Below are 56,818 nucleotides of genomic sequence, written 5' to 3' on the forward strand. Positions count from 1 at the left end.
CCGTCCGTTCCGCCACTTATTGAAAGCCCTGAGCAGATGCTCAGGGCTTTTTTTTCGTCCGCGCTATTATTATTGCTTGAACAGCAAAAATCCTCTGCGTTTCACGATCTTTTTCTGCATAACGACAGCAGCGATAATCTTCCTCACTTAATAACAAAATGATTTATGAGGAATGACATGACTATCCCTGCACTTGGTCTGGGCACTTTCCGTCTGAAAGACAACGTTGTTATCGCGTCGGTAAAAACTGCTCTTGAACTGGGCTATCGCACCATTGATACGGCGCAGATTTATGATAATGAAGCGGCCATTGGCCAGGCCATTGAAGAGAGCGGTATACCGCGTGACGCGCTTTTTATCACCACCAAAATCTGGACCGAGAATCTCAGCAAAGAAAAGCTGATCCCAAGCCTCATAGAGAGTCTGAAGAAGCTGCGTACTGAATACGTTGATTTGACCCTAATCCATTGGCCTTCGCCAAACGATGCGGTCTCTGTCGAAACGTTCATGCAGGCACTGCTGGAAGCGAAAGAGCAGGGCTTGACCCGCCAGATCGGCATCTCTAACTTCACCATTTCACTGATGGAAAAAGCCATTGCAGCCGTGGGCGCGGAGAATATTGCAACGAATCAGATTGAGTTATCGCCCTATCTGCAGAATCGCAAAGTAGTGAGCTGGGCAAAAGAGCACGGTATCCATATCACCTCTTATATGACCCTGGCTTACGGTAAAGCGCTAAAAGATGACGTTATTGTTCGTATCGCCGACAAACATAATGCGACACCAGCTCAGATCATTTTGGCATGGGCATTAGGAGAAGGATTCGCGGTGATCCCTTCCTCGACTAAACGTGAGAATCTGGCCAGCAACCTGTTGGCGCAGGATCTCAAGTTGGATGACGAAGATAGAAAAGCGATCGCGGCGCTAGAGTGCAACGATCGTCTGGTGAGTCCGGAAGGATTAGCGCCAGACTGGGATTAATGTTTTCTGGCTCTCTGAACCCTTACTCAGCTCCTTCGGGAGCTGTTTTTATACGTTCACTCAGAAAATCAATGAAGGCGCGGATCCGCGTGCTTACCGCTCTGTCGCTGTAGTACACGGCACTGAAAGGCATCTCAACGGGCAGACGTTTATCTGCCATCAACTCTACCAGCTCGCCTCGGGCTATTTCTTTATCAATCATGTAGTCAGACAGACAAGCGATCCCATTTCCCTCCAGACAGAGCTGTTTTAGCGTCTCTCCGCTGTTGGAAGACAATCCACACTCAATTTCATGTAGCTGCCCGTCATGGCAGGCTAGCGGCCACGTATTCAGGGACAAAGGCTCGGTAAAACCCAGGCACATATGTTGTTTGAGATCGTTCACCGTTGCGGGTTCGCCAAATTCTTTAAGATAGGCCGGAGAAGCAATAATCTTACGATAACTTTTAAACAGAGGGCGAGCGCGGAGGCTGGAGTCGGTTAATGTACCCGCTCTAATGGCGACATCAACCTTTCTTTCAATAAGATTAATGAATGTCTCTGAGGAGACCAGCGAAAGCGTCATTTCAGGATAACGTTCACGGAAAGGTTTGATTAGCGGCATCAGGAAATGCAGCACGACCGGCGTGGCGGCATCAATGCGTAATAACCCGCGCGGTGTGTTACGGCTCTCGATGATCTCGGTTTCTGCCGCTGCCATCTCCTGCAGTATGGACTGCACCCGGCGGAAATAGCGCTCTCCCTCTTCCGTCAGGCTGAGTTGCCGCGTTGTGCGGTTTAGCAAGCTGACGCCAAGCTTCATCTCAAGCTTCTTCACTGACCGACTTACTGCTGAGTTGGCTTGCCCAAGCTGCTCCGCAGCACGACTAAAACTTCCGCTTTCGACCACGGCGACAAAGATTGCCAGCTCTTCTGAGGTTGCTTTCATTGTTGCTATTTCCGCAAAATTATATTGATACTTTGACCATTTTTGTTATTTAAGCACTAACGCATACTACGTGTCATCTTAATCCTGATGAGACGGAGTTATTATGCCACTGGCATTACTTGCCCTGACGATCAGTGCCTTTGCAATTGGCACGACCGAATTTGTTATCGTAGGTTTAGTCCCTACTATTGCCGAACAACTTGCTATTTCGCTGCCTTCAGCGGGGTTGTTGGTTTCCATCTATGCGCTCGGCGTCGCCATCGGCGCGCCAGTCCTGACCGCGCTCACAAGCCGTTTGCCGAGAAAGCAGTTACTCATAGGGCTGATGGTACTTTTCACCGCCGGGAACATGCTTGCCTGGCAGGCGCCAGATTATACGACGCTGGTGATTGCGCGCCTGCTTACCGGCCTGGCTCATGGGGTGTTCTTCTCGATTGGTTCGACCATAGCGACAAGCTTAGTGCCGAAAGAGAAAGCCGCATCGGCTATTGCCATTATGTTTGGCGGATTAACGGTCGCGCTGGTTACTGGAGTACCGCTGGGGACCTTTATTGGGCAGCACTTCGGCTGGCGTGAGACGTTTCTTGCGGTCTCTTTACTGGGCGTCATTGCGTTAGTGAGCAGTGTGTTATTGATCCCATCAAATATTCCGGGTCGTACAGCGGCGACACTGCGTGAGCAACTGCAAGTGCTCACACACCCGCGACTGTTGATCATTTATGTCATTACCGCTCTCGGTTATGGTGGCGTGTTTACGGCGTTTACCTTCCTGGCACCTATGATGCAGAACCTGGCTGGCTTTTCCCCCAGCGCAGTGAGCTGGATCCTGCTGGGTTATGGTGTCTCTGTCGCGATAGGCAATATTTGGGGCGGTAAACTTGCGGATAAACAGGGTGCCGTGCCGGCATTGAAGATTATTTTTGCAGCCCTGGTGATATTACTGATGGTGTTCCAGTTTACTGCGTCAATTCAATATGCCGCGCTGGCAACCGTTCTGGTCATGGGGATTTTTGCCTTTGGTAATGTTCCGGGCCTGCAGGTCTATGTCGTGCAGAAAGCGGAGCAGTATGCCCCGAACGCGGTAGATGTGGCATCTGGCCTGAATATCGCGGCATTCAATATTGGTATCGCACTGGGGTCGATCGTTGGCGGACAAACGGTACAGCATGCTGGGTTGGCGCAAACGCCATGGATAGGTTCCCTTATTGTTCTGGCTGCATTGGTGCTGGTTGGCATCAGCGGCCGTCTGGATAAGACCGACAGCCCCGTTCTGAAAAATGCGTCTGAAGGCTAGTCAATCATTTGATCCTTTTGGTTTAGCGAAGTGATAGTCCTGATGAAGCATCAGTACTATCAACGGTTATGCGGCAGCTTTCATAAACCCATTAAATGTTTCTCACCCATTGCATTGAAAGTGTGACCTGAAAACCTTATAACAATAGTACCCGCCCGTTTTTTGGGCGGTCCATGAGACTGAGGCCGTTTTCAACAGTGCGAAAGAATACCTATGCCATGCGCTATGTAGCCGGACAGCCAGCGGAGAGAATTTTACCTCCGGGCTCGTTTGCGACTATCGGCCAGGCATTGCCAGCCGGTGCGCCGTTAAGCAGCGACGAAAAAATTCGCGTGCTGGTGTGGAACATTTTTAAGCAGCAACGCGCCGAATGGTTATCTGTTCTGAAGAACTTCGGCAAGGATGCGCATCTGGTGTTACTGCAGGAGGCGCAAACGACCCCTGAGCTGGTCAGATTCGCTACCACAAACTACCTGGCTGCCGATCAGGTTCCGGCCTTTGTCCTGCCGCAGCATCCCTCCGGCGTGATGACGCTCTCTGCTGCACACCCGGTCTACTGTTGTCCGCTTCGCGAGCGAGAGCCTATTTTGCGGCTGGCCAAATCGGCACTGGTCACGGTCTACCCATTGCCTGACACCCGTTTACTGATGGTCGTAAACATACACGCCGTGAATTTCAGTCTGGGCGTCGATGTCTACAGTAAGCAGTTACTCCCAATAGGCGATCAAATTGCTCACCATAGCGGGCCGATTATCATGGCCGGGGATTTCAATGCCTGGAGCCGCCCGCGGATGAATGCGCTGTATCGCTTTGCCCGTGAAATGTCACTGCGCGAAGTGCGTTTTACCGATGATCAGCGCCGCAAAGCGTTCGGTCGTCCTCTCGATTTCGTCTTCTATCGTGGTTTGAATGTGCACGAAGCCTCTGTACTGGTTACGCGCGCTTCCGACCATAATCCTCTACTAGTTGAATTCAGTCCCGGCAAACCTGAGAAGTAATGGTTCGTCAGGTCTGCCGTGGGGCAGACCTGTGCTGGTGAGGTGCTGCCCTTTCTTTTTTTCTAACAACAAAGGACAGTACGATGACAACACAATCCCATCATGACAACGTAGAAAAACAGTTCGGTTCACAGGCAAGCGCTTACCTGACAAGTGCAGTACACGCCTCGGGACGCGATTTAGTGCGTCTGGGCGAGCGTCTCGCCTCATTTCCAGACGCCCAGGTACTGGATTTAGGCTGTGGGGCAGGGCACGCCAGCTTTATTGCCGCCGGGCAGGTTGCAGGGGTGACCGCCTATGACTTATCCAGCCAGATGCTCGATGTGGTTAACGCGGCAGCAAAGGAAAAAGGGCTGACCAATATGACTACCCGACAAGGGTATGCAGAATCATTGCCGTTTGCCGAGGGGAGCTTCGACGTGGTGATCAGCCGCTATTCAGCACACCACTGGCATGACGTCGGACAGGCGCTGCGCGAGGTTAAGCGGGTACTGAAACCTGGCGGTATTTTCATCATTATGGACGTGATGGTGCCAGGCCACCCGGTACGTGATATCTGGTTACAGACCGTCGAAGCGCTGCGCGATACCTCGCACGTACGTAACTACAGTAGCGGCGAATGGTTAACGTGGATGACCGAAGCGGGATTAATAGCTCGCACGATGGTGACCGATCGCTTACCGCTGGAGTTCAGCTCCTGGATCGCCAGAATGCGCACGCCAGAAGCACTGAGCCAGGCGATTCGACTCTATCAGCAGAGCGCATCCGCTGAAGTGAAAGCGTACTTCGAACTGGAGAGTGACGGCTCTTTTACCAGCGATACCCTGTTTGCTGAGGCGCAAAAGGCCAGCTAAATAAAAAAAGGCACCGAGGGGAATCGGTGCCTTTTTCTTTCTGCGCCTGTTATCAGGAGTCTGGCGTTGCGTTGTTTTTTACAAACAACGTCAACTGGTCGCCTGGCTGCAGGTTGTCAGTATCATCATTCCAGCGCATCACATCTTTGATATTTACGCCGTGCGTTTTCGCGATACTGGAGAGCGAATCACCTTTGCGAACACGATAGGTAATGCTATCGCTGTTGCGGGCAAGACGCTGCGCGCTACTACCCGCGCCAACGGTCAGGTTCTGACCTACCTTCAGGTTTGAACCACGCAGATTGTTCCACTGCTGCAAATCTTTGCTGCTCACGCCGAGTCGTGAAGCGATGCCCGAAAGCGTATCGCCTGAACGAACCTTATAGCTACGGCTGCTGACCGGTGAGTTATCGGCGAGCAGGGTTGACTGCACCGCAGCGATTTCACCAGACGCCAGCGAGTTACGTAACTGTTCTGCATGCTTCTGCGGCACCAGCACGTATTTCGGACCACTGTTACCTAACGTCGAACCCTTCACGCCAGCGTTAAAGGCTTTCAGTTTCGTCACCGAGATGCCCGCCATATCGGCAACCTGCTTAAGTTCTACAGGATTGCTCAGACGCACTCTCGCCAGTGCCCGACTCTCGTCGGAAGTCGGTAACTGCACCCCATAACGTTTGCTGTTTTTGAGAATATCGCTCAAAGCCAGCATTTTGGGGACATACAGTTTGGTTTCCCGTGGCAGTGGAAGCGACCAAAAGTCCGTGGGTTTGCCACGCGCTTTATTCGCTTTCATTGCCTTCAGTACACGACCTTCACCGCTGTTGTAAGCCGCGACAGTTAGCAGCCAGTCACCGTCAAACATCTTGTTCAGACGCTGCATCATATCGAGAGCGGCCGTAGTTGAGGCGACCACATCACGACGCGCATCGTAGCTGCGAGTCTGTTTTAAACCATAATTGCGCCCTGTGCTCGGTATGATCTGCCAAATACCTGCGGCATTGGCACCAGACGTTGCGTGTGGGTCAAAAGCGCTCTCCACTATGGGTAGGAGTACCAGCTCCATCGGCATGTTACGTTTCTTAACTTGCCCGGCTATCCAGTACATATACGGCTCTGCCCGTAAAGTTACATCGTGGAGATAGCTCTTATTTCTTAAATACTTCTGTTTCTGTTCGCGTATCCGGCTGTTTTCCGGAATTCCCATCTTTAGCTCGTCGCCAATAGAGGCCCACAAGTCCTGTTCCTGCGCAAATGACGTCCCATCGTCCATCCATCGCGCCGAACTTGTAAACTTCCCTGCTTCCCCTTGACCAGCTGCAGAAAGGCTCTGTGCGTGCTGTTGTACGTTGCCAGTGTTCTGAGACGCCTGGCAACCCACAAGCAGGACAGAGGCGAGTAAAATCGCTTTTGCCTTCATGTGTGTGTCAATAGTTGCTTAAAAGACGAGCGATGATAACGACCAATTTTTGAAAAGGCAACCTGCAATTGTTAAAAGTTGTCTTTCTTAGCCCTCAACCATGCGAAACAGGCCTCAGGGTGTTGCACAGTTGTTTCTTTGTTTATTTTATCAATTAAAACAGGATCATCCGTTCGTAGAAAAACATTAACTTTACGTTCATTTTTCAGAATAACAGGGAGTGTTTTTTGGTTTTTTGCACGTAACTCATTAACTTTATGGTAGTAATCGTTTATCGCCCGATCCTCAGGCAGAACGTGTCGGGCAAACTTCATATTTGCTAATGTATATTCATGCGCACAACAAATTAACGTCTCGTCGGGAAGCGCATTAATTTTTTGGAATGATTGATACATCTGCGCTGGCGTACCTTCAAAAAGTCTTCCGCAGCCGCCAGAGAACACCGTGTCACCGCAAAAAAGATAAGGGAAACTGAAGAAAGAAACATGTCCCAAAGTGTGACCTGGTGTAGCAATTACGGAAAACTCCGACCCCAGTATGAGGATCTTATCGCCATCTTCTACTACGCGTGTCGTACCCTTATCTTGCGTTTCAGCGGGACCATATACCACAAGATGCGGGAATTTAGCGCGCAGCGCCGTCACGCCGCCCACGTGGTCATGGTGATGATGCGTTAACAGAATGGCGTCAGGCTGCCACTGGTTATCCTCAATCGCCTGCAGAACTGGCGCGGCTTCGCCGGGATCAACGATCACACAATGGTCTGTATCATCGGTCAAAACCCAGATGTAGTTGTCCTGAAACGCGGGAATACTGATAAGATTCATTTATTACCTCTGACTACGTAGCGGGTGTGTTGATGAAACCGGCAAGGATACCTCAGACAGTCTCACCACCGGAGCGATGGGCCGATTTGCCCTGGGGTGAATACTACCGCGAAGCGCTCGAGCAGCAACTCAAACCCTGGTTTGCAAAAATGTATGGTTTTCACCTGCTTAAGATTGGCAATTTAAGCGCGGAAATCAACTCGGAATGCTGTGCTATCTCGCACCAGGTGAATGTCTCTCTGGCTGGTCAGCCGCTACAAGTCAAAGCCAATCCATTGCACCTGCCTTTTGCCGAAAAGTCTGTCGATGCTTGTCTGCTGGCGCATACCTTACCCTGGTGTGGCGATCCTCACCGTCTTCTGCGGGAAGCCGATCGGGTGCTTATCGATGATGGCTGGCTGATTTTAAGCAGTTTTAATCCGATGAGTCTGATGGGGCTGCGCAAGCTGGTGCCCGTATTGCGTCGCACACCGCCCTATAACAGCCGCATGTTTACGATGATGCGCCAGCTGGACTGGCTCTCATTACTCAACTTTGAAGTGATGTATCACAGCGGTTTTCAGGTTTTACCCTGGACGCGGCGGGGCGGGAAGTTGCTTAGCACGCATTTCCCGGCGCTGGGCTGCATGCAGGTCATTGTGGCGCGCAAGCGGACTATCCCGCTCACGCTTAATCCGATGAAACAGAGCAAAAGCAAAACGCCGCTGCGTCAGGCCGTGGGTGCCACCCGGCAATACCGGAAGCCTTGATCAAGCCTCCGGCTGATAACCCACATCTTCATGAACCGGATTCATTGCCGCTGCCCGCGCCAGCTCATCACAGCGTTCGTTCTCTGGATGTCCCGCATGGCCCTTAACCCACTCCCAGGTAATCTGGTGCTGGCTTAATGCGGCATCAAGACGTTTCCACAGATCGACGTTCTTAACGGGTTTTTTATCTGCTGTCTTCCAGCCGCGTTTTTTCCAGTTATGGATCCACTGGGTAATACCCTGGCGCACATACTGGCTGTCGGTGCTGAGCACCACATCGCAATGCTCTTTTAAGGCCTCCAGCGCCACGATAGCCGCCATCATCTCCATGCGGTTATTGGTGGTGAGCCGGTAGCCTTCACTGAAAGTTTTTTCATGCTCGCGATACCGGAGAATCGCGCCATAGCCGCCAGGGCCGGGATTGCCAAGGCAAGATCCATCGGTGAAAATTTCTACCTGTTTACGCATCTCTGGTAGACTTCCTGTTTTGAAACGATCGGTAAACGACAAGTCTGACATAAATGACCGCTATGAGCACTGCAATTACACGACAGATCGTCCTCGATACTGAAACCACCGGTATGAACCAAATCGGGGCGCACTATGAAGGCCACAAGATAATCGAGATCGGGGCGGTCGAGGTCATCAACCGTCGTCTTACCGGCAACAATTTCCATGTCTACCTCAAGCCAGACCGGCTGGTTGATCCTGAAGCCTTTGGCGTTCACGGTATCGCCGATGAGTTTCTGCTCGACAAGCCCACCTTTGCTGACGTCGCCGACGACTTTCTTGAATACATCACCGGCGCAGAGCTGATCATTCATAACGCATCGTTCGATATCGGCTTTATGGACTATGAGTTCAGTAAGCTTAATCGCGGCATTCCTAAAACGGATACCTTCTGTAAGGTGACCGACAGCCTGGCGCTGGCAAGAAGAATGTTCCCGGGCAAGCGTAACAGCCTGGATGCGTTATGCTCGCGCTACGAAATCGATAACACCAAGCGAACGCTGCACGGCGCACTGCTCGATGCCCAGATCCTGGCCGATGTCTGGCTAACGATGACCGGTGGCCAAACGCTGTTAAAGTTTGGCAGCGATAATGACGCACAGCAGCAGCAAAACGAAGGCGGCATTCAGCGTCTTGTTCGTCAGGCGAGCAATCTGCGGGTTATACGAGCAGGTGATGAGGAGCTGGTAAATCACGAATCACGTCTCGATCTGGTGCAAAAGAAGGGTGGGAGCTGCCTCTGGCGGGCATAAAGCCTGCTTTTTTGCTGTTAATATCATCGGGTGGGCGATTTTTGCAGCAAACGATTAAAAACAAGAGAAAAAGCATTGACGGGTTCTGAGGCAGACCGTAATATTCGCCTCGTTCCCAAGGGAACAACGCGGAGCGGTAGTTCAGTCGGTTAGAATACCTGCCTGTCACGCAGGGGGTCGCGGGTTCGAGTCCCGTCCGTTCCGCCACATTCAGAAGGCCTGAATCAGAAATGATTCAGGCCTTCGTCGTTTCTACTCTGTCTGTCCTTTCTATCCCCTCTCTTTCTTATCTCACTATTCCTTTTTGTTAACATTTAATTAATTTAAATGGTGCAATTTATTAACAATTGCAGCTTTTTGGTGCAATATTTGCACTGTTATTGTGCGTTTTATCGTCTGCGGGCTTTTTATTCGTTTCTCGATGTAACATTTCTGTAAAGAAATAACCCTTTTTTTATCATCATCTTATCTGAGCGATCCCAGAAATTTCCTGAACCAATGCGTAATTGGTTCGTTAATTGCTTAATCATTAAGGCAATAAGTAAAAATCTATATCAATAACTTATTGTTAATAAAAATAAAGTAATGATGAAAGCAGGCGAACCAATATGGAAAAAACGTCCGGATTTCTGGCAAATTCCAGTACCGCGCTTGAGCAACTGCGCGGGCTTATCAACCAGCATGAGTCAACACCAGGCATTCCGCTGCCCACTGAACGTGAGCTGTCGGAAAAACTCGGCGTAGGGCGACGGGAAGTTCGCCGTGCGCTGGATGTGCTGGAAGAGGAAGGGCGTATCTGGCGCAAGCAGGGCAAGGGCACGTTTATTGGCCCCGCTGCACCCGTTGAACCCTTAGCCTTGCAGGGGCTGGTTCAGCAGACCAATTTGCTGGAGGTCATGGAAGCCCGTCTGCAGCTCGAACCCGGCTTAGCCCGTCTTGCGGCACTGCGTGCCACCAGGGAAAACCTCGCGCTGATGCAGCGCATGCTTGAACGTATCGACAAGGTCAGCCCGGACGACCGCGATCTGAATGAACTGTGGGACAGCGCCTTTCACCGCGCCATCGCAGAAGCCGCAGGTAATCGCCTGATGCTTGGCCTCTTTGACGCCATCGATGCCGTCAGACGTGATCCTGCCTGGCAGCATCTGCGTGAAATGGCGCGTACGCCGGAGCGCGTCGACGTTTATAACGACCATCACCACAAAATCATCACGGCGATCATTCATCGCCAGCCCAACGAAGCTGCTGCCGCTATGCGCGAGCATCTGCTGAGTCTGCAAACCGCCCTGATCCAGGCGATCAACCTTGAGGATGCTCCCCTGCTATGACGACAATCCCTTTTAAGGAGACCGCGCCAGTTCTGCGTCTGCATAATCTCAACGTCAAGTTCGCCGGCTCGCCGGTCAGCGTGCTGGACGGTATTTCACTCAGCGTTAAAGCGGGGGAAACCCTGGCGCTGGTGGGAGAATCAGGCTGCGGAAAGAGCATTACGTCGCTGGCGCTGATGGGGCTGCTTCCCTCAAGCGCGCAAATTGTTAGCGGTGAGATGCAGTTTCGACGCCATGATCTACGCCAACTCTCGGCGCGTGAATACGCCGACCTGCGCGGCAGCGAAATGGCGATGATCTTCCAGGAGCCGATGACCTCGCTCAACCCGGCCTTTACCCTGGGCGATCAGCTTAGCGAGGCGGTCATGCGTCATCAGAAGGTTTCTAAGTCTGATGCGATGGCCGTTGCACGGCAGATTCTGGAAAAGGTGCAGATCCCGGCGGCAGAAATGCGCCTGAAATCGTATCCGCATCAGCTCTCGGGTGGCATGCGCCAGCGCGTGATGATTGCGATGGCGTTGATCAATCATCCGCGTCTGCTGATTGCCGATGAACCAACGACCGCGCTGGACGTGACTATTCAGGCCCAGATCCTCACGCTGCTAAACACCCTCAAAGACGAGACCGGCACCGCCGTGCTGATGATCACCCACGATCTTGGCGTGGTGGCGGAGGTCGCGCAGCAGGTGGCCGTAATGTATGCCGGGCAGGTGGTCGAGCAGGGGAGCGTTGAGGCGATTTTTGCCGACCCGCAACACCCGTATACCATCGGACTGATGGGCTCTATCCCTTCGATGGGGGCCCGCAAAGGCCAGCTCTCGACCATTCCTGGTGCGGTACCTTTGCCCCAATCCATGCCTGTGGGCTGTCGTTTCGCCACGCGCTGTCCGTTTGCGCAGACTCGCTGCCATAACGAAAAACCGCAGCTCAGTACGCAGGGCGCGGGCCATCAGGTTGCCTGTTTCCGCGTACCGCTTGAGCAGCACATCGCCCTGGGAGAAATTGCATGACCACACCCATTCTGGAAGCTCGCGATCTGAGCAAACTCTTCCCCGGGCCGAAAAAGCTCTTTGCTCCGCAGCGCTTTGTCACCGCGGTGGATCGGGTCTCGCTCTCGGTTATGCCTGGCGAAACGCTGGCGATAGTCGGCGAGTCGGGCTCGGGTAAATCGACCCTGGGCCGTCTATTGCTGCGTCTGCTGGCGGCGAGTGAAGGGCGTGTTTTTTATCAGGGCGAGGAGATCACCCATGCTTCGGGTTCCCGTCTGAACCAACTGCGTCGTGAGTTGCAAATTATCTTTCAGGATCCCTTTGCCTCGCTAAACCCGCGCATGACGGTGGAGCAGATCGTTGGTGAGCCGCTGTGGCTGCATCAGGATATGAAAAAAGCCGATCGTCAACACCGGGTGGTGGAGCTATTAAAAACCGTTGGATTACCGGCCGCCTGGGCGGAGCGCTATCCCCACGAGTTTTCCGGTGGGCAGCGTCAACGTATCGGGATCGCACGCGCACTGGCCTCCGGGCCAAAGCTGCTGCTGGGGGATGAGCCTGTCTCGGCGCTGGATGTCTCGGTTCAGGCGCAGGTGGTCAACCTGCTGGAAAGTCTAAAACATCAGCTGGGTCTGACCATGGTTATCGTGGCGCACGGCCTGGCGGTGATCCGCCACATGAGCGACCGCGTAGCCGTCATGTACCTCGGGCAGATCGTCGAGCTGGCGACGGTAGATGAAATTTTTGACGCGCCGCTGCATCCCTATACCCAGGCGTTGATTGCCTCTGCTCCGCAGATGCAGCCGGGTGCCCAGCGCGATACCCCCTTGCTACAGGGCGATTTGCCGAATCCGGCGGATCCCCCCAGCGGATGTCGTTTCCACACTCGCTGTCCTTACGTCACGGATGAATGCCGCCAGGTAGAGCCGATCGATCAGGTTCTGGAAGGTGGACGTCAGGTGGCCTGCCATCGCTGGCAGGAGATCAACCGCGATCGCAGTGTTATCCAGATAGCACCGCCATCGGCAGCCTTTTTGCGACGCCGCGCGCTGTTCGAACACGCGGCAACCCACTCCTCTCTTCCAGCCAGGAACTCATGATAATGACAATGCGAAATTCTCTTTTGACCGTACTGGGAAGTGTTATGTTGCTGGGCGCGGCGCTGCCTGCGCAGTCTGAAACCGTGCTGCGCATCGGCCTCGGTGCCGATCCCGATATGCTCGATCCTCACCTGGCGCGCACCTATTATGGCCGCTTTGTCTTCACCTCGCTGTGCGACAGGCTGGTGGACGTGGACGAGCACCTGAAAGTGGTGCCAGGGCTGGCAAAAGACTGGACATGGAGCGAAGACGGTAAAACCCTGACCATGAATCTGCGCGAAGGGGTCACCTTCCACGATGGTGAAAAGTTTGATGCGGCTGCGGCGAAATATAACCTCGATCGCGCCCTGACGCTGAAAGGTTCTTTGCGCAAAAGCGAAATCTCCTCCATCGAGTCGGTGGAAGTGAAAAGCCCCACCCAGATTGCTATCCACCTGAAGACCCCGGACGCGGCGCTGCTGATGCAGCTTACCGACCGTGCCGGCGCAATGATGGCGCCGCAAGCCGCCGAAAAACCCGACTTCGCCGCGCATCCGGTCTGCTCTGGCCCCTATAAATTTGACAGCCGCGTCTCGCAGGATCGCATCGTGCTGAGCCGTTTCGATAATTACTGGAACAAAGAGGCCTACCACTTCGACAAAATCATTTATCTGCCGATCCCGGATGCGTCGGTGCGTCTGGCGAACCTGCGCGCGGGCGATCTGGATCTCACGGAAGGCGTCGCCGCAAGCGATGTCAAAACCGTTGAGGCCGACAGCAAACTGGCGCTGGCGAAGGTCACTGGCCTCGGCTACCAGGGCATCACCTTTAATATCAATAACGGCAAGGTGTCGAAAAACGATCCGTTCCAGGATGCTCGCGTGCGTGAAGCCTTCTCACAGGCGATTGACCGCGATGCGCTGAACCAGGTGGTGTTCGAGGGACTCTATACGCCAGCAAACCAGGCGTTCTCGCCGGTCAGTCCTTACCATGTGAAGGTGCCGGTGCCGCCGCGCGACGTTGAAAAAGCCAAAGCGCTGCTGAAAGCCGCGGGTGTGACCACGCCGCTGAACGTCAATCTGCTGGTGCCGAATAACCCCACCTCGCAGCAGGTAGGCCAGGTATTGCAGGCGATGGTGGCGGAAGCGGGCTTTAACCTCAACCTGCAAATGACCGAGTTCGCCACGTTACTGGATCGCCAGCAGAGCGGCGATTATCAGCTGAGCTTCTCCGGCTGGTCAGGCCGCCCTGATCCCGATGGCAGCATTTATGGCTTCATCAACAGCAAGGGCAACCTCAACGATGGGCGCTACAGCAACGCGCAGGTAGACGAGTGGCTCGCGCAGGCACGTCTGAGCAACGACCCGGCAGTACGCCAGCCGCTCTACAACAACGTCGTGAAGCAGCTGCAAACCGATATGCCGATCGCCTACCTCTATTTCGAACCGCGTATTTTCGGTCTGAATAAGAACGTGCAGGGGTTCAAGCCCTATCCGGACGGTATCGTGCGTCTGGCGGGCCTGTCGCTGGCCAACTAACTGAGGGCGTGAGGAGAAACCATGCTGGAACTGATTTGCAAACGCCTGCTGCTGGCCATCCCGACCTTGCTGCTTGTGAGCATGATGGTCTTCGGGCTGCAAAAGTTGCTGCCCGGCGACCCGCTGATTGCGATGGCGGGAGAGGAGCGTGACCCGGCGGTCATCGCTCAACTGCGCGCGGAGTTAAACCTCGACGCACCGCTACCGGTGCAGTATTACGACTGGCTGACCCGCGCGCTGCAGGGCGACCTCGGTGTCTCCTTACGTACCCATGAACCGGTTACCACGCTGATTGCCAGCAAGTTGCCGGTAACTCTGGAGCTGTCGCTGCTGGCGATGATCATCGCGCTGGTGTTTGGCATCAGCATGGGGATCCTTGCCGCGGTGAATAAAAATAGCTGGGTGGATCATGGGGCTAACTTCGTGGCGATCTCCGGGATCTCGATACCGCACTTCTGGCTGGGGATCCTGCTGATTCTGGTCTTCTCGGTCAATCTGCAGTGGCTTCCCGCCTCAGGCTATGTGCCGTTTAGTGAAGATCCCATGCAGAACCTGCGCACGCTGCTGCTGCCTGCGTCGGTGCTGGGTACCGGTCTGGCGGCGACGCTCATGCGCCATACCCGAGCCTCGATGATCGCGGTATTGAAGGCAGATTATATCCGTACCGCGCGGGCCAAAGGGCTGCTGCCCAACGCGGTGATCCTCAAGCACGCATTCCGCAACGCGCTGGTGCCGGTGATCACCCTTACCACGCTGTTGTTTGGCGAGTTGCTGGGCGGGGCGGTCCTGACCGAACAGGTCTTCACTATTCCAGGCTTCGGCAAAATGATCGTCGATTCTGTCTTTAACCGCGACTACGCGGTAGTGCAGGGCGTGGTGCTAATTGTGGCTATCGGCTTCCTGATGCTGAACCTGCTGGCGGACGTCCTCTACGTGCTTATCAACCCGAAAATGCGAGGTTAATTATGGCGGAACTGACTACTCAATCCGTTGCGGCCGTCACCCCCCGCGCGCAGAACCGGGTGCTGAAAAAATTTCTCGCCAACAAGAGTGCGGTGATAGGGGCAGTGGTTGTCGGGATCTTTGTCCTGATTGCGCTGCTGGCACCCTGGATTGCCCCGTTCGATCCGGTGAAAGCGAACTTCCTCGCGGTCCGTAAGCCGCCGTCGGAGCTGTTCTGGTTTGGCTCCGACGAACTGGGGCGCGACATTCTGTCACGCATCATCTGGGGCGCGCGTACCTCGCTGATGGCGGGCTGTGTCTCGGTGGTGATTGCGGTGGTTATCGGCGTCCCGCTGGGGCTGGTGGCGGGCTACTTCCAGGGGATCTGGGATGGCGTCATCTCCCGTTTTATCGAGGCGCTGCTGGCCTGCCCGTTCCTGATTATGGCTATCGCGCTGGGGGCGTTTTTAGGCCCGAGCCTGACCAACGCCATGATCGCTATTGGTCTTTCGGCGATGCCGATTTTCGCTCGCCTGACGCGCGGCCAGGTGATCGCTATTCGCAACGAAGAGTATATCGACGGCGCGCGGGCAATCGGCCTGCCGGACCGTTGGATCATCATCAAATACGTGCTGCCAAACGTGATGTCGCCGATTCTGGTGCAGGCCACGCTGGCGATTGCTTCAGCGATTATTGCCGAAGCCAGCCTTTCGTTTTTGGGGTTGGGCCAACAGCCGCCAAACCCCTCCTGGGGCTCGATGCTGAACACGGCAAAAGGTTTTCTTGAACAGGCGCCCTGGATGTCTGTTTTTCCCGGCATCGCCATATTCCTGGCGGTGCAGGGCTTTAATTTACTCGGTGACGGCCTGCGCGATGCGCTCGACCCGCGCCACGACTAAGGAGTCATGATGACCAAAGCGCTTGATTTTACGACCGGTTACGATTCTCGCCGTCCGCCCATGATGGGACATAACGCGGTGGCTACGTCACAGCCGCTGGCGGCGCAGGCAGGTATGCGTATGCTGCAACTGGGCGGTAATGCGGTCGATGCCGCGGTCGCCACCGCCATGGCGCTGACCGTGGTGGAGCCAACGGGTTGCGGCATCGGCAGCGATGCCTTCGCCATCATCTGGGATGGCGAAAAGCTGCATGGTCTGAACGCCTCCGGGCGCTCGCCGGCCAGTTGGCATGCGGATCTCTTTGCCGGGAAAACCGCCATGCCCGAGCTGGGCTGGGATGCAGTAACCGTGCCTGGCGCGGTCTCCGGCTGGGTCGCTCTGGCAGAGCGTTTCGGCACGCTGCCCCTCACCACGCTGGCACAGCCTGCCATTGAATATGCGCGGAATGGCTTCCCGGTATCGCCGCTGATTGGCCATCTCTGGCAGCGCGGTTACAACAAACTAAAAGATCAGCCCGGCTTTAGCGCCTGCTTCGCGCCGGAAGGCCGCGCGCCGCGCGTGGGGGAGATCTTCCGCAATCCGGCGCAGGCGGAGTCGCTGGAGCTGATTGCCAAAACCAATGGCGAGGCCTTTTACCGGGGCGAGCTGGCAGAGAAAATTGCCGCCTTTGCAACCGAGCATGGCGCACACCTGACGAAAGACGATCTTGCCAACCATCGCGTGGATTGGGTGGAGCTGCTGTCACGTGATTTTGCCGGCGGTTCCGTTCAGGAGTTACCGCCTAACGGCCAGGGCATTGCGACGCTGATCGCGCTGGGCATTCTGGAGCAGTGCGGCATTGAGAAGCATCATCCGGACTCCGTGCAGTCGCTGCACCTCTCCATCGAGGCCATGAAGCTGGCGCTGGCGGATCTTGACCGCTATGTGGCCGATGAAGCGCATATGGAATTTGCCGCCAAAGAGCTGCTGAGTGACCATTATCTGAAATCACGCGCCGCGCTAATCGACCCGGATAACGCCTCTGACTTTGTCTACGGTTCACCGACTCAGAGCGGCACGGTCTATCTTTCTACGGCCGACGCCAGCGGAATGATGGTCTCGTTCATCCAGTCTAACTTTATGGGCTTTGGCTCAGGCGTAGTAGTGCCAGATACCGGTATCAGCCTGCAAAACCGCGGTTGCGGCTTTGTGCTGGATCCTAAACACCCGAACACGCTGGCGGGCAGCAAGCGTCCGTTCCACACCATCATTCCTGGCTTTGCGATGGACGGCAACGGCAAACCGCTGATGTCCTTTGGCGTGATGGGCGGGCCGATGCAGGCGCAAGGGCATATGCAGATGGCGCTGCGTATTATGTTGCACGGCCAGAACCCGCAGGCCGCGATCGATGCGCCGCGCTGGCGCGTAGTGCAGGGCAGGGAGGTGATCGTCGAATCCACCTTCGATCGCAATACCATCGCCGCGCTGCGTGCGCGTGGGCATCAGATTGTGGTGGAGGATCCGCTGCAAGAGTACAACTTTGGCGGCGCACAGGTGATCTATCGCTTGCCGGAGGGGCACTATGTTGCCGCGACGGAGAGCCGCAAAGATGGGCAGGCGTTAGTGAGTTAATAACTGACCTTAGGGGGGAGGGAACGGCATTGCACGGTTCCCTCGCCCCTTTGGAGAGAGGGTCAGGGTGAGGGGAACTCACTCAATACGAAACGGATCCGCATCCTGCCAGGCAGGGAACTTCTCCCGATACTCTTTTAACGCCGTTAGCGAGAGCTCAGCGTCAATGCGCGTCGCCTGATGTGGCTCGGCAGTGGCAATGATCTCGCCCTGCGGGCTCACCACCCGGCTATCACCACGATAATGGTGACCATTGCCGTCGGTGCCTACCCGGTTACATCCCGCGACCCAGGCCTGGTTTTCAATGGCCCGCGCGGTCAGCAGAGCCTGCCAGTGCAGCGAGCGCGGAGCGGGCCAGTTGGCAACATACAGCGCAAGGTCATAATCGTCGCGGTTACGTGACCAGACCGGGAAGCGCAGGTCGTAACAGACCAGCGGCAGAATACGCCAGCCGCGCCACTCAAACACCACGCGCACGTTACCCGCCTCGTAATGCTGATGCTCATCGGCCATTCTGAAGAGGTGGCGCTTGTCGTAGAAATGCACCTTACCTTCAGGCTCCACCAGCAGGAAGCGGTTCACCGGGCCACGTTCAGTTTGCAGGGCAGCGCTGCCCGCGATCAACGCGTTGGCTTGCTGTGCCTTTGCCTGCATCCAGGCCACGACCTCTTCCTGTGCCAGCGATTTTGTCGCGGCTTCCATGGCAAAGCCGGTGGTAAACATCTCCGGCAACACAATGATATCGCGACCGGAAATCGCCTCCAGTTGACGATCAAAATGACGCAGGTTGGCAGGGCCATCCATCCAGACTAAGGGTTGTTGTAACAGCGTAATTTTCAAACCAGGCACAGTTAAGACTCCTCACAGGACCGCATCAAAACACTGTAGCACGAGGCCCGTCGAAATGGGGGCAATAAAAAACCCCGCACGGGGCGGGGTTTGTCGGTCCGATTTGGCTTACGCCGCTTCAGGCTTGCGGACCTTCTCCGGCAGCTTTACCGGCTGGGTCGCCAGCTCTTCAGCATCGAAATCATCAACGTTGATACTGCGCAGACGACTCTCTTCCGCTTTCACCAGCACAGCCGCTTCATCCGGGGTGATGATCCCACCCGCCATCGCCTGCTGAGCCAGTTCATCCAGACGGGTAAACGGCAGGTTTTTGCCCAGCTGTTTACAGATTTTCTGGTGAATCGGGTCGGCCGCCATGACATCCAGCAGCGCCTGTTCCAGCAGACCGACCGGGTTATGCTCCGTCGGGGCCAGATACTGACCGCGGCCGATACGGGAGCGGGTTGCGCTCGGTATTTGCAGGATCTTCGCCACTTTATGATCCAGCTTATCGCTTGGCGCCAGGTAGTGACGTCCGGTCGGGAAGATCACCACGCGCAGGGCACCGGCCACAAAGCGGTTCGGGAAGTTCGCCAGCAGATCATCAATGGCCTGTTCTGCCTGATAAAGCGCATCCTGTACGCCCCAGTGCACCAGCGGCAGATCCGCTTCATGACGGCCTTCATCGTCGTAGCGTTTCAGTACCGCCGAGGCGAGGAAGATCTGGCTCAGCACATCGCCCAGACGGGCTGAGATGCGTTCACGACGCTTCAGGCTTCCGCCCAGCACGGCCATGGAGACGTCCGAGAGCAGCGCCAGGTTAGCACTCAGGCGGTTAAGGTGCTGGTAGTAACGTTTAGTGGCATCGCCGGTTGGGGTGGCGCTGGTGAGGCCGCGCGTCAGACCCAGCCAGAAGCTACGCATTTCGTTGCTTCCCACGTGACCAATATGTTTAAAGAAGAGCTTATCGAACGCGTCGAGATCGTTGTTCTGCGCCGCCGCCATCTCTTCCAGCACATAAGGATGGCAACGAATCGCCCCCTGGCCGAAGATCATCATGCTACGGGTCAGAATGTTTGCCCCTTCTACGGTGATGGCAATAGGCGCACCCTGATAGCCTCGCGCCAGGAAGTTGCCTTCGCCGAGCATAATGCCTTTACCGCCTGCGATATCCATCGCATCAATAATCGACTGCTGCGCACGGTGGGTACAGTGATACTTCACAATCGCCGACAGCACCGCCGGTTTTTCGCCGAGCATGATGCCGTAGGTAATTAATGATGCCGCGGCGTCCATCACGTAGGCATTGCCTGCGATACGCGCCAGAGGCTCTTCGATACCTTCCATCTTGCCGATGGCAATTTTGAACTGACGACGGATATGCGCATAAGCACCAATCCCCATCGCCACCGATTTCAGGCCACCGGTAGAGTTCGACGGCAGGGTAATACCACGCCCGACCGACAGACACTCCACCAGCATACGCCAGCCCTGGCCGGCCATTTTCGGACCGCCAATAATGTAATCAATTGGGACAAAGATATCCTGCCCGCGCGTCGGCCCGTTCTGGAACGGCACGTTCAGCGGGAAGTGGCGGCGGCCAATTTCAACGCCAGGCGTGGAGGTCGGGATCAGCGCACAGGTAATGCCCAGCTCTTCATCACCGCCCAGCAGTTTGTCCGGGTCAGAGAGTTTAAAGGCCAGCCCCAGCACGGTGGCGATAGGTGCCAGCGTGATGTAGCGCTTGTTCCAGGTCAGGCGCATACCTAGCACCTGCTCACCCTGCCACTCACCCATGCAGACCACGCCGGTATCCGGAATGGCGCCCGCATCGGAGCCCGCTTCCGGGCTGGTCAATGCGAAGCAAGGGATCTCCTGGCCACGGGCCAGTCGCGGCAGATAGTGATTTTTCTGCTCTTCCGTACCGTAATGTTGCAGCAGCTCACCCGGGCCTAATGAGTTAGGTACCCCGACGGTGATCGCCAGGATGCCCGAAACCCCGGCCAACTTTTGCAGCACGCGGGCTTGTGCGTAAGCCGAGAACTCCAGGCCGCCGTACTCTTTTTTGATGATCATCGCGAAGAAGCGATGTTCTTTCAGATATGCCCACAGCTCAGGCGGTAAATCGGCCATCTCATGGGTGATAGCAAAGTCGTTTGCCATGCGGCACGCTTCTTCTACCGGGCCATCGATAAAGGCCTGCTCTTCTGCGGTCAGACGCGGCTGAGGATAGTTGTGCAGTTTTTTCCAGTCCGGCTTGCCCTGGAAGAGGTCACCTTCCCACCAGGTGGTGCCGGCGTCGATTGCCTCTTTCTCTGTACGGGACATCGGCGGCATCACTTTACGGAAACCGCGGAATACCGGGGCAGAGATCATCGACTTACGCATCGACGGTAAATTGAACGGCAACAGGATGATGGCCAGCGGCAGTACCACCCAGATATTCCACAGGCCAGCTAATCCCAGCGCTGCGGTCCAGGCCAGCAAAATCAGGCTGCTCAGCAGCAAATTGACGCGGTGATAAAAGAGCGCACCGATCAGAACAACGGTTGCGATAAGACTCAAAATCATCATAAAGAAAAGCTCCCTTGCTTGTAGGAGGTCTGACCACTTGTGATGATATGGTTGTAGTGGATGTCACTTCTTTTAGCAATGTGTTTACAAAGTAATTACAACCTGGTTCACATTGTTCATGTTTTACCCGGCACAAAAAATCAAAACCGCCGACGAATCGTGTGGCTTTAGCTTCTCGCTTTTCGCGCTATCCGTTACACTCGCACTGTTATTTCATCAATACTGAAGGATTATCCTCATGTACCAGGATCTTATTCGTAACGAACTGAACGAAGCGGCGGAAACGCTGGCCAACTTTCTGAAAGATGAAGCCAATATCCACGCTATTCAGCGCGCGGCGGTCCTGCTTGCCGACAGCTTTAAAGACGGCGGTAAGGTGCTCTCTTGCGGCAACGGTGGCTCACATTGTGACGCCATGCACTTCGCCGAAGAGCTGACCGGTCGTTATCGTGAAAACCGTCCGGGCTACCCGGCGATTGCGATCTCCGACGTGAGCCACATCTCCTGCGTGAGCAACGACTTTGGTTACGACTATGTCTTCTCTCGCTATGTTGAAGCAGTGGGGCGTGAAGGGGATGTTCTGTTGGGCATTTCCACGTCTGGTAACTCCGGTAACATCATCAAAGCGATTGAAGCGGCCCGGGCGAAAGGGATGAGAGTCATCACCCTGACCGGTAAAGATGGCGGCAAAATGGCCGGCACGGCGGACATCGAGATCCGCGTTCCTCACTTTGGCTATGCTGACCGCATCCAGGAAATTCACATTAAAGTGATTCATATCCTGATTCAGTTGATCGAAAAAGAGATGGTTAAGTAAATCTTCGCCGGGGGCATCATTGTCCCCGCTGTTGTGGAGGTCATGTATGTGCGAACTGCTCGGGATGAGCGCCAATGTGCCAACCGATATCTGCTTTAGTTTTACCGGGCTGGTGCAGCGCGGAGGAGGGACCGGGCCGCATAAAGACGGCTGGGGTATTACCTTCTATGAAGGCAAAGGCTGTCGCACCTTCAAGGATCCACAACCCAGCTTTAACTCACCTATAGCCCGTCTGGTGCAGGATTATCCGATAAAATCCTGCTCAGTGATTGCCCATATTCGCCAGGCAAATCGCGGCGAAGTGGCGCTGGAAAATACCCACCCCTTTACCCGCGAGCTCTGGGGACGTAACTGGACTTACGCGCATAACGGGCAACTGTCGGGCTATAAATCGCTGGAAACCGGCAACTTCCGCCCGGTGGGCGAAACCGACAGCGAAAAGGCTTTTTGCTGGTTGTTGCACAAACTGACCGAGCGCTACCCGCGCACGCCAGGCAATATGACCGCGGTATTCAAATACATCGCCTCGCTGGCCACCGAGCTACGTGAGAAAGGGGTATTTAATATGCTGCTGTCGGACGGGCGTTACGTCATGGCGTTTTGCTCTACCAACCTCTTCTGGATCACCCGTCGGGCGCCGTTCGGTGTGGCAAAGCTGCTGGATCAGGATGTGGAAATTGATTTTCAGACCGAGACCACACCCAACGATGTGGTCACGGTGATCGCCACTCAGCCGCTGACGGGCAATGAGTCCTGGCAAAAGATCATGCCAGGAGAGTGGGTCTTATTTTGCCTCGGGGACCGCGTAGTTTGACGCCAGCTGTGGATGAACCACTTCGTGGCTAAGCGGCTTGCTGACCACATAGCGGCCATCCACGACTGATACGGTCGGCGGCTTACGCGTTTGCTGGAAGTAGTCATAACCCGGTTTGAGCTGTTTCCAGAAATCGGCGTAATAAGAGTATTTATGACGCTGCATATTGGCATCGGTCATGCGGAACGGATAGATACTCACCTGAACGCCAGGCTGGCCAAACACCAGTGCGCCGGTCACAAACTGGAAGATCTCATCAATTCCGCTGTCGGTCATGGCGTAGCAGCCAACTGAGACGCAGGCACCGTGGATCATCAGGTATTTGCCGTCATAACCATGCGCACGGTCGTACTGATTCGGGAAGCCGATATTGATCGCTTTATAGAAGCGGCTATCGGGTTTGAGCTGGCTGCGCTGCACGGTATAGAACCCTTCCGGACTCTTAAAATCGCCCTGGCGCTGTTTCGGGCCTAGTCCGCCGGAATAGTTACAGATTTTGTAGCTGTCGAGCAGCTGATACGTCTCACCCATCTTCACGTAAAGATCGAGCGTCCGCTCCTCTTTAAAGATCTGGATATAGACAGGGGACCCCATCAACTGCTGCTTATACTCTTTGCTGACCGGCGTTGTCGAGCTATCGCTGCTGAGCAGCCCGGCAAATGACACGCACGGAATCAGAAGCATCGCAATGAACAATGCGATTTTGCGCATACTACATGTTCCTTGATAAAACTAAACCAACTTGCCAGGACGGCAAAAGAGACCCGAAATCAGATTTATCTGCATTTAGGAGCGCTCACATTAGCACCACTGGAGTTTTTCGCAAGATCCAGGGCGCGGGTTTACAAAATAGTTTTACGTTATATCCCATCTCGTCTGCGATGGCTGTGAGAACTTTGCGCATTAGCTCGCATTTTAGTGCCCGGGACGCCGCAATTCCTGCCGCCTAAACCCGGGAAATGTTACACTTCGGCAGCCTTAAGACCGAAGGATTAGAAAGGATGCTTTTCTCAGGAGTTGGCTCAACTCCGCCGCTTATCCGGGTGCCTCAACCCTCCCTTTCTTCCTGTGTATCGATTATTGACCCGTCTGGCTTGTTGGCCGGTTAGGTCGTTTATGGGTATTGCTAACACTATGATAAGAATCAAAAAAGGACTTGATTTGCCGATCTCCGGCATTCCAGTGCAGCAGATCTCTCCAGGCTCGCGCTCGCATCATGTCGCTGTTCTGGGGGATGACTACGTGGGGATGCGGCCTGCCATGCTGGTACAGGAGGGGGACAGCGTTGTAAAAGGACAGGCGCTGTTCGAAGATAAAAAGAACCCGGGCGTGCTCTTTACCGCCCCGGCCAGCGGCACCGTGGTGGCTATTCATCGCGGCGAGCGGCGCGTTCTGCAATCGGTGGTGATTCGCATTGAGGGCGACAGCCAGCGTGAGTTCGCCCACTACCCGCTCGCTGAGCTGCCAACGCTCAGTCGTTCGGCAGTGCAAGCGCAACTGTTGGCTTCTGGTCTCTGGACGGCGCTACGCACGCGTCCTTACAGTAAAACGCCGGTTCCCGATACGGTCCCGGCAGCCATTTTCGTGACCGCTATCGACACCCATCCCCTGAGCGCTGACCCGCAGCCGATTATTCTGGCCCAGCGTCAGGACTTTGATGCCGGGCTAACGGTACTGACGCGTCTGACCGACGGGCGGGTACATGTCTGCCAGGCCAGCGGCGGGAAGCTGGGCGGTCATGCACAGGGGCAAGTGACCTTTAATGCGTTTGCTGGCCCGCATCCGGCCGGGCTGGTGGGTACGCATATCCATTTCCTTGAGCCAGTGAGCCTGACAAAACAGGTCTGGCATCTCAATTATCAGGATGTCATCGCCATCGGTAAGCTCTTTACCACCGGGGTGCTCTCCAGCGAACGCGTGATCGCGCTTGGCGGCCCACAACTGAAAACGCCGCGACTGGTGCGTACTGAACTGGGTGCCGATCTTAACGAACTGCTGGCCCAGGAGACCCTGGATGGGGAAAACCGTCACATCTCCGGTTCGGTGCTGAGCGGCAGGCATGCCACAGGTGCGCAGGCATACCTCGGGCGTTTTCATCTGCAGGTCAGCGTCGTGCTGGAAGGGCGTGAAAAAGAGCTTTTCGGTTGGGTGATGCCGGGCGCGGAGAAGCATTCCGTCACCCGCACCACCCTCGGCCATTTCCTGCGTAAAAAGCTGTTTAATTTCTCGACGTCTACCCATGGTGGCGAACGTGCCATGGTTCCCATCGGCAACTACGAGCGAGTAATGCCGCTCGATATTTTGCCCACTCTGCTGCTGCGCGATTTGCTGGCCGGTGATACCGACGGCGCGCAGGCGCTGGGCTGCCTGGAGCTGGATGAAGAAGATCTGGCGCTCTGCACCTACGTTTGCCCAGGAAAATACGAATATGGACCGGTGTTGCGCGAGGTATTAACCCGCATTGAGCAGGAAGGATAACCGATGGGCCTGAAACATCTCATTGAAAAACTGGAGCCGCACTTTACGCATGGCGGCAAACTGGAAAAGTATTACCCGCTGTTTGAAGCGACCACAACGGTGTTTTACACCCCGGGTCAGGTGACGAAGGGGGCTGCGCACGTACGCGATGCCATCGATCTCAAAAGGATGATGATCCTCGTCTGGTTTGCCGTCTTCCCTGCGATGTTCTGGGGCATGTACAACGTGGGCCTGCAAACCATCCCGGCGTTGCATCATCTGTACGACGCCCAGCAACTCCAGCAGGTTATTCAGGGCGACTGGCACTACCGCGTGGCGCAGATGCTCGGCGTGAGCTTTGCTGCCGATGCTGGCTGGATAAGCATGATGACCCTGGGGGCCGTCTACTTCCTGCCTGTTTATATGACGGTTTTCCTGGTCGGTGGCTTCTGGGAAGTGCTGTTTGCCATCGTGCGCAAGCACGAGATTAACGAGGGATTCTTCGTCACCTCAATTCTGTTTGCCCTGATTGTGCCCCCCACGCTCCCTTTGTGGCAGGCGGCGATGGGCATCAGTTTTGGCGTGGTAATGGCGAAAGAACTCTTCGGCGGCACCGGACGTAACTTCCTCAATCCGGCCCTGGCCGGCCGTGCTTTTCTCTTCTTTGCCTATCCGGCCCAAATTTCTGGCGACCTGGTCTGGACGGCGGCTGACGGCTTCTCGGGCGCAACGCCGCTTTCGCAGTGGGCGGCACACGGCGGTGAGACGCTGGTCAATAACGCCACCGGCCAGCCCGTTAGTTGGTTTGATGCCTTTATCGGCACCATTCCGGGGTCGATAGGTGAAGTATCAACGCTGATGATCCTGATTGGCGGTGCCATCATTCTGTTTGGTCGCGTCGCCTCCTGGCGCATCGTGGCCGGGGTCATGATCGGCATGATTGCCATCGCCTCGCTCTTTAACCTGATAGGTTCCGACACCAACCCGATGTTCTCTATGCCATGGTACTGGCACCTGGTACTGGGCGGTTTTGCCTTCGGCATGATGTTTATGGCAACCGATCCGGTTTCGGCTTCATTTACCGACAAAGGGAAGTGGTGCTACGGCATCCTGATCGGTGCCATGTGCGTGTTGATCCGCGTGGTCAACCCGGCTTATCCGGAAGGGATGATGCTGGCGATCCTGTTTGCCAACCTGTTCGCGCCGCTGTTCGACTACCTGGTGGCGCAGGCCAACATCAGACGGAGGAAGGCGCGTGGCTGAGAACAAAAATAACGATAGCATCGGCAAGACCTTGATGGTGGTGCTGGTGCTGTGCCTGGTGTGCTCCATTGTGGTGGCGGGCTCTGCCGTAGGGCTGAAGTCGCGCCAGCAGGAGCAGCGAGCCCTGGACAAACAGCGCAATATCCTGGCGGTAACGGGACTCATGCAGGGTGAGATGAGCGCTGAAGAGGTCGCACAGACCTTTGCCGAGCGTATCACGCCGAAGCTGGTGGAGCTAAAAACCGGCGCGATACTCGACAAGGATCCAAACAGCTATAACCAGGGGCTGGCGCTAAAGGATCCCAAAATGAGTACGGTACTGGAGGCCAGCGAAGATCCGGCGGGGATTAAGCGTCGCAGCAACGTTGCTGAAATCTACCTGGTGCGCGATGAACAACAACGTGTGCAGCAACTGGTTTTGCCGGTCTATGGCAACGGTCTGTGGTCAATGATGTATGCCTTTGTGGCCCTTGATACCGATGGTCGCACCGTTAAAGGCATCACCTGGTACGATCAGGGAGAAACCCCGGGGCTGGGCGGTGAAGTCGAAAACCCGGGCTGGCGTGCGCAATTTATTGGCAAAAAAGTGCTGGACGATAACGGGCAGCCGGCGCTGAAAGTGATGAAAGGCGCTGCGCGGCAAGGCGACGAGTACGCGGTAGATGGCCTTTCTGGCGCCACGCTCACCTCGAACGGCGTACAACACAGTTTCGATTTCTGGATGGGCGAACTGGGTTTTGGGCCCTTTCTTAAAAAAGTACGTGAAGGAGAGCTGAATCATGGCTGACGCGGGCGAGCTGAAAGAAGTCAAACGGGTTTTGATTGGGCCGTTGATTGCCAATAACCCTATCACCCTGCAGGTGCTGGGGGTCTGCTCGGCGCTGGCGGTGACCACAAAACTGGAAACGGCGGTGGTCATGACTCTGGCGGTGACGCTGGTGACGGCGTTCTCCAGCATGTTTATCTCGATGATTCGCCACCATATCCCCAACAGCGTACGCATTATTGTGCAGATGGCGATCATCGCCTCGCTGGTGATCGTGGTGGATCAACTGTTACGCGCCTTCGCCTATGAAACCTCGAAACAGCTGTCGGTGTTTGTCGGCTTGATCATCACCAACTGTATTGTGATGGGCCGGGCTGAAGCCTACGCCATGAAAATGCCGCCGTTGGCGAGCTTTATGGATGGCATTGGCAACGGCCTCGGTTACGGGGTGATTCTGCTGACCGTGGGCTTCCTGCGAGAGCTGATTGGTAGCGGAAAACTGTTTGGGATTACGGTACTGGATACCGTGCAAAACGGTGGCTGGTACCTGCCGAATGGCCTGTTTTTGCTGGCACCAAGCGCCTTCTTCATTATCGGTTTGTTGATCTGGGCGGTGAGAACCTGGCGCCCGGAGCAGCAGGAAAAGGAGTAACCGACAATGGCTCATTACCTTAGTTTGTTTGTGCGCGCGGTGTTTGTCGAAAACATGGCGCTCGCGTTCTTCCTCGGGATGTGTACTTTTCTTGCCGTCTCCAAAAAGGTATCGACCGCGTTTGGTCTTGGCGTGGCCGTGACGGTGGTGCTGGGGTTGTCGGTCCCGATTAACAATCTGGTCTTCAACCTGGTGCTGCGCGACGGTGCGCTGGTGGAAGGGGTGGATCTCAGCTTCCTTAACTTCATTACCTTTATTGGCGTGATTGCTGCGCTGGTGCAGATTCTGGAGATGATCCTCGATAAATACTTTCCATCCCTTTACAACGCGCTGGGGATCTTCCTGCCGTTGATTGCGGTGAACTGCGCCATCTTTGGCGGGGTGTCATTTATGGTTCAGCGTGATTACAACTTCACCGAGTCGGTCGTGTACGGATTTGGCTCGGGTATTGGCTGGATGCTGGCGATTGTCACCATGGCAGGGATCCGCGAAAAAATGAAATACGCTAACGTGCCGGCCGGTCTGCGCGGCTTAGGGATCACCTTTATCACCACCGGTTTAATGGCGCTGGGCTTTATGTCCTTCTCCGGTGTGCAGCTATAAGGGCTTAATAAATGGAAATTATTCTTGGCGTCGTGATGTTTACGCTCATCGTTCTGATGCTGTCCGGGTTGATTCTGGTGGCGCGTGCGAAGCTGGTTAATGCAGGTGATGTCACGATCGATATTAACGATGAAGCGGACAAACAGATTCGCACCGCAGCGGGTGATAAGCTGCTCAATACGCTCTCCGGCAACGGCATTTTTGTCTCCTCCGCCTGCGGCGGCGGCGGCTCCTGCGGACAGTGCCGGGTTGTCGTGAAAGAGGGGGGCGGTGACATCCTCCCCACCGAGCTTGCGCATATCAGTAAGCGCGAGGCGAAAGAGGGATGTCGTCTGGCCTGTCAGGTGGCGGTGCGCCAGAACATGAAAATCGAACTGCCTGAAGAGATTTTCGGCGTTAAGAAGTGGCAGTGTGAAGTGATCTCCAACGATAACAAAGCCACCTTTATCAAGGAGCTGAAGCTACGGGTACCGGAAGGCGAAGATGTTCCCTTCCGTGCAGGGGGTTATATTCAAATCGAATGTCCCGAACACACCGTGGCTTACGCCGATTTTGATGTGCCTGACGAGTACCGTGCGGACTGGGATAAATTTAATCTTTTCCGCTTCGTCTCTGACGTCAAAGAGCCCACGCTGCGGGCGTACTCCATGGCCAACTATCCGGACGAGAAGGGCATCATCATGCTCAATGTGCGTATCGCCACGCCGCCCCCGGGCGTGCCTGATGCGCCGCCGGGAATTATGTCCTCCTATATCTGGTCGCTGAAAGCGGGCGATAAGGTCACGATTTCCGGGCCGTTTGGCGAGTTCTTTGCCAAAGAGAGCGAGGCCGAAATGGTCTTTATCGGCGGCGGTGCTGGCATGGCGCCGATGCGCTCACATATCTTCGATCAGCTAAAGCGTCTTGGCAGTAAGCGTAAAATCAGCTTCTGGTACGGTGCCCGCTCGCGGCGTGAGATGTTCTACGATGACGAGTTTGAACAGCTGGCGCGAGAAAATCCTAACTTCAGCTTCCACGTTGCGCTCTCCGATCCGCAGCCGGAAGATAACTGGACGGGCTATACCGGCTTCATTCACAACGTGCTGTATGAGAACTACCTCAAGAACCATGCCGCGCCGGAAGATTGCGAGTTCTACATGTGCGGTCCACCGGTGATGAACGCGGCGGTTATCAGGATGCTGAAAGATCTTGGCGTGGAGGATGAGAACATCATGCTGGACGACTTCGGAGGCTGATATGTTTGTTTTTATCGCCACCTTTGCGGTATTTGTGCTGGTTATCTTTGCCATGTCGCTCGGCTGGATCATCAAGCGTAAAAGCCTGCAGGGCAGCTGCGGTGGGATCTCCTCCCTGGGCATGGAGAAAGTATGCGACTGCCCTGAACCGTGCGATGCGCGGAAAAAACGGATGGAACGTGATGCCCGGCGTCAGCAGGGCAGAATACTCTAAAATCATCAGGCCGCGCTCGCGGCCTGATTAACGATTAATGCCACTGGCTGGCCTGCGCAGGGGAATCGACCACGACACCGTCGGCACCCAGCATTTTTGCAGTCTGAAAATCCTTGCTGGCGTTGATGCCCAGTAAAATAATGTGCGCATTCCCCTGCGAACGGAAACAGGTCATCGCCTCTTTGTCCCACGTCAGCGTCGCCGGCGAAATGCCTTCGCCGAGCGTGAATTTTTCGACTATCTCAACCTTACGGTTAAGCTCCAGGCCATACCAGTATTCATCCATGGTTTTGGCTGGGGCATCGCACAGATGATTCAGCGAAATATTTGCCAGACGAGTCCGGGTTTCACTGCGGGTCACAAAACGCGGTACCGTAGGCGGCAATGCGTCCAGGTAACGATCTTCCGTGGAGTAAACGCGAACCCGCTGTAAGCTATTCGTCTCTTGCAGGGTGGCCGTCAACTGTTTCGCCATCTCCTCCGGCGCCGCGTCCGGCGATTTAATATCAATAAAGAACCGGGTCTCTGGCCACTGTTCCAGTACGGCTTTTAGCGTCGGGATGGTGGCATTTGCAATCGTCTCTTTCCATTTGGTACCGGCATTAAAGGTCGTAAGCTCGGCAGCGGTGTAGGCAGAAACTTTTCCCTTCATTGACGTTAACGCCTGCAGGTCGCTGGGACGATAAAGCACCGGCACGCCGTCACGGCTAAGCTGTACGGTTATCCAGATGGCCTGAGCCTGATTTTGCAGCGCCAGCTTAATGGCCGGCAGGGTATTTTCTGGCGCGTCGCCCGTGCCGCCACGATGCGCAATGATTTCTGGGCTGGCCCAGAGCGAGGTGCTGAGAAACAGCAGCGAGGCGGCAATCCGTTTGTTCATGAAACGATCTCCAGATATTTTTTAACGTAATGAATTATAAGGTTTTTATAGGGTTCTCTTTTTAACATAGCCGTATGACGGTAATGAGACGCTAAAACGGCTGTCGCATTAAATGTTGTTTGTTATACTGTATGCAATTACAGGTATGGTGAATGGAATGCGCAAAATCATTCATGTCGATATGGACTGCTTTTTTGCTGCGGTAGAGATGCGGGACAATCCGGCGCTGCGGGATATTCCCATTGCTATCGGCGGCAGCCGCGTAAAGCGGGGCGTCATCAGCACGGCAAACTACCCGGCGCGCAAATTTGGCGTGCGCAGCGCCATGCCTACGGCGATGGCCCTGAAGCTATGCCCCCACTTAACCCTGTTGCCGGGTCGCTTTGAGGCCTACAAAGAAGCGTCGCTGCATATCCGCGATATCTTCTCCCGCTACACTTCTCTCATTGAGCCCCTGTCGCTTGACGAAGCCTATCTCGACGTTACGGAAAGCCTGCATTGCCACGGCTCGGCAACGTTGATGGCGCAGGAGATTCGCCAAACCATCTCTAACGAACTCAACCTCACCGCCTCGGCGGGGGTGGCGCCGGTAAAATTTCTGGCCAAGATCGCGTCCGATCTTAATAAGCCCAACGGTCAGTATGTGATCACGCCCGATGACGTCCCGGCGTTCTTAAAAACCCTGTCGCTCAGTAAAATCCCCGGGGTGGGCAAAGTCTCTGCGGCAAAGCTGGAGAGCATGGGGCTTCGCACCTGCGAAGATGTGCAAAATAGCGATCTTGCTATGCTCCTTAAGCGGTTCGGTAAATTTGGCCGGGTGTTGTGGGAGCGAAGCCAGGGGATTGACGATCGCGACGTCAACAGCGAGCGGCTGCGAAAATCGGTTGGTGTGGAGCGCACCCTGAGTGATGACATTCATGACTGGGCGGAGTGTGAAAAAATCATTACCGAACAGCTCTATCCCGAGCTAGAGCGGCGACTGGCGAAAGTGAAGCCAGACCTGTTGATTGCCCGTCAGGGGGTCAAACTTAAATTTAACGATTTTCAGCAGACGACCCAGGAGCACGTCTGGCCGCGTCTCAACAAAGACGACCTTGTCGCCACCGCGAAGAAAACCTGGGCAGAGCGTCGGGCAGGGCGGGGCGTACGGCTGGTGGGTTTACACGTCACGCTATTGGATCCGCAATTAGAGCGGCAGCTGTTGCTGGGGTTATAAAAAAGCCCGGCGGAGCCGGGCTTGATGGCGAGAAGAAATGCTTACTTCGCCGGGATGGCTTTCAGCAGTTCTGTCAGCAGGGTCCAGTAGTGGCCCACGCTTTCAATATGAACTTGCTCGTCTGGCGAGTGCGGACCCGTAATGGTTGGGCCGATAGACACCATGTCCATATCCGGGTACGGTTTTTTAAACAGACCGCACTCCAGACCGGCGTGAATCACCTGAATGTTCGGGGTGCTGTTGAACAGACGCTGGTAGGTTTCACGAACCAGGGCCATTACCGGCGAGCTTGCGTCCGGCTGCCAGCCTGGATAGCTGCCTTTTGCGGATGTTTTCGCTCCGGCCAGGGCACCCAGTGATTCCAGCATACTCACAACGTACTCTTTACCGCTGTCGATAAGTGAACGGATCAGGCAGATGATTTCTGCGCTGTCGTCGCTCATGGTCACCACGCCCACGTTCAGGGAGGTTTCCACCACCCCTTTCGCGACGTCGGAGTTACGGATCACGCCGTTTGGTGTGGCATTCAGCAACTGAACAAAGGCGTCACGGGATGCGGTAGTCAGCGCCGTTTTGTCGCTGGAGACGGCTTCGAGCACCACGGTCAGGTTCTTCTCTTTCACCGAGAGTTCGTTTTTCAGGATATCCAGATAAACGTTCGCCAGGTTTTTCAGCGCGTCGGCTTTGTCAGCCGCAACGGCGACGGTAGCGAAGGCTTCGCGCGGGATGGCGTTACGCAGGGTGCCGCCATTGAAATCGACAAGGCGCAGATCCAGTTCGGCCGCGTGGCCTGCCAGGAAGCGTGCCAGCAGTTTGTTCGCATTGCCCAGGCCCAGGTGAATATCGCCGCCGGAGTGGCCACCTTTCAGCCCTTTCAGGGTCAGCTTAAAGGTCTGGAAATTGGCGGGTACCGCTTCACGGGTCAACGGCAGGGTGGCGATGAAATCGATACCGCCAGCGCAACCCATGTAGATCTCACCCTCTTCTTCGGAGTCGGTGTTGATCAGGATATCTGCCTGCAGCCAGTTCGCCTGCAGACCAAATGCGCCGTCCATACCCGCTTCTTCCGTCATGGTCAGCAACACTTCCAGCGGGCCATGCTCAACGCTGTCATCAGCCAGTACGGCCAGGGCAGAGGCCATGCCGATACCGTTATCCGCGCCCAGCGTGGTGCCGCGCGCTTTAACCCACTCGCCGTCGATGTACGGCTGAATCGGATCTTTAGTGAAGTCGTGGACGGTGTCGTTGTTTTTCTGTGGAACCATGTCCAGGTGCGCTTGCAGTACAACTGCTTTGCGGTTTTCCATGCCTTTGGTGGCAGGTTTACGGATCAGAATGTTACCAACCTGGTCGCGCTCGGCGTGAAGCCCTTTTTCCTTCGCCCAGCCCATGATGTGTTCGGCAAGCTGTTCTTCGTGATAGGAAGGGTGAGGAATGGAGCAGATTTTGGCAAAAATATCCCACAGCGGTTGTGGAGATAGTTGAGACAGTTCAGACACTATGAGTCTCCTTGTCGATATCCTGCAACAGGGATGCAGGACACGGGGTTAGCAGGTTTAGAGTCACCACAAGTCAGACTTGCGAGATGCGGTTGAGAATACCACTTTCTCTGGCAACGCATAGTATTAAGCATGCAAAAACTCCACCCCATGCCGCTTAACACTGGTTTTTAGTGCGTCAGATCTCTATAATCTCGCGCAACCTGGTTCACCCCTCATTTTTTTAAGCCGTATACAAACAGGCTGGGACACTTCACATGAGCGAAAAATACGTCGTCACCTGGGACATGTTGCAGATTCACGCACGCAAACTGGCTGCGCGCCTGATGCCTTCCGAACAGTGGAAAGGCATTATCGCCGTTAGCCGTGGCGGTTTGGTACCGGGGGCGCTGCTGGCACGTGAGCTGGGTATTCGTCATGTCGATACCGTCTGCATCTCCAGCTACGACCATGACAACCAGCGTGAGCTGACAGTACTCAAGCGCGCCGAAGGTGATGGCGAAGGCTTTATCGTTATTGACGACCTGGTCGATACCGGTGGCACCGCGGTCGCTATTCGCGAAATGTATCCAAAAGCGCATTTCGTCACTATCTTCGCAAAACCGGCGGGTAAACCACTGGTTGATGATTATGTGATTGATATCCCGCAAGATACCTGGATTGAGCAGCCATGGGATATGGGCGTGGTCTTCGTACCGCCTATTTCAGGCCGCTAAATCCTCTTTTTAACGCCCGGTGACGCCGGGCGTTATTGTTTTTGCCTGTAGCACGTTACAATAGCCTTCTCTGACGTATCTCTAGAGGCAGCGCGAAATGACCCAGGCGAATCTCAGCGAAATTCTCTTCAAACCCAAATTCAAACATCCGGAAACCTCGACCCTGGTTCGCCGCTTCAACAGTGGCACAGAGCAGCAGGTGCAGTCCGCGCTGGATGGCAAAAATATTCCTCACTGGTATCGCATGATTAACCGCCTGATGTGGATTTGGCGCGGGATCGATCCGCGTGAAATTCTGGAGGTGCAGGCGCGCATTGTGATGAGTGATGCCGAGCGTACCGATCCGGAACTGTACGACACGGTGGTGGGATATCGTGGCGGCAACTGGATCTATGAGTGGGCAAAACAGGCGATGCTCTGGCAGCAGAAAGCCACGCAGGAGCCAGATCCGGCCCTCAGCGGCCAGCACTGGCTGCATGCCGCCGACCTTTACAGTATCGCGGCATATCCGCATCTGAAGGGCGATGAGCTGGCAGAGCAGGCGCAGGCGCTGGCGAATCGCGCCTATCAGGAGGCCGCGCAGCACCTGCCGGGGCGGATACGTGAAATCGAATTCACCATTCCCGGCGGCCCCTCCGTGACCGGATTCCTGCATATGCCCGCAGGCGAGGGTCCCTTCCCGACGGTTATGATGTGCGGCGGCCTCGATTCTCTGCAGACCGATTATTACAGCCTTTATGAACGCTATTTCGCCCCGCAGGGCGTCGCGATGCTCACCCTGGATATGCCCTCTATTGGCTTCTCTTCGAAATGGAAGCTGACCCAGGATTCCAGCTTGCTCCATCAGCACGCCCTGAGATCGCTGGAAAAAAATCCCTGGGTCGATCATACCCGCGTCGCGGCATTTGGTTTCCGCTTTGGTGCGAACGTGGCGGTGCGTCTGGCCTATCTGGAGTCGTCGCGCCTGAAGGCGGTGGCCTGTCTTGGTCCGGTCGTCCACGCCCTGCTTAGCGAACCCGCCCGGCAGGGGGGCGTGCCAGAGATGTATCTGGACGTGCTCGCCAGCCGCCTGGGCATGCAGCAAGCCTCCGACGAGGCGCTGCGCATCGAGCTCAACCGTTATTCGTTAAAAACGCAGGGCTTGCTGGGGCGACGCTGCCCAACGCCGATGCTCTCGGGCTACTGGAAGAACGATCCATTCAGCCCGGAAGAGGAGTCACGTTTAATCACCTCGTCATCTGTCGATGGCAAGCTGCTGGAGGTGCCGTTTAGCCCGGTTTACCAGAATTTTGACAAAGCACTGCAGCAAATCTCGCGTTGGATCCATCAGAGATTGTGTTGATTGATTGCTAATTTTTTGTGGTTTGGTAAAACAGTGGCTTCACAAAAGGAGATCGCAATGACGTTACCGAGTGGACATCCGAAAAGTAGAATGATCAAAAAGTTCATGGCTCTTGGCCCGTATATCCGGGAAGAGCAGTGCGAAGGGGCACGCTTTTTTTTCGATTGCCTGGCAGTTTGCGTCAATGTTAAGCCCGCGCCGGAAAAGCGCGAATTCTGGGGCTGGTGGATGGAGATGGAAGCAGAAGAGAGCCGATTTACTTACAGCTACCAGTTTGGTCTGTTTGATAAAGATGGGCACTGGCAGGCGGTCGCCATTAAAGATCCCGAGGTGGTGCAGCGTCTGGAACACACCCTGCGTGAATTCCATGAAAAAGCACGCACTCTGCTGGCAAGTTTTGAACTGAAACTGGAACCTGCCGATGATTTCACCAATCAACCGGTGAAACTTACCGCCTGATTGCGGGGTCACCAATACAAAATAAAAAAGCCCGGCGCTCTGGCAGCCGGGCTTTTTTTTAGTCTGAATTAGAACTGGTAGGTCATACCCACGGCAACGATGTCGTCGCTGCTCACGCCCAGCGCATTATCGTCGTCGATCTGGTTGATTTTATAATCAACAAACGCGGACATGTTTTTGTTGAAATAATAGGTCGCGCCCACATCAATATATTTCACGAGATCTTCGCTGCCGATCCCTTCAATATTTTTGCCTTTAGACTGGACATAACCCAAGGATGGGCGCAGACCAAAGTCAAATTGATATTGTGCCACTACTTCAAAGTTCTGTGCTTTATTCGCAAAGCCACCGGAAATAGGGGTCATATTGCGGGTTTCGGTATACATAGCCGCCAGGTAGATATCGTTAGCGTCATATTTCAGACCGGTACCCCAGGCTTCGGCTTTGTCGCCGTTACCACGTGCCAGCAAGTTCTGATCGTTAGTACGATCGGAGTTGGTATACGCGCCGCTCACCGCAAACGCGCTGCCGCCGAAGTCATAGCTTAAAGAGGTACCGAAGCCGTCGCCGTTCTGTTTCTTGGCGTCGCGACCTTCGTTTTTACCCTGATATTGCAGGGTCAGGTCCAGGCCGTCTACCGCACCGAAGAAGTCGGTGTTGCGATACGTCGCCAGGCCGCTGGAGCGTTTGGTCATGAAGTTATCGGTCTGACCAGAGGAGTCGCCGCCGAATTCCGGGAACATATCGGTCCAGGCTTCTACGTCGTACAGAGCGCCCAGGTTACGGCCATAGTCGAAAGAACCAATATCTTTAATTTTAAGACCGGCGAAGGCCAGACGGGTCTTTTGCGTAGCGTCGCTCTCGGCTTTGTTGCCAGAGAATTCTGCTTCCCAGCGACCGTAACCGGTCAGCTGATCGTTAATTTGAGTTTCGCCTTTAAAGCCGAAACGGACGTAGGTCTGGTCACCATCTTTGGCGTCGTCATCACTGAGATAGTGCATGGCTTTTACTTTACCGTACACATCCAGTTTATTTCCGTTTTTATTAAAGACTTCTGCTGCGTGAACAGATGCGGAAGCAACAACGCTCATTACCACTAATGCCAGAGTACTCTTTTTCATTTTCAATCCTGAGTGTTTTGTAAACGCGCTAATATTCGCTGAGCAATAAGAATCGACTTATTACCCCGTGAAAAACAGGAAGGGTTTTAACGTCCGCGGGTGAACGTTTTATGACAATTTCAGAATAATTTCAAAAAGCGCTGATTTATTATTTCAGTAATAAAAATGTAAAAATCTGCCGCTACGCTTCCTGATCCCGCGCAACAAAGTGTTCCCCTCTGCGCAAAGCCTGTTGGCAACGCGGCTCAGTCCTGCTAAAACGTCTGATTAACATCATTTTCCCTTATTGTTGAACGGCAGAGAATCATGAGTGATAGCCAGACGCTGGTCGTAAAACTCGGTACCAGTGTATTAACAGGCGGATCGCGCCGCCTTAATCGCGCCCATATCGTTGAGCTGGTGCGCCAGTGCGCGCAGCTGCATGCCGCAGGGCATCGCATTGTTATTGTTACCTCCGGCGCGATTGCCGCCGGGCGCGAACATCTGGGCTACCCTGAACTCCCCGCAACGATTGCCTCCAAGCAGCTTCTCGCCGCCGTGGGCCAAAGCCGTCTGATTCAGCTTTGGGAGCAGCTCTTCTCCATTTACGGCATTCACGTAGGCCAGATGTTGCTGACCCGCGCAGACATGGAAGACCGCGAGCGTTTCCTGAACGCGCGGGATACCCTGCGCGCGCTTCTGGATAACAACATTGTGCCGGTCATCAACGAAAACGATGCGGTGGCCACAGCCGAAATCAAAGTCGGCGATAACGATAACCTCTCTGCACTGGCGGCTATTCTGGCGGGGGCCGATAAACTGCTGCTGCTGACTGACCAGCAAGGGCTGTTCACCGCCGATCCGCGTACCAACCCACAGGCTGAACTGATCACCGATGTGAAAGGGATCGACGATGCGCTGCGCGCGATTGCCGGCGACAGCGTTTCGGGCCTGGGGACGGGCGGCATGGGCACAAAACTGCAGGCTGCGGACGTGGCTTGCCGCGCGGGCATCGACACCATTATTGCGGCGGGCAGCCGTCCTGGCGTGATTGGCGATGTGATGGAGGGTATCTCTGTCGGCACGCGTTTCCATGCCGAAGCGACGCCGCTGGAGAACCGTAAACGCTGGATCTTCGGTGCTCCTCCGGCGGGGCAGCTCACCGTGGACGAAGGCGCGACCGCGGCAATTCTGGAACGCGGGAGCTCATTGCTTCCGAAAGGCATTAAAAACGTGACAGGTAACTTCTCCCGTGGTGAAGTGATCCGTATCTGCAATCAGGAAGGGCGCGATATTGCCCACGGCGTTTCTCGCTATAACAGCGATGCGCTGCGCCGTATCGCAGGCCATCACTCCCAGCAGATTGACGCGATTCTCGGGTATGAATATGGCCCGGTTGCTGTTCATCGTGACGATATGATCATTCGCTAAGGAGCCAGAAAATGTTGGAACAAATGGGCGCCGCCGCCAAAGCCGCCTCGTACAAGCTGGCGCTCCTCTCCAGTCGCGAGAAAAATCGCGTGCTGGAAAAAATCGCTGATTATCTGGAAGCGCAGTCCGCTGAGATTCTGCTCGCCAACGAACAGGATCTGCTGGAAGCCCGTCGCAATGGTCTGAGCGAGGCGATGCTCGACCGCCTGGCCCTGAATCCGGCGCGTCTGAAAAGCATCGCCGACGATGTGCGTCAGGTCTGCAATCTGGCCGACCCGGTTGGACAAGTTATTGACGGCGGCCTGCTGGACAGCGGCCTGCGCATTGAACGTCGCCGCGTACCGCTGGGCGTAATCGGCGTGATTTATGAAGCCCGCCCGAACGTGACGGTGGATGTTGCCTCCCTGTGCCTGAAAACCGGCAACGCCGCGATCCTGCGCGGCGGGAAAGAGACCTGGCGTACCAACGCCGCGACCGTGAAAGTAATTCAGCAAGCGCTGGAAGAGTGCGGCCTGCCAGCCGGTGCCGTACAGGCGATCGAAAGCCCGGATCGCGCGCTGGTAACCGAAATGCTGCGCATGGATAAGTACATCGATATGTTGATCCCGCGCGGTGGCGCTGGCCTGCACAAACTGTGCCGCGAACAGTCAACGATCCCGGTGATCACCGGAGGGATCGGGGTGTGTCACATCCTGGTCGATGAGAGCGCCGAGATCGACCCGGCGCTGAAGATCATCGTTAACGCTAAAACCCAGCGTCCCAGCACCTGTAACACCGTTGAAACGCTGCTGGTACACCGGGGCATCGCCAGCACCTTCCTGCCGGCGCTGAGTAAGCAGATGGCGGAAAGCGGCGTCACCCTCCACGCGGAACCGGATGCGCTGGCACTGCTGCAAAACGGCCCGGCGAAGGTTGAGGCGGTGAAAGCGGAACAGTACGACGACGAATACCTGTCGCTGGATCTGAACGTCAAACTGGTGGCCGATCTGGATGAGGCCATTGCGCATATCCGTGAACATGGCACGCAGCACTCTGATGCTATCCTGACCCGCACGCTGCGCCATGCCGACCGCTTTATCAATGAAGTGGACTCATCGGCGGTGTACGTCAATGCCTCTACCCGCTTCACCGACGGCGGCCAGTTTGGCCTGGGCGCGGAAGTGGCAGTAAGCACCCAGAAGCTGCATGCGCGTGGCCCAATGGGGCTTGAAGCCTTAACTACCTACAAGTGGGTCGGCTTCGGCGACGACACGGTGCGTCGCTAACGACGCTGATGCACGCGGGTGGCTTGTAGGGCCGCCCGCGTTACTCCTCCAGCCGCTGCCCTGTGCGCTCTTGCGCCGCCGAATCGAGCGCGGCCATCTGCTCCTGCAACGCTGCCAGACTGAGCGGCCGCCCAATCAAGTACCCCTGGGTTTCATCGCACTCCATCATCATCAGTTTTTGCAGCTGTCCTTCCGTCTCAACCCCCTCCGCCGTGATGCTCAGCGAAAAAGCTTTGCCGAGGCCGATAATATTTTCAACGATGGTGTTGGCACTGTCGCTCTCCGGCATGCCGGAGATAAAGGACTTATCGAGCTTGATCCCATCGAACGGGAAGTTGCGCAGATAGCTGAGGGAGGAGTAGCCGGTGCCAAAATCGTCCATCAGCAATTTCACCCCCAGCTTCTTAAGCGCCAGCATCAGCTCAAGGCTATTTTCTGGGTTCCATAGCGTGGCGTTTTCAGTGATCTCAATCTCCAGCCGCGCCGGGTCGAGCCCGGAGAGGGTTAATGCGTCACGGATGCGCTCTACCAGACTCCAGGACTGGAACTCCACGGCGGAGATGTTGACCGACACCGAGAGGCCATTCAGAGATTGCTGCGCATCGCGACAGGCGGTCTTAAGCACCCAGTCGCTGAGCGCAACGATAAGGCCGGTCTCTTCTGCCAGCGAGATAAACTGATCGGGCATGAGCAGGCCAAGCTCAGGATGTTCCCAGCGGATGAGGGCCTCCACGGCGATAATCCGCGATGAGTTGTGCCCATAGCGCGGCTGATACACCAGGCGGAACTGCTCTTTCTTGATGGCCTCACGCAGGCCGTTTTCCATCTCGCGGCGTTGTACCATCTGCTCGGCCATTTCCGCAGTGTAAAAGAGCCATTTGTTGCGCCCGCTGCTTTTGGCTTTATAAAGCGCGATGTCTGAGAAGCGCAGCAGTTCGCCCGCGTCGACGGCATCCTGCGGGGCCATCGCAATCCCGATACTGGCGCCGATAAATATCTCATTGCCGTTGATAAAGAACGGTCGCGCCAGCTCGGCGAGAATACGTTCACACAGATGTTCGATATCCTGCCGATCGAGAATGTCAGAGATAATCAGAATAAATTCGTCTCCCCCCTGGCGTGCCACCAGATCGTAGTCGCGCACACAGTGGCGTAGACGGGCCGAGACCTCATGCAGCACGGTATCGCCAGCACCGTGACCGAACAGATCATTCACCGGCTTGAACTTATCCAGATCGAGGCTGATCATTGCCAGCGGATGCGCCTGCGTAGGCTGCGCTTGCAGCTTACCCTCCAGAAACTCGCGCATTCTTACCCGGTTAGGCAGGCCGGTCAGTTCGTCATGGCGCGAGAGATACTGCACGCGCGCCTGGGCTTCGACTTCGAGCGTGACGTCCGTGGCGGTGCCCCGGTAGCCGGTAATCCCCTCCGGCGTGATAACAGGCTTCAGGGCGATATGACAATAGCGCTGGTGGCCCATTGCCGAAAGATAGCGGCAGTGAAGCAGCCGGCGATGGCCCGTCTGGCCTGGCAGGGTGATCCACTCCGCCAGCGGTTGACCCTCAGCCTCTAAAAATTCGGTCACCGGCCGGCCAATCCATGCCGATATGCTGTGCCCGGTAATGCCGGGAAAGCGGTCCGAGAGCCAGGTAAAACGCAGGTCAGGGTCCGTTTCCCAGATCCAGTCCGTGGTGGCCTCGGCCACGTCGCGAAAGCGCCTTTCGCTGGCGGTGAGGGCAAGACGACTTTGGGTCAGCAGGAAGGTGTTTTCATCAAACATCCGGGCTTTTTTTAGCGCGTTGCGCCCCAGAATCACCCCGGCAAAGCCGGTACAGAGCGCCAGTAAAATCAGCAGCGGCAGGATGTAGCGCATCAGTTCCCGACCAGGGTTTTCACTTTTCCACTCAAAAGCGATCTGCTGCCCGTCGATAGGCAGGGTGGCAACGCCGCGACGCCCCGCTAACGCCGGCGCATTGCTACGTTGCACGCGGGCCTGGGCGATGCCGTACTCTTCCCCCATCGCCATCAACTTTTTATCATCCAGCACGTCCACAAACACCAGTACAGGCGCCGGGCCGGGAATACGTGCTATGCGTGAGTCATCGCCAGGGGTAATGCGCGCCGCTGACACCAGGGCGGGATGTCCAGCTTTCATGACGATGGTGCTGGCCAGCGGTTCCCCGTCCGGCCTGTCGATTTTATGCAATAGCTCTGGAATGGGGTTATCCCCCAGCCACGCTTGCAGAGGCCGCGTGACCAGCGCGCCGTCGATAACGCTATAGCGCGTCTGGCCGGCACCGTCGAGTACGAATATCCCCTCGTACTCAAAATCACGCCAGAGCGTAGCGCCCATATTTTGCCGGGTATAAGCCCATTCAACGTCCACGTAGGGGTGAAGGTGCTGATAGGCCTCGCCCCACCAGGCATAGTCTTTGATATGGGTGGTTAGGGTATCAATGCGGTTATGGATCGCTTTTTCCAGCAGCAGGGCGCTATGTTTATCGGTTTCCTGATTGATATTGTGCACGATAATCAGCAGCACAATGATGGCGATGGCAAACAGGGCCGATAGCAGTGACACCATGAGCATCAGGGCGCGTTTGATAAAGGAGGCCGTACTTTTATGCTCCAGAACCGGCCCGGTCGTCTCATCATTGACAAAAAGTTTCTGCATCCGATACCCACTCCCGATTTTATTGCCGCGGTCTGGGAAGTATCGACCTGCGCTCACGGGGCTTTATTGTAGAGAGATAAAATTGAAGATAGCTGATTTCGAAAGGAAAGAGGGGAGGGAGTGGCCGCGAGCGGGTCTTTTAATGATAAATGTGAAGGCAGGGGGGACCGGGTTTCGGTTAGGGTTACCCATACATTTTGTGCTGATTATTCAGGGCTTGATGCAAAAAACATCAACTGGAAGGCGAAGGTGTTGACGGAGAAAGCGCTTTTTCTTAACCTTACAAACCGTTGTCACGTTCGTGGCAGGCCTGAAAAGCCGATATAGCTCAGTTGGTAGAGCAGCGCATTCGTAATGCGAAGGTCGTAGGTTCGACTCCTATTATCGGCACCATCAAAGAAAAAGCTAAGAGAATCAAGGGGATACTTTGATGTTATCTTCTTTCATTGCTTTTCCTTCTGCACTGATAAACGCCTGTGTGCGTTGTATCGGCGGTTAGTATTATACACCACATGGGCGAGTGTTCGGAGCGTTCAACTCGTAGAAAGCACTTATCTTTGTATTTGCTTTCGTCAACTGAACGTGCAGACAGGGCAGCCAGGCCCACACAACATACTAACGAAGCTATAACGTGATCCCCTTCGTGCGGGGGCTACTTGATCATTCTTGCTGTGAAGCAACACGAGGATCAGGCAGTTCATACCAGATTCATTCGTAAGCCTCTGGGCTTTGTGTGGCGCTGTGATGGATGGATAAACAGGCGTAAATGATGGGACACTAACCGGATCGGGAAAGAATCCGGCTCTGCCACGGTAGCGATCACCGGAACACAACGATCACCTGATAAATCACGTTACTGATACATTGCCGGATCTTCTAACGAAGTCGCTACGCTCCCCGTTTTCATATGTGCCCATCACGGCACGTAAAGGTGGGGTATTACCCAAAGGTTTTGTATTTGTCATTGTTCCTCAATCCCTGTTAGCGTCTACCTCTTTGACCTGTATAGAAAAATGTGAGGTGCAACATGGCGGTAATCATCCCATACAATGCCGAAAGAGAAGCTAAGATCGCCCGTAAGAAGTGGTTGAAGAGTCCAGCGGGTAAGAAGTGGAAGAAGGAACAAAAAGCGGCGAAGGCTCCCGCTAAAACTCCTGCAAGCGTAGCGGCGAAGCGCAAAGCGTTTATGGCCACTGAGAAGGGCAAAGCCTGGTTAGCTCAAAAGAAGCAAGAAGAGGCAGAGATTAAGTTAGCCAGGGCCGCTAATACTATGTTCTAAGTGCGTACTGCACCCAGCCTAAGACCAGTGTAAAAAATCCAGTGAGAGCGGATACAAGGTATGCGAGGGTGGTGGCTGTGGTTTCTGGCTTCAACGCAAAGTAACCGATGATCAAGCTGAAGAGGAGGATGAGTAAGAAGACGATAGGTAATAAAATGCCGCGCATAAGTATGTCCTCCATTAGATTGGAGTTACGATACAGCGCCTTGTTGTTATGTGGCAACAATAAAATCTTTCCAATTATACATGAATTACCCCTCGGGTAAACAAATAAGTTGCAATTTATTTTATCATATTGAAATGTAATACTTTATCCCGTGTCACGGGCTATGATTTTAGGTGTGTAAAGATTTGTAAGCACCTGGCTGATAGCTTCAACAACGAAATTTAGATACTAACGGATGTGTGACAGGCCCCAGATGACCAGCCCAGCCAATATGATAGCGCCGACGATGTTGATCGCGTTAACTGCGTTCTTCGTTGTCTGGGTGTAGCCTTTCCCTTTACCAGCATTGGCATGACACCAATCATTGAAAGCCTGAAGATGTTTGAGCTGTGTCTCTGATGCAGTTCTGGTGAGTTGACCGCTACGGGGTTTGTATAGCAATACCATGTCTTCCACGATCACCGTGGCATCTGGCGGGAAGTCTTGAGGAATGTCGTTCAATTTTTCAGGGTAGAGCTTGCGGAAATCCTCAGCTAATAATTTCCGTTCCCCGTAGGCGTAGATTTCGTTCTGGCTCCCATTCTTTAGCTCAATGTCGCTGAATCCACGGCGCACCATGTCATCAAGTTTTGGGGCTATTTTCTCGTATGTTTTGGTGATTGTGACCATTCTTTGCTCTTCCTTGAAGGGTTAAAAGGGGGCAATGCCCCCTCAGATCATGCTTTCAATGCTCGTATGTAATCAAGCAGGGCTTTCAGTTGGCTACCCTTCATAGCTGGCACACGAAGCGGTTTACTCTCTATGCAATCTGTTCCAGCGTTGCACAGCGCGAGTGGTTAACGCCATGTTCTAACCTACCTATCACGGCATTAAACGGTTTGTATTGTCCAAAATCTGTTAGTTGCGCACTTTCTATCACCTGGTTAACCTAAGATTAATCCTAATGAATCAAGGGTGAGCATGGAGATCAGGAAGAGACAGATTCAAGAGGAATCACCCAAAGAAGAGTTAGATCGCTTGCTAGATGAGCTTGCACTCACACCGAAGCAACGGGAGTTTATAGAATCCATGCGGCAAGAGGGTGGAGATGATAACAATGAGGAGTAGTGTTTATGGCGTTGATCTGTGAAGTAGGCAGCCGTAGTGCTGCTGATATTGCTGTTTGCGTAGTTGGTTCCAGGTCTGTAGCTGATCTACTGGTTTGTAAGGTGGAATCACGCAGTGTTGCACAGGGCATTGATGGGCTGTGGTGTGAGGTTATGTCTCGAAGTGTAGCTTCCTCGAAAGTGAAGTTTGTTGCTTCGCGGTCTTCTGCTGATTTACTGATTTGCTATGTTACATCACGTAGTGTTGCTGGGTGGACGAGAGAACATCCATTAAAAGGTAAACTCTGAACCTAAGGAATCATAATGAGTATTTACTTTAATGAGCACGGTAGCGCGATCGGATTCCAGGTAGAGGGACGCTGGCTAATTAAGGGGGATTATTTGCAGGTTGAGCATGGTGCTAACATTCCAGGCGGTTTGTACAAAATCAACGACAATAAAGTGAAATTCCCATTCGACTACAAAGAGGTTGAGGGGGTGATTGATACAGAGAAACTCACCTTCACCGTGAATGGTCAAGCGTACCCAATGAGGAAAATGAAAACGAATCCGTGGGATGTATAGCGGTAAAGGTAGTCAGGCTTCTTGGTGGTTGGCGGCCCCAGCCACCTGGTTACCTGTCCTATCTACTTCGTACTGATCGTGTTTATAATCCAGTCTCTCTCCTGCTTTGTTAGCTCCAGTTTGTTCACTCGTGTTAAAAACGTATTGATTACCTGAATGTCAGAATCAGTGATCCGTTTTAACAGGTCGGAAGGAATTCCCTTACTAACAATCGCTTTACGGTGGCTTTCATAGTTTTTGCTACTCATCATCAATCCTCGAAGGTCATTGTGTGGCGGCATTGAGCGCTGGCAGCCACTTTTATTTGCTCGCTTCTTACAGCATTCTCATAAAGACAAATCTTACCATCAGTCGTTTCGATTTCGTCACTAAGAATTAAGGTTATGCGCCCTGCGTGAGCTTGTAAGCTCATGAGCGCCAGCGTCAGCACAAGATACTTCATGTGTACCCCCTTATAAGTCCATCTCATTGATCACCCGGCTAACGGCTTGCTTGTCTAAGTCCAGATAGCGCTTGGTGTCGGTGATGTTGCTGTGATTGAGCACGGTCATAGCTAACGTGATGTTGTTTGCAGAGCGCTTGTAAATTGCATTGCCTCCCGCCTTTCGAAAGCTGTGAGCCGATACAGTGCCATGAATCCCTATAGCTTTCGCGGCTTCTGCGATTTGCTTGCTCACTTCTTCACGGCGTACAGGTGCTTGCTTGTGCATCGAGCGGTTACGCTGGCTTCTGAACACATGCACATCATGCGGATACTCAGCACGGCGACGTGCAATCATCTGCACCACTGGAGCAGGGAGAGTGAGGGCTTTACGCTTCCCTGTCTTCTGTTCTTCTATGTCAATCTCACCGTTGATCACTTCGTCGAAGCGCAAAGCTACGGCATCCCCCACACGCAATACGGCAGCTTGCATCATTAACGAAACGTCTGCTATCAGACTTTTGTTATGAGCGTTTAGCCACTCCCTGATCGTTTTGGCTTGCTGTTCATCTAACACCACGGCTCTGTTCAATTTACGCTCCTTCAAGGTCACACATCTAAACTTATTAAATAAACAATATGATCAATTTCAGTAAGTTGCAATGTAAATGATCAAAAATCGAACTATATTGTGTGTGGTAAATAGCGCGATTGCGTCCACTGCTTAACGCGAAGATCAGGCACACCCAGATCAAAATCTGCATAATTTCATAATATCTTCATTAAAATCAGGTGCTTGTCATTTATAAACATGTGTTTGAACATTGCCAAATCCTCAACTCTGCACGAAGAACAGCGGCAACACCAGAACATCACACTACCAATGCTTGTGTGTGGTTGTTATCTATCCCATTGATTTAATGATAATAAATGTAGAGTCGTTAGGCGAGGGCGGGGCTAACCTGCCTGTATGCACTGATTATGCGGAGTTTATGCACTTGAAACTGATTGCATCAAGAAATGATTAGAATGCTAATTAACTGGCGGGTTTCGGCATGGAAAATCGCAACTAAAATAAATTTGATAAAACACAAAAAGTCTTTAAGCACATTGCACCTATCATGAAAGTGTACATTGTGGACAATGATCGCTGTAAGCCTTATGCCGTGCGGCTTTACGCACAGTGAGTGATAGTTACTATGGCAACTTTCCCCCTGTAACAACGGCATTCATTACCTGCCAATTACCAGCGGATTAGATGCCTGTTTGGTAGGGATAACCCCTGGTTAACCTCGGATTAATCTTAGGTGTTGTTGTATGGACGATTCGGAGTGAGCAGGGCGACTATCTATCGTTGGGTGAAAGGCTGAGAGTACCGTTTTGTTACTTTCGTAATATACGGGAAAAAGCCGTAAATTCGGCACTCCAGATCCCACTGAAAACCCCTATCAAGATTGATACCCCTATCAGAACTGATACCCCCACCCCTATCAACTTTGACAGGAGTACCCCTATCAAGTCTGATACCCGATAAGAATAAGTTAATAACAATTAACCTAATAAGAATGATCTTTATTCTTTTATGGTTTTGCGCTGGTCGCAAAGATCTTTTGCCTGGCGTCTCTCGCCGTCACTCCTGGCAAGCAGCCTTACTCCGCTACCTTTCGGGCTACGTTGGCTGGCCTCGTTCCGCTCTCGACGCAGCAAAGCGTTTCTCTGTACCTTCTTGACTCGTGCAAACTTCGTTTATGACGAACGTCAGGCACGAATGATTTTATGCCGTAGGCAAAGTACCATTGCGCTGTGCGCGTAATAATCGTGTGCTTCGCCAGTGGCTAAAGCTCACTTACCCTCGTACCTCGTGCAAGTTCACTAAGCCTCAATCCAATACCAACTAACTACAATCCTGATAACTACCGTTATCCCTCTGTAGTTGTGCTATTGGTTTCGGGAGTAAGTGCCAGAGGCGCGCCCGTATGCCGTCAGGATGCACAGGAAGCCCGTAGAGCGATTTTGAGAGGGTAGGGAATGCAGATGTACTATTAAGGGCTTAGAATCGCTTATAGAGCGTCTGGTGGCGTTTAATGATGTGACGCCTCCTCAGTTCTTTTCTATTTTACCACAAATCCTGTATTGGTCATAGTTGTTTATTTATAGTTCATCTATTGACATTTGAAAACTCCTTAAAAAATATTATGTTAGGCATTGACTTTTTATAGAAAGTAGTGTAGAGTAAGTATTGAAGGTAAGAAAACTTAATAACAGGAGAACAATGTACTTAAACAGACAAGATGTGATTGATTCACTTCTCTCCGGGGATCTCTCCCCGCGCCAATGTAACGTATACATCCACAACAAAAACCTACGACCCGAACGCCGTCAGATGTTCAAGACCGCGCTTATCCAATTCCGCATTCTGGAACTACAAGCAAAGTTAAAGAGAGTAGAAGAAGAAACACCCTGATCACCGATAGGGCGATCCTCATTAGCCACTCGTGGCTATACATAAATTCTCACGAAGGAGAAGACACGATGAAAATCAATTTCACACCAGAAACTTACGAGGCGTTGATCAACCGTGCCAACAAAGAAGACAAACCCGCTGCCGCTCTGGTATCGGAACTCATAACAGCGATCCTTAGCAAAGAGGAAAATAATGAAGACAACAAAACACGAAAAGCCATTTCTGGCGATTGACTATGATTTACTCGGAATCACTTCTGTAGAAGTTAACGGCGAAACTCACGAAGTAAAACTTCACCACAAGATCGTTTATTCCTATCTGCAAAGCCTATCCGGTACATTTCAACAAGTAACCCCCTCATTAACCGGTATCGGTGATCGGCTTGGACTCGGTACAGATCAAACTGTACGCCGCCACATTAAAGACCTCGTATCTTTTGGTTGGCTATATGTGAAAGAGCGTCCAGGGTGTACAAGTATCTTCACCGTTCTACCGTACGCACCAGAAACGAAGCCAGAAGCCTTAGAAGAAGCGCCACTGCCGACAATCACCGAAGTTATAGAGGAAGCTGTTATCGTGCCTGAAAGCGTTTCAGCGGATGTAGCGTCGCCTCGCATCCGTACTTCTGAAGCAGTGAAATACCTGTTTGAAAATCTGTCACAACGACGAGAGGACGAGAGTTTTTATTCTTGGTCATCAAGAGTGCTTCAACGAATCGGAATAGATCATTCAATGGGAATTGAGCAACTATTTCAGGAAACACACCTGTATGAATACACCCAGATTGAACAATCAACGATACCATTTTAACCAGGAGGATTATGAATAGCCTATACCTACTGAACGAAGATACAAAGTTTCAACTCGGATGCAATGAAGTATGCAGACGCATTTATAATTACCTGTCATCTCTGCATAGAGAGAATGGAACATTCCGTTCCAGCGTGAAACAACTTTCAAGCGCCCTGGGCTACAGTGAATCCGGCATACGATATTGGTTGTCCCTGATGAAGGATGCCAAAGTGCTGACGCTAACGCGCCGTGGTGGATATTACGACTTTGACGTGAATGAAAATGTCTCTTTCGTCACCTCTAACAATTAACACGAGGTGCAATGAGCCGTAAAGAAAGAAATACACTATCCCGCCTTGAGCGAGAGAACGGAAACAGAATCAAATCATCCCGCCTCTACATTAAATCTCTTGAGGAAATCCCAGGGGAATTAATAGAACACGTTGAAGAAGTACATTCAACACCGCCCTCTGTGGAAGAGTGGGCCGCGTTAAATGATCTTCTCGAAAGTTCGAGCGGAGTGTATTACAAACCACGTAAACGCAAAGTTTATAGTTGGGATGATTCAAATTTAAAGAAATGGCAATGCCTGGGCTTCTCATCCCTCAACCACTACCTCACGTATAACGCAATGAATAACACCGTTGCAGGAGTTAGGGAACTGGACGGATTGTTTTTTATGGAGAATGACAACAATGATTGAAGAAATCACAGAACAAGCACACTTTAAAGAACGTATTGAATACGTGGAATACCTTTATGAACAAGCTCTATCGCTCGAAGAAGAAAAAAACATTAACGATATTGATCACCTGATTGATGTGCTGGCTACAGAGGCAACGCCATTCCTGGCAGGGATTCAGGCTATCAGAGGTATTAAGGAGCGTATGCAGAATGCTGAATGACAATAGCCAGTGGCTACAGGATGTTTTAGAACAATTCCACTATGAACACCATATCCCGCTTCTGGAAGCCGTAAACGTGATGCAAAGAGACAGAACGCCGGAGAGTGTGAGTGATGTTATCACCCTCCTGATCGGGGCTTGTAACGCCCTGGGAAGCATCTCAAGCGCCTGTATGCACGTTGACGGGCTACGTGATGACCCTGCACTTATGGAAGAGATTGAAGAGGTTGTAGTAAGTATGCAGGATGTGAAGGGGCAAGTTAATGAAATTATTGAAGAATTAAAAAATAGTTGACATTTGATGATGAATGTGATTGACAAACTTTAACAAAAATGTTAAAGTAGTAATAGGGATATATTAAACGTATTGTTGTGTCTCTCTTCTTCTACTCCCATAGCAAGAATTTATTTTCCTCCCTGGAAATGGGAATGGCTATTCCTCCCCCTTGTTGGTTTAGCCCTCTTCTCTAAAATCATTCCCCTTGATTTTTGGTTGTGTTCTTTATTGCTACGTTTCGTTTGTTTCTAACAAGGATTCTCCACTGCCTTATTTACTGCCTCTTCTCGATAAATAGGGGATATCCGGTGGAGAACACCTTCCCTTTGAAAGCAATAATTCACAACGAGTGATTTTATAGAAGAGCTTTCCGCTCTTTACAAATCAAGCCCCGTTAGGCTTGAGCAGCATATGAAAGTATGCCCCCTTATTAATTATTAAGTCGAAAGGCTCAGTATTGATAAGAAATTCCACTGACTATTATTGCCAGCGTGGAAACACGTTTAATAGTTAGGGCTGGATTTCCTCCTAAGATTGCCAGCCTCCCATAAGCCCCTTTATAGGGGTTTATTTTTATTTTGTATTAACAAATTTGTTATAAACACAAGGAAGCAGAAAAATGTTTCTAATGAACTACAACCGTGTAATAACTCATAAATCCTCTTCAATTATCCTCACTGAAAAAATGCTTAAACAAGCTGCTGATGTTTTCGGCGTAAGTGTAGAAGAGATTCGAGCGGCTACAGAAAAATTCTGGCCTACCGCCACGATCACAAAATCAAATACCCCTCACCCATTATCAGGGCTTGAGAAACGAATGAAGAATTTAGCTAAAAAAGGAAAATAACCAATGCAATTTGGAACATTTCAAACATTAAACGGGGATAACAGCCACGCCCGTTATAAAGTGGTGGCTTACGCATCTGATGCAATTATGCAGGATAAGCTGATCCGTGTGGAATCCGGTATTCCTGCCGATCTTATTGTTGGCGATCTTGTTGATTCCAGTGGGAATCTTGCAACGTCAGTTGATGCAATTGCGTATGTTGTCGTAGAACCTGCACCAGTGGGCGCTAAAGCGTTTGTTGTAGCTTCTCCAGAACATACGATCCTAAGCCTGGCGGGTATTGAATTTGGTAGCCTTGATAAATCATTAGCTCAGGCACAATTAGCAACTCTTGGCTTTACTTTCACTGATTTTGACACTGTAGCGCTACGCACTACCTAATAATAAGGAAATTACATAATGTCTAAAGATTTATTCTCTGGTGTAGTGTACGACAGCTTTACAAGCCCGTTTACTTTCAGCACTCAGCTAAACCGTATTATCTCGAATCTTGGCTTATTCCGTCAGGAAAACCACACGGTAAACACTATTGCTCTTGAGCAAATTACAGATGTTAAGAATCTTGTGGCTAAGGAAAACAGCCCATATGCTCAAAGCGATTGGAACAGCGCCCAGCGTCCTACGTTCACCAATGCCCTCTATCAACTTAAGCACTTTGCTACGCTTAATAGCGTCACTTCTCTTGACCTGCAACAGTATGCCGCGCGCGGGATTGCCGACACTGGCGACCAAGTGTCAATTGCATTGAGTGATTTCTCAGATAGCCAATATTCTATGGCAGAAAACGCCGTTGAAATTGATCTGGTGAATGCTCTGCTTGGTCTGCGTGTCGATAGCGACTACGCCGGACAGGGTGATCTTGATTTCCTTGCTGGCGGTACTCGTACAGAATACACCATGGACACTTCCGACACTGCGAACATCTTCGAACAACTAAGCGAGATTGCCCGTATTCAGAATGTGGCTCTTGGTGAAGGGCTGGCACAACAGAAACAAGGCGCTGTGATCCTGGCTTCTGGCGCTGCTGCTAAAGCACTTCGCTATCATCCTTCTATCAAAGATTTCATGGTCTATACGCAGAACGTTAACGCAAGTGACAACTTCTACACTCGAACAGTAGAAAGTAATCCGGCTTACGAAGTGTGGACTCTGAACGGGATCACCGTGATGGATGTGACCGGATACAGCCTCATCACGGACAAAATCGGTGTGGACGGTTTCGCCGTAATTCCTCGTATGGCTGACACTGCAAACGCTCTTGTTCTCCACACTGGTGTGGGATTGAGACACCTCACTCTTGGCAAGTCTACCGCCCTGCATAATCAATACGTCGTATCCGATAGCAAATGGCAGTTCCCATCTATTGCAACGGAATCCAGCTTCCTGCCGATCAATAATATTCCTATGGCTATTGTTTTCGGTAGCATTGCGCCAGCGGCGAAGAAATAGAACTTTAAAGTTTAGAAAACTATGAGCACAGGGGGAGCATACGAGAGTATGCCCCCTTTTTTATTTTGAAGGAGTCCAAACTTGGAAATAATTTTAAAGAGTAAAGGTGTACATCTGCACATAAACAATGAAAGTGCAGAGGAATTGTTAAATCTCTCTGCTGTGGCGCGTCTGCTGGAAGTGAGTCCTACACATTTACGTCAGCTTATACACCGTGGAATGAGTGTTAGCGATGCGCTTCACTATCTGACAAACAAGGATGATAAATAATGTTAGAGCTGAACGTTTCTAAAATAAGCAATGTCATTACGTTTAATGTGGATAAGGCTAGCCTTGCAGAGGCTAAAAAAACGGTAGCGGATCTGCAAAAAGCATTTGCGAAGATTCAAGACCCTAAAATTAGATTTAAGACATTTAAACAGAATCAGCGTAGAGCGGAAGCCTTTTCAGATGATGTTAAACTAAAAAATGCTGTTAAATCGTCAGAAGCAAAACAACAACGTATTGCAGATAAAGCCGCTAAAACTCAGGCAAGAGAACAAGCCAAAATAGCTAAACGTAATGAAATGGCTGACATTAAATTTAAATCTGCTGGCTTACAGCTTCGCGGCATTGCTGGAAAATACGGAATTGATCCAGGTAAACAGTATGAAGCCCTTAAATTCATTCAGGAACAAACTGAACAATTCCGTAAAGGGATTATCTCTTCTCAGAGAATGAATTTCACCATTCGTGAAAGAATTACAGACCTCAGAAGGGAAGCGGCATTACAGGCAAAAATAACGGCGTCCACACAGCAACAAGCGGCAGCACAAAGAGCGGCAAAGCGTACAGATTACAAAGGCGCGGCGGCTGGCATCAAAGAGCGTGGGCTGAACGTCATCGGCGGCAGCAGCGGCTTCATTGCTGGTACAGCGGCGTTAGCTGCTGGCGCTGGCATATTGGCTCGTGTTCGTGAGACAGCCAATGATAACCTCGCCCTGGTGCGTAAGTCTGCAAGTGTCCACGTAAACCCTAACGCCGTGAAAGCGATTGTACAGGCTAACCGTCAGCGCGGGATTGATTCAAACTACGACACTGTTACCGACAATTTCAAAGATGTGCGCGAGCGCCTCGGAGAATCCGTAACTAATAGTAAATTTGATTCTAAAGCAGGGAAATTTAAGGGTGGTAATGGAGCGATAGACAATATCCTGAATTTGTTCGGATGGACTCCTCAAATGATAGCTAAATATCAGGATAATCCTCTCGACTTCGTTCAGGCTGTTAGCAACGAAGGGCAGCGTAGAGGGATGAGTGATGCTTCCTTGGGCCACCTGTTGGAGGATCTCGGAAACGATATGTCCTACCTGGTGCCAGTGTTAAAAAATAACGGTGAAGAATTTAACACCACTCTGAAACATCTTGTAGATAGTGGTCAAACCCTTAACAATGAACAGATAAAGCAAACTTATGCTTCTGGCGAGTTATTTACCACGTTGCAAGCGATCAACAATGGTTTTAATCAGAATCTAACCTCCGGCTTCCTCGAAGGTTTCGGTAACGCTGGTAAGGGATTAGCGGAAAATACAGCCGCCCTTAACGAGACAGCAAAATCATTAGGCTCTGGGCTTGGAAACCTGTTAGCACAGGTGACAGGATTCACGCAGGAAATCACTGCTGATCTCAGCAAATTTAACGGCTGGATGAAAGATACCTTCCCATCGCTGTATTCTGATCCTGATAAAACAGCGCCAGATACTATCTATGATAAAGCCGTGAATGGCTCAGCTAATGCCGCAGCCGATTGGATTTATGACCATACAGGCTGGAATCCTCAGAGTGTCGGCCCTGCTGTAACTGGTTGGGCTAAAGATTGGTTGGGGCTGGGTGATCATCCGACAGGAACAGCGATAGCACAATACAGCCTGAACGGTGATTCTCTGCAAGGGGGATCGCTCCGTGAAACTGCTGTGTCATCCCTAACTCACACTGATAGTGCACCAGCTTACAACCTTGCACCTGTATTTAATCTGACAGTAGCGCCTCAAGTACCGCTAACGATTCAAAGCGATAGCTCAATGTTAAGCAAATACATTGATTTCCAGGCTAAAGCCTCACAAGCCAGCTTTGCACAGTCATTAACTCTGCAAATGTTATCCGGTCAATCACTGACGAGCGGATGAAGTTAGGTTGTGATACCATATATTGTATGGCGTTTGTATTACTCCCCTATATGTTGTATTTTTTGCTTGACCCCGCTTCGCTTATCCTTTAGTCTTACAATGGCAAGCAGTTCAATCTTTATCCTAAGATGAGGTGTTTTTATGACTAAGCAAAAAGTAGTTCGCTCTGCGATCACGGGTCAGTTCGTAAAGCCTATAGAAGCTAAGCTGCATCCCAATACTACGGTAACTGAAACTGTCAAAATCCCCTCCAAAAAAGGGAAAAAGTAAAAACATCTCAAGCGCCCATAGTGGCGCTTTTTCTTTTGAATTTATGGAGAGAATCAAATGGCTAATAATTTGTTCATTACCTACGATCTGATTAAGACCAAAGATTATCCTGCTGTTTATGAAGCTATCAAAGCATTGGGTGGAGCGGTCAAAGTTACAGAATCAAATTGGTATGTGAATTCACATTACAATTCTGAACAGGCAGCGCAAATAGTTCACAAAGCTATGGATAGTGATGATAAATTGATAGTCGTAGATGCAACAAACAATTACGCTTACTGGTATAATGTTTCATCTGAAGCATCGCAACATATGCAAAGCGTATGGTACAAATAAGGTGGAGGGGGACTTCCCCCTCACGATTACGATATTTTAATATTTGATTAACTCGATATATTCTTTTAATTCTTTCACTATTCGCTCAGGAACGGATTTCGAATACGTCTTGAAAGACTCCGTTTCTCCAAATGAGTGACCCGCGAGCAAGGCAATACGAGATTCATCCACTCCAGCGGCGTTTAGCTTGCTGATCCAGGTGTGGCGGTAGCTGTGAAACACCTTGTTTTCACTGCCTGGCAGAATGTCACGTTTCAACACTCCAAAGCGGTTTACATACCATCCTGAGCGCTTGCCGTCTTTACGTTTAGTGATGCTGGCACGGTAGAACAAAAAGCCGTTGTAGGGGTTATCTCTTCGAGATAGCACCATCGGCAGAATATGAGAATGTATAGGAATAATCCTAATGCCGTTCACCGTCTTACTTTCCAGCACTTGGAAGCAGTGAACACCGTCAATCATAATGATGTGCTCAGGCTTTAAATTGCAGATTTCCCCGATTCTCATCCCGCTATAAGCGGCAATGCTTGCCACTTCGAATAGCTCCACCTCTCCCGCTTCCTTTAAGCCTTTAAGCAGGGCAATCACATCCTGATCGGTAAATGCTTCATAGCTTTGCCTGGCGGCGGCTGTGTGGAGCTTATGACCTCTGAAAGGGTTTTTCTCAAGCGGCGGGGCATCGTGATAACGAGCAGCGGCAAGATCGAGGATACACGCCATTGAAGAGAGGAAATTAGCCTGTGTTTGAACGGCTCTACCATTATCTTTCATAGCGTCGATCCATCCGGTGATGGTTGTCCTGGTTATGTCATTTAGCTGAATATCGGAGCGTTTCAAATAATCGAGAAACACCGTAACGGCTCGTTTATCCTTTGACAGTGTGCCAATCTTCTTCACATCGGCATTCTGCAACAGATACACATCCAGCATACCTACCAGTGAAGGGCAGGGGGGTGCGAGTTTATTAGCCTTATTATTGGGTGCTGTGGAGGGTTCCAGCCTGTTATCTCTTGTTCCTGCATTTTGCGTCACTGGTGACGCTTTGGCATACTTCGCCACGCTCTGGAGATAGCTGATCGTGTCCTGGATGCTGTCCGGCTTAGGTGGAGCGGCTAACTCTCTCACTCGTTCGTATTCAATCACGATAGCATCACGCTTGCGCCGTGCCACACGGAGATCGCTAGTTTTAAGGCTTCTAACAAGAGTCTTCTTTCCTCCGAAAGCGTCATGCAAATACGCCGGAAGAATAATCCGGCAATAGTAGATTCCGTAA

The 56,818-nt window shown here is 52.7% G+C and carries 57 protein-coding genes, 2 tRNA genes and 1 pseudogene (1 of these 60 cut by a window edge); 45 read left to right on the top strand and 15 right to left on the bottom strand.

Translation table 11 applies throughout. From position 1 onward, the window contains the following. Positions 1–177: 177 nt before the first annotated feature. The gene (dkgB, locus tag B3511_RS03240) at positions 178–981 is read left to right on the top strand and encodes a 2,5-didehydrogluconate reductase DkgB (RefSeq protein WP_286777520.1); all 804 of its coding nucleotides are present in this window, start codon (positions 178–180) and stop codon (positions 979–981) included. Between the two features lie 22 nt (positions 982–1,003). On the opposite strand, the gene yafC is transcribed toward dkgB, so the two are convergent. After that, positions 1,004–1,909 (bottom strand): DNA-binding transcriptional regulator YafC, encoded by a 906-nt coding sequence (yafC, locus tag B3511_RS03245; protein ID WP_046886694.1) that lies wholly within the window; start codon positions 1,907–1,909, stop codon positions 1,004–1,006. 103 nt (positions 1,910–2,012) lie between these two features. Here yafC and B3511_RS03250 point away from each other — a divergent pair, with 103 nt between their 5' ends. The 3 genes from B3511_RS03250 (at position 2,013) to B3511_RS03260 (ending at position 5,055) form a co-directional block, all read left to right on the top strand. Beyond that, positions 2,013–3,203, top strand: a complete 1,191-nt coding sequence (locus B3511_RS03250) for an MFS transporter (protein WP_286777521.1) — start codon at positions 2,013–2,015, stop codon at positions 3,201–3,203. Positions 3,204–3,400: 197 nt separating this feature from the next. After that, positions 3,401–4,201, top strand: coding sequence for an endonuclease/exonuclease/phosphatase family protein (locus B3511_RS03255; protein WP_046886696.1), 801 nt, complete (start codon positions 3,401–3,403; stop codon positions 4,199–4,201). Positions 4,202–4,284: 83 nt separating this feature from the next. Beyond that, complete coding sequence (locus B3511_RS03260) at positions 4,285–5,055, top strand: class I SAM-dependent methyltransferase (protein ID WP_286777522.1); 771 nt, start codon at positions 4,285–4,287, stop codon at positions 5,053–5,055. A 52-nt stretch (positions 5,056–5,107) separates the two neighbouring features. Here B3511_RS03260 and mltD read toward each other — a convergent pair whose 3' ends face one another. Both mltD and gloB read right to left on the bottom strand, forming a co-directional pair. Then, positions 5,108–6,475 (bottom strand): murein transglycosylase D, encoded by a 1,368-nt coding sequence (gene mltD, locus B3511_RS03265; protein WP_286777523.1) that lies wholly within the window; start codon positions 6,473–6,475, stop codon positions 5,108–5,110. 71 nt (positions 6,476–6,546) lie between these two features. Next, on the bottom strand, positions 6,547–7,302 hold the full coding sequence (gene gloB, locus B3511_RS03270; RefSeq protein ID WP_286777524.1) for a hydroxyacylglutathione hydrolase: 756 nt from the start codon (positions 7,300–7,302) through the stop codon (positions 6,547–6,549). Positions 7,303–7,334: 32 nt separating this feature from the next. On the opposite strand from gloB, the gene B3511_RS03275 reads away from it, so the two are divergent. Then, positions 7,335–8,051, top strand: a complete 717-nt coding sequence (locus tag B3511_RS03275; RefSeq protein WP_046886700.1) for a class I SAM-dependent methyltransferase — start codon at positions 7,335–7,337, stop codon at positions 8,049–8,051. On the opposite strand, the pseudogene rnhA reads toward B3511_RS03275, so the two are convergent. Then, positions 8,052–8,628 (bottom strand): annotated as a pseudogene (gene rnhA / locus B3511_RS03280) (ribonuclease HI). On the opposite strand from rnhA, the gene dnaQ reads away from it, so the two are divergent. The 9 genes from dnaQ to B3511_RS03325 all read left to right on the top strand — a co-directional run bounded on the left by dnaQ (position 8,582) and on the right by B3511_RS03325 (position 17,699). Continuing rightward, entirely contained in the window at positions 8,582–9,313 is a 732-nt protein-coding gene (gene dnaQ / locus B3511_RS03285; protein ID WP_040077050.1) for a DNA polymerase III subunit epsilon, read from the top strand. The pseudogene rnhA and the gene dnaQ overlap by 47 nt on opposite strands. A gap of 130 nt (positions 9,314–9,443) precedes the next feature. Further along, a tRNA-Asp gene (locus tag B3511_RS03290) sits at positions 9,444–9,520 on the top strand. A gap of 401 nt (positions 9,521–9,921) precedes the next feature. Next, complete coding sequence (locus B3511_RS03295; RefSeq protein ID WP_040077049.1) at positions 9,922–10,641, top strand: FadR/GntR family transcriptional regulator; 720 nt, start codon at positions 9,922–9,924, stop codon at positions 10,639–10,641. Further along, on the top strand, positions 10,638–11,651 hold the full coding sequence (locus B3511_RS03300; protein ID WP_286777525.1) for an ABC transporter ATP-binding protein: 1,014 nt from the start codon (positions 10,638–10,640) through the stop codon (positions 11,649–11,651). The genes B3511_RS03295 and B3511_RS03300 overlap by 4 nt, the downstream gene beginning before the upstream one ends. Beyond that, positions 11,648–12,730 (top strand): ABC transporter ATP-binding protein, encoded by a 1,083-nt coding sequence (locus tag B3511_RS03305; RefSeq protein WP_046886703.1) that lies wholly within the window; start codon positions 11,648–11,650, stop codon positions 12,728–12,730. Before B3511_RS03300 ends, B3511_RS03305 begins: the two co-directional genes overlap by 4 nt. Positions 12,731–12,732: 2 nt before the next feature. Continuing rightward, the gene (locus B3511_RS03310; protein WP_286777526.1) at positions 12,733–14,247 is read left to right on the top strand and encodes an ABC transporter substrate-binding protein; all 1,515 of its coding nucleotides are present in this window, start codon (positions 12,733–12,735) and stop codon (positions 14,245–14,247) included. A 21-nt stretch (positions 14,248–14,268) separates the two neighbouring features. After that, positions 14,269–15,210 carry an ABC transporter permease gene (locus tag B3511_RS03315; RefSeq protein ID WP_286777527.1) on the top strand — a complete coding sequence of 314 codons (942 nt, stop codon included), beginning with the start codon at positions 14,269–14,271 and terminating at the stop codon, positions 15,208–15,210. A gap of 2 nt (positions 15,211–15,212) precedes the next feature. Then, positions 15,213–16,088, top strand: coding sequence for an ABC transporter permease (locus tag B3511_RS03320; protein ID WP_212477124.1), 876 nt, complete (start codon positions 15,213–15,215; stop codon positions 16,086–16,088). A gap of 9 nt (positions 16,089–16,097) precedes the next feature. Continuing rightward, entirely contained in the window at positions 16,098–17,699 is a 1,602-nt protein-coding gene (locus B3511_RS03325; RefSeq protein ID WP_233803184.1) for a gamma-glutamyltransferase family protein, read from the top strand. A 78-nt stretch (positions 17,700–17,777) separates the two neighbouring features. Here the strand turns inward: B3511_RS03325 and B3511_RS03330 are convergent, their stop codons facing one another. Both B3511_RS03330 and fadE read right to left on the bottom strand, forming a co-directional pair. Further along, positions 17,778–18,548, bottom strand: a complete 771-nt coding sequence (locus B3511_RS03330; RefSeq protein ID WP_207293046.1) for an amidohydrolase — start codon at positions 18,546–18,548, stop codon at positions 17,778–17,780. Between the two features lie 108 nt (positions 18,549–18,656). Beyond that, positions 18,657–21,101: an acyl-CoA dehydrogenase FadE gene (fadE, locus tag B3511_RS03335; protein ID WP_040077039.1), complete on the bottom strand. Its 2,445-nt coding sequence runs from the start codon at positions 21,099–21,101 to the stop codon at positions 18,657–18,659. Between the two features lie 238 nt (positions 21,102–21,339). On the opposite strand from fadE, the gene lpcA reads away from it, so the two are divergent. Together lpcA and B3511_RS03345 are read left to right on the top strand one after the other, a co-directional pair. Further along, the gene (gene lpcA, locus B3511_RS03340; RefSeq protein ID WP_286777528.1) at positions 21,340–21,918 is read left to right on the top strand and encodes a D-sedoheptulose 7-phosphate isomerase; all 579 of its coding nucleotides are present in this window, start codon (positions 21,340–21,342) and stop codon (positions 21,916–21,918) included. A gap of 46 nt (positions 21,919–21,964) precedes the next feature. After that, positions 21,965–22,732, top strand: coding sequence for a class II glutamine amidotransferase (locus B3511_RS03345; protein ID WP_040077037.1), 768 nt, complete (start codon positions 21,965–21,967; stop codon positions 22,730–22,732). Here B3511_RS03345 and dpaA read toward each other — a convergent pair. Next, the gene (gene dpaA, locus B3511_RS03350; RefSeq protein WP_040077036.1) at positions 22,703–23,443 is read right to left on the bottom strand and encodes a peptidoglycan meso-diaminopimelic acid protein amidase; all 741 of its coding nucleotides are present in this window, start codon (positions 23,441–23,443) and stop codon (positions 22,703–22,705) included. The two genes, B3511_RS03345 and dpaA, sit on opposite strands and share 30 nt — an antisense overlap. 423 nt (positions 23,444–23,866) lie before the next feature. Here dpaA and B3511_RS03355 point away from each other — a divergent pair, with 423 nt between their 5' ends. From B3511_RS03355 to nqrM, 7 genes are read left to right on the top strand one after another with little or no spacing between them, the layout of a single operon-like run. After that, positions 23,867–25,210: a Na(+)-translocating NADH-quinone reductase subunit A gene (locus B3511_RS03355; RefSeq protein ID WP_286777529.1), complete on the top strand. Its 1,344-nt coding sequence runs from the start codon at positions 23,867–23,869 to the stop codon at positions 25,208–25,210. 3 nt (positions 25,211–25,213) lie between these two features. Continuing rightward, positions 25,214–26,452: an NADH:ubiquinone reductase (Na(+)-transporting) subunit B gene (locus B3511_RS03360; protein WP_046886708.1), complete on the top strand. Its 1,239-nt coding sequence runs from the start codon at positions 25,214–25,216 to the stop codon at positions 26,450–26,452. Then, positions 26,445–27,239, top strand: coding sequence for a Na(+)-translocating NADH-quinone reductase subunit C (locus B3511_RS03365; protein WP_046886709.1), 795 nt, complete (start codon positions 26,445–26,447; stop codon positions 27,237–27,239). The genes B3511_RS03360 and B3511_RS03365 overlap by 8 nt, the downstream gene beginning before the upstream one ends. Further along, the gene (locus B3511_RS03370) at positions 27,232–27,870 is read left to right on the top strand and encodes an NADH:ubiquinone reductase (Na(+)-transporting) subunit D (protein ID WP_032616678.1); all 639 of its coding nucleotides are present in this window, start codon (positions 27,232–27,234) and stop codon (positions 27,868–27,870) included. The genes B3511_RS03365 and B3511_RS03370 overlap by 8 nt, the downstream gene beginning before the upstream one ends. A 6-nt stretch (positions 27,871–27,876) precedes the next feature. Next, complete coding sequence (nqrE, locus tag B3511_RS03375; RefSeq protein WP_046886710.1) at positions 27,877–28,473, top strand: NADH:ubiquinone reductase (Na(+)-transporting) subunit E; 597 nt, start codon at positions 27,877–27,879, stop codon at positions 28,471–28,473. 11 nt (positions 28,474–28,484) lie between these two features. After that, a complete protein-coding gene (nqrF, locus tag B3511_RS03380) occupies positions 28,485–29,708 on the top strand; it encodes an NADH:ubiquinone reductase (Na(+)-transporting) subunit F (protein ID WP_046886711.1) in 1,224 nt (407 codons plus the stop codon). A gap of 1 nt (position 29,709) precedes the next feature. Further along, positions 29,710–29,922: a (Na+)-NQR maturation NqrM gene (gene nqrM / locus B3511_RS03385; protein ID WP_046886712.1), complete on the top strand. Its 213-nt coding sequence runs from the start codon at positions 29,710–29,712 to the stop codon at positions 29,920–29,922. Positions 29,923–29,956: 34 nt separating this feature from the next. Here nqrM and B3511_RS03390 read toward each other — a convergent pair whose 3' ends face one another. Then, positions 29,957–30,802, bottom strand: a complete 846-nt coding sequence (locus tag B3511_RS03390) for a glycerophosphodiester phosphodiesterase family protein (protein WP_263616459.1) — start codon at positions 30,800–30,802, stop codon at positions 29,957–29,959. Between the two features lie 157 nt (positions 30,803–30,959). On the opposite strand from B3511_RS03390, the gene dinB reads away from it, so the two are divergent. Further along, positions 30,960–32,018, top strand: coding sequence for a DNA polymerase IV (gene dinB, locus B3511_RS03395; protein ID WP_040077028.1), 1,059 nt, complete (start codon positions 30,960–30,962; stop codon positions 32,016–32,018). A 41-nt stretch (positions 32,019–32,059) separates the two neighbouring features. Here the strand turns inward: dinB and pepD are convergent, their stop codons facing one another. After that, positions 32,060–33,517, bottom strand: coding sequence for a cytosol nonspecific dipeptidase (gene pepD / locus B3511_RS03400; protein WP_286777530.1), 1,458 nt, complete (start codon positions 33,515–33,517; stop codon positions 32,060–32,062). 257 nt (positions 33,518–33,774) lie between these two features. Between pepD and gpt the strand changes: the two genes are divergently transcribed. From gpt to crl, 3 genes are all read left to right on the top strand, one after another. Next, positions 33,775–34,233, top strand: coding sequence for a xanthine phosphoribosyltransferase (gpt, locus tag B3511_RS03405; protein ID WP_040077024.1), 459 nt, complete (start codon positions 33,775–33,777; stop codon positions 34,231–34,233). 97 nt (positions 34,234–34,330) lie between these two features. Continuing rightward, complete coding sequence (gene frsA, locus B3511_RS03410) at positions 34,331–35,575, top strand: esterase FrsA (RefSeq protein ID WP_046886716.1); 1,245 nt, start codon at positions 34,331–34,333, stop codon at positions 35,573–35,575. A 57-nt stretch (positions 35,576–35,632) separates the two neighbouring features. Continuing rightward, the gene (gene crl / locus B3511_RS03415; protein WP_046886717.1) at positions 35,633–36,034 is read left to right on the top strand and encodes a sigma factor-binding protein Crl; all 402 of its coding nucleotides are present in this window, start codon (positions 35,633–35,635) and stop codon (positions 36,032–36,034) included. Between the two features lie 68 nt (positions 36,035–36,102). Here crl and phoE read toward each other — a convergent pair whose 3' ends face one another. Further along, positions 36,103–37,155, bottom strand: a complete 1,053-nt coding sequence (gene phoE / locus B3511_RS03420) for a phosphoporin PhoE (protein ID WP_286777531.1) — start codon at positions 37,153–37,155, stop codon at positions 36,103–36,105. Between the two features lie 306 nt (positions 37,156–37,461). On the opposite strand from phoE, the gene proB reads away from it, so the two are divergent. Together proB and proA are read left to right on the top strand one after the other, a co-directional pair. Further along, positions 37,462–38,565 (top strand): glutamate 5-kinase, encoded by a 1,104-nt coding sequence (gene proB, locus B3511_RS03425; protein WP_040077021.1) that lies wholly within the window; start codon positions 37,462–37,464, stop codon positions 38,563–38,565. An 11-nt stretch (positions 38,566–38,576) separates the two neighbouring features. Beyond that, complete coding sequence (gene proA / locus B3511_RS03430; protein WP_286777532.1) at positions 38,577–39,830, top strand: glutamate-5-semialdehyde dehydrogenase; 1,254 nt, start codon at positions 38,577–38,579, stop codon at positions 39,828–39,830. Between the two features lie 40 nt (positions 39,831–39,870). Here proA and B3511_RS03435 read toward each other — a convergent pair whose 3' ends face one another. Next, a complete protein-coding gene (locus B3511_RS03435) occupies positions 39,871–42,504 on the bottom strand; it encodes a bifunctional diguanylate cyclase/phosphodiesterase (RefSeq protein ID WP_286777533.1) in 2,634 nt (877 codons plus the stop codon). 317 nt (positions 42,505–42,821) lie between these two features. Between B3511_RS03435 and B3511_RS03440 the strand changes: the two genes are divergently transcribed. Together B3511_RS03440 and B3511_RS03445 are read left to right on the top strand one after the other, a co-directional pair. Then, positions 42,822–42,897 (top strand) — tRNA-Thr (locus tag B3511_RS03440). Between the two features lie 634 nt (positions 42,898–43,531). Next, positions 43,532–43,783 (top strand): hypothetical protein, encoded by a 252-nt coding sequence (locus B3511_RS03445; protein ID WP_286777534.1) that lies wholly within the window; start codon positions 43,532–43,534, stop codon positions 43,781–43,783. Positions 43,784–44,177: 394 nt separating this feature from the next. Here B3511_RS03445 and B3511_RS03450 read toward each other — a convergent pair whose 3' ends face one another. Further along, on the bottom strand, positions 44,178–44,618 hold the full coding sequence (locus B3511_RS03450) for a hypothetical protein (RefSeq protein WP_286777535.1): 441 nt from the start codon (positions 44,616–44,618) through the stop codon (positions 44,178–44,180). Between the two features lie 443 nt (positions 44,619–45,061). On the opposite strand from B3511_RS03450, the gene B3511_RS20645 reads away from it, so the two are divergent. Together B3511_RS20645 and B3511_RS03455 are read left to right on the top strand one after the other, a co-directional pair. Then, positions 45,062–45,343 (top strand): DUF6150 family protein, encoded by a 282-nt coding sequence (locus B3511_RS20645; RefSeq protein WP_414671871.1) that lies wholly within the window; start codon positions 45,062–45,064, stop codon positions 45,341–45,343. Positions 45,344–45,358: 15 nt separating this feature from the next. Next, entirely contained in the window at positions 45,359–45,619 is a 261-nt protein-coding gene (locus B3511_RS03455) for a hypothetical protein (RefSeq protein WP_286777536.1), read from the top strand. Positions 45,620–45,869: 250 nt separating this feature from the next. Here the strand turns inward: B3511_RS03455 and B3511_RS03460 are convergent, their stop codons facing one another. After that, entirely contained in the window at positions 45,870–46,061 is a 192-nt protein-coding gene (locus B3511_RS03460) for a hypothetical protein (protein ID WP_163385566.1), read from the bottom strand. 10 nt (positions 46,062–46,071) lie between these two features. Next, the gene (locus tag B3511_RS03465; RefSeq protein WP_286777537.1) at positions 46,072–46,632 is read right to left on the bottom strand and encodes a tyrosine-type recombinase/integrase; all 561 of its coding nucleotides are present in this window, start codon (positions 46,630–46,632) and stop codon (positions 46,072–46,074) included. A 1,940-nt stretch (positions 46,633–48,572) separates the two neighbouring features. On the opposite strand from B3511_RS03465, the gene B3511_RS03470 reads away from it, so the two are divergent. From B3511_RS03470 to B3511_RS03525, 12 genes are all read left to right on the top strand, one after another. Beyond that, complete coding sequence (locus B3511_RS03470; protein WP_286777538.1) at positions 48,573–48,737, top strand: hypothetical protein; 165 nt, start codon at positions 48,573–48,575, stop codon at positions 48,735–48,737. Beyond that, positions 48,697–49,314, top strand: a complete 618-nt coding sequence (locus B3511_RS03475; protein ID WP_286777539.1) for a helix-turn-helix domain-containing protein — start codon at positions 48,697–48,699, stop codon at positions 49,312–49,314. The genes B3511_RS03470 and B3511_RS03475 overlap by 41 nt, the downstream gene beginning before the upstream one ends. A 134-nt stretch (positions 49,315–49,448) precedes the next feature. Continuing rightward, entirely contained in the window at positions 49,449–49,607 is a 159-nt protein-coding gene (locus B3511_RS03480) for a hypothetical protein (RefSeq protein ID WP_286777540.1), read from the top strand. Positions 49,608–49,618: 11 nt separating this feature from the next. Then, entirely contained in the window at positions 49,619–49,999 is a 381-nt protein-coding gene (locus tag B3511_RS03485) for a hypothetical protein (protein WP_286777541.1), read from the top strand. Further along, positions 49,992–50,201, top strand: coding sequence for a hypothetical protein (locus B3511_RS03490; protein WP_286777542.1), 210 nt, complete (start codon positions 49,992–49,994; stop codon positions 50,199–50,201). The genes B3511_RS03485 and B3511_RS03490 overlap by 8 nt, the downstream gene beginning before the upstream one ends. Then, complete coding sequence (locus B3511_RS03495; RefSeq protein ID WP_286777543.1) at positions 50,191–50,496, top strand: hypothetical protein; 306 nt, start codon at positions 50,191–50,193, stop codon at positions 50,494–50,496. The genes B3511_RS03490 and B3511_RS03495 overlap by 11 nt, the downstream gene beginning before the upstream one ends. Before the next feature lie 610 nt (positions 50,497–51,106). Then, positions 51,107–51,325: a hypothetical protein gene (locus B3511_RS03500; protein ID WP_286777544.1), complete on the top strand. Its 219-nt coding sequence runs from the start codon at positions 51,107–51,109 to the stop codon at positions 51,323–51,325. A gap of 3 nt (positions 51,326–51,328) precedes the next feature. After that, positions 51,329–51,706 (top strand): hypothetical protein, encoded by a 378-nt coding sequence (locus tag B3511_RS03505; protein WP_286777545.1) that lies wholly within the window; start codon positions 51,329–51,331, stop codon positions 51,704–51,706. Between the two features lie 18 nt (positions 51,707–51,724). Beyond that, the gene (locus B3511_RS03510) at positions 51,725–52,774 is read left to right on the top strand and encodes a major capsid protein (protein ID WP_286777546.1); all 1,050 of its coding nucleotides are present in this window, start codon (positions 51,725–51,727) and stop codon (positions 52,772–52,774) included. 81 nt (positions 52,775–52,855) lie between these two features. Continuing rightward, complete coding sequence (locus B3511_RS03515) at positions 52,856–53,044, top strand: hypothetical protein (protein WP_247143695.1); 189 nt, start codon at positions 52,856–52,858, stop codon at positions 53,042–53,044. Further along, entirely contained in the window at positions 53,044–54,939 is a 1,896-nt protein-coding gene (locus B3511_RS03520) for a hypothetical protein (RefSeq protein WP_286777547.1), read from the top strand. Before B3511_RS03515 ends, B3511_RS03520 begins: the two co-directional genes overlap by 1 nt. A 327-nt stretch (positions 54,940–55,266) precedes the next feature. Then, positions 55,267–55,545 (top strand): hypothetical protein, encoded by a 279-nt coding sequence (locus B3511_RS03525; protein WP_286777548.1) that lies wholly within the window; start codon positions 55,267–55,269, stop codon positions 55,543–55,545. Positions 55,546–55,581: 36 nt separating this feature from the next. Here the strand turns inward: B3511_RS03525 and B3511_RS03530 are convergent, their stop codons facing one another. Further along, a protein-coding gene (locus B3511_RS03530; protein WP_286777549.1) for a tyrosine-type recombinase/integrase crosses the window boundary here: on the bottom strand, positions 55,582–56,818 show its 3' portion. It continues 41 nt past the right edge of the window; only the last 1,237 of its 1,278 coding nucleotides appear in the window; its start codon lies off the right edge, out of view; it ends in the stop codon at positions 55,582–55,584.

Source organism: Leclercia sp. UBA1284, from assembly GCF_002308415.1.
Lineage (GTDB): Bacteria > Pseudomonadota > Gammaproteobacteria > Enterobacterales > Enterobacteriaceae > Enterobacter > Enterobacter pneumoniae.

Coding starts and splice junctions, on each gene's coding strand:
- dkgB (WP_286777520.1), top strand. CDS start 178: ATGACTATCCCTGCACTTGGTCTGGGCACTTTCCGTCTGAAAGACAAC.
- yafC (WP_046886694.1), bottom strand. CDS start 1,909: ATGAAAGCAACCTCAGAAGAGCTGGCAATCTTTGTCGCCGTGGTCGAA.
- B3511_RS03250 (WP_286777521.1), top strand. CDS start 2,013: ATGCCACTGGCATTACTTGCCCTGACGATCAGTGCCTTTGCAATTGGC.
- B3511_RS03260 (WP_286777522.1), top strand. CDS start 4,285: ATGACAACACAATCCCATCATGACAACGTAGAAAAACAGTTCGGTTCA.
- mltD (WP_286777523.1), bottom strand. CDS start 6,475: ATGAAGGCAAAAGCGATTTTACTCGCCTCTGTCCTGCTTGTGGGTTGC.
- gloB (WP_286777524.1), bottom strand. CDS start 7,302: ATGAATCTTATCAGTATTCCCGCGTTTCAGGACAACTACATCTGGGTT.
- B3511_RS03275 (WP_046886700.1), top strand. CDS start 7,335: ATGAAACCGGCAAGGATACCTCAGACAGTCTCACCACCGGAGCGATGG.
- dnaQ (WP_040077050.1), top strand. CDS start 8,582: ATGAGCACTGCAATTACACGACAGATCGTCCTCGATACTGAAACCACC.
- B3511_RS03295 (WP_040077049.1), top strand. CDS start 9,922: ATGGAAAAAACGTCCGGATTTCTGGCAAATTCCAGTACCGCGCTTGAG.
- B3511_RS03300 (WP_286777525.1), top strand. CDS start 10,638: ATGACGACAATCCCTTTTAAGGAGACCGCGCCAGTTCTGCGTCTGCAT.
- B3511_RS03305 (WP_046886703.1), top strand. CDS start 11,648: ATGACCACACCCATTCTGGAAGCTCGCGATCTGAGCAAACTCTTCCCC.
- B3511_RS03310 (WP_286777526.1), top strand. CDS start 12,733: ATGACAATGCGAAATTCTCTTTTGACCGTACTGGGAAGTGTTATGTTG.
- B3511_RS03315 (WP_286777527.1), top strand. CDS start 14,269: ATGCTGGAACTGATTTGCAAACGCCTGCTGCTGGCCATCCCGACCTTG.
- B3511_RS03320 (WP_212477124.1), top strand. CDS start 15,213: ATGGCGGAACTGACTACTCAATCCGTTGCGGCCGTCACCCCCCGCGCG.
- B3511_RS03325 (WP_233803184.1), top strand. CDS start 16,098: ATGACCAAAGCGCTTGATTTTACGACCGGTTACGATTCTCGCCGTCCG.
- fadE (WP_040077039.1), bottom strand. CDS start 21,101: ATGATGATTTTGAGTCTTATCGCAACCGTTGTTCTGATCGGTGCGCTC.
- lpcA (WP_286777528.1), top strand. CDS start 21,340: ATGTACCAGGATCTTATTCGTAACGAACTGAACGAAGCGGCGGAAACG.
- B3511_RS03345 (WP_040077037.1), top strand. CDS start 21,965: ATGTGCGAACTGCTCGGGATGAGCGCCAATGTGCCAACCGATATCTGC.
- dpaA (WP_040077036.1), bottom strand. CDS start 23,443: ATGCGCAAAATCGCATTGTTCATTGCGATGCTTCTGATTCCGTGCGTG.
- B3511_RS03355 (WP_286777529.1), top strand. CDS start 23,867: ATGATAAGAATCAAAAAAGGACTTGATTTGCCGATCTCCGGCATTCCA.
- B3511_RS03360 (WP_046886708.1), top strand. CDS start 25,214: ATGGGCCTGAAACATCTCATTGAAAAACTGGAGCCGCACTTTACGCAT.
- B3511_RS03370 (WP_032616678.1), top strand. CDS start 27,232: ATGGCTGACGCGGGCGAGCTGAAAGAAGTCAAACGGGTTTTGATTGGG.
- nqrE (WP_046886710.1), top strand. CDS start 27,877: ATGGCTCATTACCTTAGTTTGTTTGTGCGCGCGGTGTTTGTCGAAAAC.
- nqrF (WP_046886711.1), top strand. CDS start 28,485: ATGGAAATTATTCTTGGCGTCGTGATGTTTACGCTCATCGTTCTGATG.
- nqrM (WP_046886712.1), top strand. CDS start 29,710: ATGTTTGTTTTTATCGCCACCTTTGCGGTATTTGTGCTGGTTATCTTT.
- B3511_RS03390 (WP_263616459.1), bottom strand. CDS start 30,802: ATGAACAAACGGATTGCCGCCTCGCTGCTGTTTCTCAGCACCTCGCTC.
- dinB (WP_040077028.1), top strand. CDS start 30,960: ATGCGCAAAATCATTCATGTCGATATGGACTGCTTTTTTGCTGCGGTA.
- gpt (WP_040077024.1), top strand. CDS start 33,775: ATGAGCGAAAAATACGTCGTCACCTGGGACATGTTGCAGATTCACGCA.
- frsA (WP_046886716.1), top strand. CDS start 34,331: ATGACCCAGGCGAATCTCAGCGAAATTCTCTTCAAACCCAAATTCAAA.
- crl (WP_046886717.1), top strand. CDS start 35,633: ATGACGTTACCGAGTGGACATCCGAAAAGTAGAATGATCAAAAAGTTC.
- phoE (WP_286777531.1), bottom strand. CDS start 37,155: ATGAAAAAGAGTACTCTGGCATTAGTGGTAATGAGCGTTGTTGCTTCC.
- proB (WP_040077021.1), top strand. CDS start 37,462: ATGAGTGATAGCCAGACGCTGGTCGTAAAACTCGGTACCAGTGTATTA.
- proA (WP_286777532.1), top strand. CDS start 38,577: ATGTTGGAACAAATGGGCGCCGCCGCCAAAGCCGCCTCGTACAAGCTG.
- B3511_RS03435 (WP_286777533.1), bottom strand. CDS start 42,504: ATGCAGAAACTTTTTGTCAATGATGAGACGACCGGGCCGGTTCTGGAG.
- B3511_RS03445 (WP_286777534.1), top strand. CDS start 43,532: ATGGCGGTAATCATCCCATACAATGCCGAAAGAGAAGCTAAGATCGCC.
- B3511_RS03450 (WP_286777535.1), bottom strand. CDS start 44,618: ATGGTCACAATCACCAAAACATACGAGAAAATAGCCCCAAAACTTGAT.
- B3511_RS20645 (WP_414671871.1), top strand. CDS start 45,062: ATGGCGTTGATCTGTGAAGTAGGCAGCCGTAGTGCTGCTGATATTGCT.
- B3511_RS03455 (WP_286777536.1), top strand. CDS start 45,359: ATGAGTATTTACTTTAATGAGCACGGTAGCGCGATCGGATTCCAGGTA.
- B3511_RS03460 (WP_163385566.1), bottom strand. CDS start 46,061: ATGAAGTATCTTGTGCTGACGCTGGCGCTCATGAGCTTACAAGCTCAC.
- B3511_RS03470 (WP_286777538.1), top strand. CDS start 48,573: ATGAAAATCAATTTCACACCAGAAACTTACGAGGCGTTGATCAACCGT.
- B3511_RS03475 (WP_286777539.1), top strand. CDS start 48,697: ATGAAGACAACAAAACACGAAAAGCCATTTCTGGCGATTGACTATGAT.
- B3511_RS03485 (WP_286777541.1), top strand. CDS start 49,619: ATGAGCCGTAAAGAAAGAAATACACTATCCCGCCTTGAGCGAGAGAAC.
- B3511_RS03490 (WP_286777542.1), top strand. CDS start 49,992: ATGATTGAAGAAATCACAGAACAAGCACACTTTAAAGAACGTATTGAA.
- B3511_RS03495 (WP_286777543.1), top strand. CDS start 50,191: ATGCTGAATGACAATAGCCAGTGGCTACAGGATGTTTTAGAACAATTC.
- B3511_RS03500 (WP_286777544.1), top strand. CDS start 51,107: ATGAACTACAACCGTGTAATAACTCATAAATCCTCTTCAATTATCCTC.
- B3511_RS03505 (WP_286777545.1), top strand. CDS start 51,329: ATGCAATTTGGAACATTTCAAACATTAAACGGGGATAACAGCCACGCC.
- B3511_RS03510 (WP_286777546.1), top strand. CDS start 51,725: ATGTCTAAAGATTTATTCTCTGGTGTAGTGTACGACAGCTTTACAAGC.
- B3511_RS03520 (WP_286777547.1), top strand. CDS start 53,044: ATGTTAGAGCTGAACGTTTCTAAAATAAGCAATGTCATTACGTTTAAT.
- B3511_RS03525 (WP_286777548.1), top strand. CDS start 55,267: ATGGCTAATAATTTGTTCATTACCTACGATCTGATTAAGACCAAAGAT.